The 46565-nt window shown below is 59.7% G+C and carries 50 protein-coding genes and 2 CRISPR repeat arrays; of the genes, 32 read left to right on the forward strand and 18 right to left on the reverse strand.

The genetic code is table 11. From position 1 onward, the window contains the following. Positions 1–425: 425 nt before the first annotated feature. Entirely contained in the window at positions 426–887 is a 462-nt protein-coding gene (locus tag G9463_RS10840) for a hypothetical protein (RefSeq protein ID WP_165896691.1), read from the forward strand. Positions 888–1046: 159 nt separating this feature from the next. Next, positions 1047–4087: a CRISPR direct-repeat array (repeat unit 30 nt; unit sequence GCTTCAACCCCACGAGGGTCCGTCTGTAAC). A 104-nt stretch (positions 4088–4191) separates the two neighbouring features. On the opposite strand, the gene cas2 is transcribed toward G9463_RS10840, so the two are convergent. The 9 genes from cas2 to G9463_RS10885 all read right to left on the reverse strand — a co-directional run bounded on the left by cas2 (position 4192) and on the right by G9463_RS10885 (position 16994). After that, positions 4192–4455: a CRISPR-associated endonuclease Cas2 gene (cas2, locus tag G9463_RS10845; RefSeq protein WP_165896692.1), complete on the reverse strand. Its 264-nt coding sequence runs from the start codon at positions 4453–4455 to the stop codon at positions 4192–4194. Positions 4456–4457: 2 nt separating this feature from the next. Then, complete coding sequence (cas1b, locus tag G9463_RS10850; RefSeq protein WP_165896693.1) at positions 4458–5450, reverse strand: type I-B CRISPR-associated endonuclease Cas1b; 993 nt, start codon at positions 5448–5450, stop codon at positions 4458–4460. A gap of 2 nt (positions 5451–5452) precedes the next feature. Continuing rightward, positions 5453–6025 carry a CRISPR-associated protein Cas4 gene (locus G9463_RS10855; RefSeq protein WP_165896694.1) on the reverse strand — a complete coding sequence of 191 codons (573 nt, stop codon included), beginning with the start codon at positions 6023–6025 and terminating at the stop codon, positions 5453–5455. Further along, entirely contained in the window at positions 6022–8631 is a 2610-nt protein-coding gene (locus G9463_RS10860) for a CRISPR-associated endonuclease Cas3'' (RefSeq protein ID WP_165896695.1), read from the reverse strand. The genes G9463_RS10855 and G9463_RS10860 overlap by 4 nt, the downstream gene beginning before the upstream one ends. A gap of 1 nt (position 8632) precedes the next feature. Further along, positions 8633–9430: a type I-B CRISPR-associated protein Cas5b gene (gene cas5b / locus G9463_RS10865; RefSeq protein WP_165896696.1), complete on the reverse strand. Its 798-nt coding sequence runs from the start codon at positions 9428–9430 to the stop codon at positions 8633–8635. Between the two features lie 2 nt (positions 9431–9432). Further along, complete coding sequence (cas7b, locus tag G9463_RS10870; protein ID WP_011222267.1) at positions 9433–10506, reverse strand: type I-B CRISPR-associated protein Cas7/Csh2; 1074 nt, start codon at positions 10504–10506, stop codon at positions 9433–9435. Position 10507: 1 nt separating this feature from the next. Continuing rightward, the gene (cas8b, locus tag G9463_RS10875; RefSeq protein ID WP_165896697.1) at positions 10508–12640 is read right to left on the reverse strand and encodes a type I-B CRISPR-associated protein Cas8b/Csh1; all 2133 of its coding nucleotides are present in this window, start codon (positions 12638–12640) and stop codon (positions 10508–10510) included. After that, positions 12627–13439 (reverse strand): CRISPR-associated endoribonuclease Cas6, encoded by an 813-nt coding sequence (cas6, locus tag G9463_RS10880; protein ID WP_165896698.1) that lies wholly within the window; start codon positions 13437–13439, stop codon positions 12627–12629. The genes cas8b and cas6 overlap by 14 nt, the downstream gene beginning before the upstream one ends. A 206-nt stretch (positions 13440–13645) precedes the next feature. Then, a CRISPR array of direct repeats spans positions 13646–16690; the repeat unit is 30 nt; unit sequence GCTTCAACCGCCCAAGGGTCCGTCTGAAAC. A gap of 115 nt (positions 16691–16805) precedes the next feature. Beyond that, positions 16806–16994 (reverse strand): hypothetical protein, encoded by a 189-nt coding sequence (locus G9463_RS10885; RefSeq protein ID WP_165896699.1) that lies wholly within the window; start codon positions 16992–16994, stop codon positions 16806–16808. Positions 16995–17100: 106 nt separating this feature from the next. Between G9463_RS10885 and G9463_RS10890 the strand changes: the two genes are divergently transcribed. Then, entirely contained in the window at positions 17101–18717 is a 1617-nt protein-coding gene (locus tag G9463_RS10890; RefSeq protein ID WP_165896700.1) for a hypothetical protein, read from the forward strand. A gap of 144 nt (positions 18718–18861) precedes the next feature. Here G9463_RS10890 and G9463_RS10895 read toward each other — a convergent pair whose 3' ends face one another. The 3 genes from G9463_RS10895 to G9463_RS10905 form a co-directional block, all read right to left on the reverse strand. Then, on the reverse strand, positions 18862–19182 hold the full coding sequence (locus G9463_RS10895; protein ID WP_165896701.1) for a hypothetical protein: 321 nt from the start codon (positions 19180–19182) through the stop codon (positions 18862–18864). A 223-nt stretch (positions 19183–19405) separates the two neighbouring features. Beyond that, positions 19406–19657, reverse strand: coding sequence for a hypothetical protein (locus G9463_RS10900; protein WP_165896702.1), 252 nt, complete (start codon positions 19655–19657; stop codon positions 19406–19408). After that, positions 19654–19950 (reverse strand): hypothetical protein, encoded by a 297-nt coding sequence (locus G9463_RS10905; protein WP_165896703.1) that lies wholly within the window; start codon positions 19948–19950, stop codon positions 19654–19656. Before G9463_RS10905 ends, G9463_RS10900 begins: the two co-directional genes overlap by 4 nt. Positions 19951–20149: 199 nt before the next feature. On the opposite strand from G9463_RS10905, the gene G9463_RS10910 reads away from it, so the two are divergent. Further along, on the forward strand, positions 20150–20314 hold the full coding sequence (locus G9463_RS10910) for a hypothetical protein (RefSeq protein WP_165896704.1): 165 nt from the start codon (positions 20150–20152) through the stop codon (positions 20312–20314). Here the strand turns inward: G9463_RS10910 and G9463_RS24505 are convergent. Next, positions 20311–20550, reverse strand: coding sequence for a MarR family transcriptional regulator (locus G9463_RS24505; protein WP_011222263.1), 240 nt, complete (start codon positions 20548–20550; stop codon positions 20311–20313). The two genes, G9463_RS10910 and G9463_RS24505, sit on opposite strands and share 4 nt — an antisense overlap. Positions 20551–20773: 223 nt before the next feature. On the opposite strand from G9463_RS24505, the gene G9463_RS10920 reads away from it, so the two are divergent. From G9463_RS10920 to G9463_RS10940, 5 genes are all read left to right on the forward strand, one after another. Then, positions 20774–21454 carry a transcriptional regulator gene (locus G9463_RS10920; RefSeq protein ID WP_165896705.1) on the forward strand — a complete coding sequence of 227 codons (681 nt, stop codon included), beginning with the start codon at positions 20774–20776 and terminating at the stop codon, positions 21452–21454. Beyond that, entirely contained in the window at positions 21451–21771 is a 321-nt protein-coding gene (locus G9463_RS10925) for a PadR family transcriptional regulator (protein ID WP_165896706.1), read from the forward strand. The genes G9463_RS10920 and G9463_RS10925 overlap by 4 nt, the downstream gene beginning before the upstream one ends. A gap of 598 nt (positions 21772–22369) precedes the next feature. Continuing rightward, on the forward strand, positions 22370–22669 hold the full coding sequence (locus tag G9463_RS10930; RefSeq protein ID WP_165896707.1) for a hypothetical protein: 300 nt from the start codon (positions 22370–22372) through the stop codon (positions 22667–22669). Then, positions 22669–22881, forward strand: coding sequence for a hypothetical protein (locus G9463_RS10935; protein ID WP_165896708.1), 213 nt, complete (start codon positions 22669–22671; stop codon positions 22879–22881). The genes G9463_RS10930 and G9463_RS10935 overlap by 1 nt, the downstream gene beginning before the upstream one ends. A gap of 285 nt (positions 22882–23166) precedes the next feature. After that, entirely contained in the window at positions 23167–24048 is an 882-nt protein-coding gene (locus G9463_RS10940) for a hypothetical protein (protein WP_165896709.1), read from the forward strand. A 236-nt stretch (positions 24049–24284) separates the two neighbouring features. Here the strand turns inward: G9463_RS10940 and G9463_RS10945 are convergent, their stop codons facing one another. The 3 genes from G9463_RS10945 to G9463_RS10955 form a co-directional block, all read right to left on the reverse strand. Beyond that, positions 24285–24710 carry a type II toxin-antitoxin system VapC family toxin gene (locus tag G9463_RS10945; RefSeq protein WP_165896710.1) on the reverse strand — a complete coding sequence of 142 codons (426 nt, stop codon included), beginning with the start codon at positions 24708–24710 and terminating at the stop codon, positions 24285–24287. After that, positions 24710–24979 carry an AbrB/MazE/SpoVT family DNA-binding domain-containing protein gene (locus G9463_RS10950; protein WP_165896711.1) on the reverse strand — a complete coding sequence of 90 codons (270 nt, stop codon included), beginning with the start codon at positions 24977–24979 and terminating at the stop codon, positions 24710–24712. The genes G9463_RS10945 and G9463_RS10950 overlap by 1 nt, the downstream gene beginning before the upstream one ends. Positions 24980–25096: 117 nt before the next feature. Then, entirely contained in the window at positions 25097–25483 is a 387-nt protein-coding gene (locus G9463_RS10955) for a hypothetical protein (RefSeq protein WP_165896712.1), read from the reverse strand. A 200-nt stretch (positions 25484–25683) separates the two neighbouring features. Between G9463_RS10955 and G9463_RS10960 the strand changes: the two genes are divergently transcribed. The 21 genes from G9463_RS10960 to G9463_RS11055 all read left to right on the forward strand — a co-directional run bounded on the left by G9463_RS10960 (position 25684) and on the right by G9463_RS11055 (position 41290). Further along, positions 25684–25863: a hypothetical protein gene (locus G9463_RS10960; protein WP_165896713.1), complete on the forward strand. Its 180-nt coding sequence runs from the start codon at positions 25684–25686 to the stop codon at positions 25861–25863. Continuing rightward, positions 25860–26486, forward strand: a complete 627-nt coding sequence (locus G9463_RS10965; RefSeq protein WP_240150016.1) for a hypothetical protein — start codon at positions 25860–25862, stop codon at positions 26484–26486. Before G9463_RS10960 ends, G9463_RS10965 begins: the two co-directional genes overlap by 4 nt. Beyond that, entirely contained in the window at positions 26483–27061 is a 579-nt protein-coding gene (locus G9463_RS10970) for a hypothetical protein (protein WP_193569595.1), read from the forward strand. Before G9463_RS10965 ends, G9463_RS10970 begins: the two co-directional genes overlap by 4 nt. 6 nt (positions 27062–27067) lie before the next feature. Then, positions 27068–27553, forward strand: a complete 486-nt coding sequence (locus G9463_RS10975; protein WP_165896714.1) for a hypothetical protein — start codon at positions 27068–27070, stop codon at positions 27551–27553. Continuing rightward, positions 27550–27825, forward strand: a complete 276-nt coding sequence (locus tag G9463_RS10980; protein ID WP_165896715.1) for a hypothetical protein — start codon at positions 27550–27552, stop codon at positions 27823–27825. Before G9463_RS10975 ends, G9463_RS10980 begins: the two co-directional genes overlap by 4 nt. A 36-nt stretch (positions 27826–27861) precedes the next feature. Beyond that, a complete protein-coding gene (locus G9463_RS10985) occupies positions 27862–28296 on the forward strand; it encodes a hypothetical protein (protein WP_011222219.1) in 435 nt (144 codons plus the stop codon). Positions 28297–28298: 2 nt separating this feature from the next. Further along, complete coding sequence (locus tag G9463_RS10990) at positions 28299–28757, forward strand: hypothetical protein (protein WP_165896716.1); 459 nt, start codon at positions 28299–28301, stop codon at positions 28755–28757. Then, positions 28757–29041: a hypothetical protein gene (locus tag G9463_RS10995; RefSeq protein WP_049938412.1), complete on the forward strand. Its 285-nt coding sequence runs from the start codon at positions 28757–28759 to the stop codon at positions 29039–29041. Before G9463_RS10990 ends, G9463_RS10995 begins: the two co-directional genes overlap by 1 nt. A gap of 72 nt (positions 29042–29113) precedes the next feature. Next, positions 29114–29473: a hypothetical protein gene (locus G9463_RS11000; RefSeq protein ID WP_049938413.1), complete on the forward strand. Its 360-nt coding sequence runs from the start codon at positions 29114–29116 to the stop codon at positions 29471–29473. Beyond that, a complete protein-coding gene (locus tag G9463_RS24340) occupies positions 29463–29597 on the forward strand; it encodes a hypothetical protein (protein WP_255458693.1) in 135 nt (44 codons plus the stop codon). Before G9463_RS11000 ends, G9463_RS24340 begins: the two co-directional genes overlap by 11 nt. A 2-nt stretch (positions 29598–29599) precedes the next feature. Continuing rightward, positions 29600–31423 carry a hypothetical protein gene (locus tag G9463_RS11005; RefSeq protein ID WP_370457909.1) on the forward strand — a complete coding sequence of 608 codons (1824 nt, stop codon included), beginning with the start codon at positions 29600–29602 and terminating at the stop codon, positions 31421–31423. Continuing rightward, complete coding sequence (locus G9463_RS11010; protein ID WP_165896717.1) at positions 31416–31667, forward strand: hypothetical protein; 252 nt, start codon at positions 31416–31418, stop codon at positions 31665–31667. The genes G9463_RS11005 and G9463_RS11010 overlap by 8 nt, the downstream gene beginning before the upstream one ends. Beyond that, positions 31660–32460, forward strand: a complete 801-nt coding sequence (locus G9463_RS11015; RefSeq protein ID WP_240150017.1) for a hypothetical protein — start codon at positions 31660–31662, stop codon at positions 32458–32460. Before G9463_RS11010 ends, G9463_RS11015 begins: the two co-directional genes overlap by 8 nt. After that, on the forward strand, positions 32460–32789 hold the full coding sequence (locus G9463_RS11020; protein WP_165896719.1) for a hypothetical protein: 330 nt from the start codon (positions 32460–32462) through the stop codon (positions 32787–32789). The genes G9463_RS11015 and G9463_RS11020 overlap by 1 nt, the downstream gene beginning before the upstream one ends. Next, positions 32782–34731: an AAA family ATPase gene (locus G9463_RS11025; protein WP_165896720.1), complete on the forward strand. Its 1950-nt coding sequence runs from the start codon at positions 32782–32784 to the stop codon at positions 34729–34731. The genes G9463_RS11020 and G9463_RS11025 overlap by 8 nt, the downstream gene beginning before the upstream one ends. Before the next feature lie 2 nt (positions 34732–34733). Next, positions 34734–36281, forward strand: coding sequence for a hypothetical protein (locus G9463_RS11030; RefSeq protein WP_165896721.1), 1548 nt, complete (start codon positions 34734–34736; stop codon positions 36279–36281). Further along, entirely contained in the window at positions 36274–36486 is a 213-nt protein-coding gene (locus G9463_RS11035) for a hypothetical protein (protein WP_165896722.1), read from the forward strand. Before G9463_RS11030 ends, G9463_RS11035 begins: the two co-directional genes overlap by 8 nt. Then, positions 36476–40459 (forward strand): hypothetical protein, encoded by a 3984-nt coding sequence (locus tag G9463_RS11040; RefSeq protein ID WP_165896723.1) that lies wholly within the window; start codon positions 36476–36478, stop codon positions 40457–40459. The genes G9463_RS11035 and G9463_RS11040 overlap by 11 nt, the downstream gene beginning before the upstream one ends. Beyond that, positions 40459–40764 (forward strand): hypothetical protein, encoded by a 306-nt coding sequence (locus G9463_RS11045; RefSeq protein ID WP_165896724.1) that lies wholly within the window; start codon positions 40459–40461, stop codon positions 40762–40764. The genes G9463_RS11040 and G9463_RS11045 overlap by 1 nt, the downstream gene beginning before the upstream one ends. Then, entirely contained in the window at positions 40764–41087 is a 324-nt protein-coding gene (locus tag G9463_RS11050) for a transcriptional regulator (protein WP_165896725.1), read from the forward strand. Before G9463_RS11045 ends, G9463_RS11050 begins: the two co-directional genes overlap by 1 nt. Positions 41088–41089: 2 nt before the next feature. Next, positions 41090–41290, forward strand: a complete 201-nt coding sequence (locus G9463_RS11055) for a hypothetical protein (RefSeq protein ID WP_193569596.1) — start codon at positions 41090–41092, stop codon at positions 41288–41290. Between the two features lie 1266 nt (positions 41291–42556). Here the strand turns inward: G9463_RS11055 and G9463_RS11060 are convergent. Further along, positions 42557–42850 carry a primase-associated protein gene (locus G9463_RS11060; protein ID WP_240150018.1) on the reverse strand — a complete coding sequence of 98 codons (294 nt, stop codon included), beginning with the start codon at positions 42848–42850 and terminating at the stop codon, positions 42557–42559. Positions 42851–42909: 59 nt separating this feature from the next. On the opposite strand from G9463_RS11060, the gene G9463_RS11065 reads away from it, so the two are divergent. Next, positions 42910–43962, forward strand: coding sequence for a Cdc6/Cdc18 family protein (locus G9463_RS11065; RefSeq protein WP_165896728.1), 1053 nt, complete (start codon positions 42910–42912; stop codon positions 43960–43962). 190 nt (positions 43963–44152) lie between these two features. Here G9463_RS11065 and G9463_RS11070 read toward each other — a convergent pair whose 3' ends face one another. After that, on the reverse strand, positions 44153–44800 hold the full coding sequence (locus G9463_RS11070; RefSeq protein ID WP_165896729.1) for a DUF3800 domain-containing protein: 648 nt from the start codon (positions 44798–44800) through the stop codon (positions 44153–44155). 187 nt (positions 44801–44987) lie between these two features. Here G9463_RS11070 and G9463_RS11075 point away from each other — a divergent pair, with 187 nt between their 5' ends. Both G9463_RS11075 and G9463_RS11080 read left to right on the forward strand, forming a co-directional pair. Then, entirely contained in the window at positions 44988–45713 is a 726-nt protein-coding gene (locus G9463_RS11075) for a hypothetical protein (RefSeq protein WP_165896730.1), read from the forward strand. A gap of 175 nt (positions 45714–45888) precedes the next feature. Further along, on the forward strand, positions 45889–46140 hold the full coding sequence (locus G9463_RS11080) for a hypothetical protein (protein ID WP_165896731.1): 252 nt from the start codon (positions 45889–45891) through the stop codon (positions 46138–46140). Positions 46141–46565: the final 425 nt, after the last annotated feature.

Here is a 46565-nt window from a genome sequence, read left to right on the forward strand (position 1 = left end):
ACTTGAGCAATCGGCACAATCTCACCAGTGAAGCGGGAGATTTGTGTCATAGGCAACCGAATCATCCCGCTTCAACTCCTTTGATTTAGCGACCTATCCCGACGCCGTCTAGTGATTCAACAGAGCCCCAACATCCATGCTTGGATCCGTTCCGTACGTGAGGGTGGGGCCGCCATTCCTGATTGTCGCGGTACGGCTGTTGGATCGCTGGAGGGGTCGGAGGGCATATTCGGCGTCAACATCCCAACGCAAAAAATTCTTATCAAGTAGCCTGCAATAACTCCGTCCACAGCATAATGGTTCTATCACTCGATCAACTTTGCAGCGCCGTTTCTATCCTTTGATTGTCAGTTATTGCCGGAGGGCGGCCTATTGGTTTCCCCTAGGTTCTTTAGCGTACCTGCTACCGTCTAGAGTATTCACCTATGAGTCAGGCCACACTCGGGTCCCCCTACCGGAATTCTGACCTTTTTGCGGGCTACTATCTCGACGAACGGGTCGCCGACCCGGACGACTGGGAGTGTGACGACGACGCGGCGCAAGCCTTCGAGGACCTCCAAGCGCTCTGGGAAGGCGAAGGCGACCTGCTGCCGTCGTACAACGAAGACGAACTGCTGGGTGCATGGATCGACGAAGTACTCGATATCCTCGGCTTCGACACGCTGCAGGAGACGACACTCCCGGACAGCGGCGGGTACAACGACCGCTTGCTCTTCGAGTCTGCTGACGCCCGGCGAGATGCGGCGCGACAGAAACGTGACGGCAACACCGAGGGCATGTACGGGCTGTCGGCGGCCGTGCTTGAGGCCAAGCAGTGGGACGCCGATTTCACCGAGCGGTTTAGCGAACAGCGCTTCTATCGCGATGCCTCATACGGAGTTGTGTAGCAATTTACCGGTGTCCACCCACCTCGGAGCCGGTGTAATCCGAAAATAATCTACACTAATCCGTATCACACCAGATCAAATACTAAGCCGTTTGTGCCGGTCGCCGTAGACGAGGTCGGTGGTAACGATAACCTTCGATAACTGTGATGCGGGCGAATTGCTTCAACCGCCCATGGGTCCGTCTGTAACCCGGACGTAACAGTCACCGGCGACGGGTGGGACCTGCTTCAACCCCACGAGGGTCCGTCTGTAACAGAGTTTTCTTTCAGCGTTTTGTGCTGGTCCCGCCAGCTTCAACCCCACGAGGGTCCGTCTGTAACGGTCGGCGAAGGGTACGCTCCTAGCAGCCGCAGCGAGCTTCAACCCCACGAGGGTCCGTCTGTAACTATCCTCCTCGTCGTTGCGGCTCTTGGGCCCGGTCGGCTTCAACCCCACGAGGGTCCGTCTGTAACTCCTGAATCACGTCGTGGCGGTCGGACCACGAGACCGCTTCAACCCCACGAGGGTCCGTCTGTAACATGACAAACCAGACGAACAGGCCCATGATGCCACTGCTTCAACCCCACGAGGGTCCGTCTGTAACGGGGGACCTTCAGGACCGCGCCGATTCCGAGCCCGAAGCTTCAACCCCACGAGGGTCCGTCTGTAACGACGAGGTAAACCAATGGGAACGCTAATCACTGGAGGCTTCAACCCCACGAGGGTCCGTCTGTAACGCGTCGGGGTTTCATCGCCGCAGCCGTCGCACTCGCTTCAACCCCACGAGGGTCCGTCTGTAACCTGCGATGCAACTACTCCATAAGTGTGGGGCGGTTGCTTCAACCCCACGAGGGTCCGTCTGTAACTCACATCTAACCGTGGTTTGTCGTTGTATGCTCCTTGCTTCAACCCCACGAGGGTCCGTCTGTAACCACACTTGGCGCGCTGCTCGTCGTGCTGACGAGTCTGCTTCAACCCCACGAGGGTCCGTCTGTAACCCGTGAGGTCCGTGTTATTGTGTAGGAACGTGACGGTGCTTCAACCCCACGAGGGTCCGTCTGTAACCCTCGCGCTAGCTATCCCGGAGACATGGACATGGCTGCTTCAACCCCACGAGGGTCCGTCTGTAACCCGAGGACCTCTGGGGGCAGTACTGGCATCGGCCCGCTTCAACCCCACGAGGGTCCGTCTGTAACCGTGCGTGACTTCCTCCAGAGTCTTGACCTCGCGGTGCTTCAACCCCACGAGGGTCCGTCTGTAACCTACCCGCTGTCCCGGCTGTGGAGACCGAACGGATGCTTCAACCCCACGAGGGTCCGTCTGTAACCGGTTGATCGCAGTCGACGACCATTCCCAGCCGCCGCTTCAACCCCACGAGGGTCCGTCTGTAACCTATAAGTCCGGGCCACCATGATGGTACTATGGTGCTTCAACCCCACGAGGGTCCGTCTGTAACCGTGACGCAGTCAGAGATTTCACCTCAGAAGGCGTGCTTCAACCCCACGAGGGTCCGTCTGTAACTACGCGCCGGCGGTCAGCGACTCGACCGGCGACTCGCTTCAACCCCACGAGGGTCCGTCTGTAACCAGCAAGACTCGGGGGCTGGCGGCAGAGCGGACCGAGCTTCAACCCCACGAGGGTCCGTCTGTAACTGACGGCTCACCCACTTGCGACACGCCTGGATGTGGGCTTCAACCCCACGAGGGTCCGTCTGTAACGGCCGCCGACCCGAACACCCCCGCCGTCACAATCGCTTCAACCCCACGAGGGTCCGTCTGTAACTCCATCGATTATTTTCTGTTTGATCTCCTTGGCCGAGCTTCAACCCCACGAGGGTCCGTCTGTAACTCGGCCACACAACCACGGACGACGAAGCCGGCGCGCTTCAACCCCACGAGGGTCCGTCTGTAACTCCATCGGTGCCTGCCTGAGCACGGATGTCTCCGCGCTTCAACCCCACGAGGGTCCGTCTGTAACTTGCCCCTTCCTCATACTAACCTGCCTATCTTGGGCTTCAACCCCACGAGGGTCCGTCTGTAACCACTGGACAACATTACTCATCTTTCACACCCCAACTGCTTCAACCCCACGAGGGTCCGTCTGTAACAAGCGGTCGCGCCGTACCTGGTCGAGGCAATCGAGGCTTCAACCCCACGAGGGTCCGTCTGTAACTAGATGATAACTTCCTTGGCGTTGTCGGCCCGGACAGCTTCAACCCCACGAGGGTCCGTCTGTAACGTGGTATCGCTTGCATGGGCCGCAAATGCACCCCGCTTCAACCCCACGAGGGTCCGTCTGTAACCAGCGTTCCGCCACGCGCTTAGGTCGTTAGACTCGCTTCAACCCCACGAGGGTCCGTCTGTAACGCGGCAACTGCGGTGAGCGTGTGATGGCGACGCGGGCTTCAACCCCACGAGGGTCCGTCTGTAACCCGGCGGCACCTCCAACCCGATATCCTCGGGTTCGGGCTTCAACCCCACGAGGGTCCGTCTGTAACACGGTTCTGTGGCGTGTTCTCTCAGTCATATGGCTCGCTTCAACCCCACGAGGGTCCGTCTGTAACCCAGTGTTTGCGTTGCTGGCAGTTTTCCGAATCTCGCTTCAACCCCACGAGGGTCCGTCTGTAACAGGGGCCGAGATTCATTGGTCCACCTCGACGGGCCGCTTCAACCCCACGAGGGTCCGTCTGTAACACGGCGAGACCAATGACGTAGCGACGGTCCATGCCGAGCTTCAACCCCACGAGGGTCCGTCTGTAACTGTCCTTCGCGAGCGCGGCGATGACGAGGTCGCGTGGCTTCAACCCCACGAGGGTCCGTCTGTAACACGCCGTCGAGCGGTACATTCGACTCTCCCGCTCGATGCTTCAACCCCACGAGGGTCCGTCTGTAACACGTCCCAAAGTCGAAACTAATCTCGTGGATAACAGCTTCAACCCCACGAGGGTCCGTCTGTAACAGTTTTATTGTTTAACCAACGCAACGGTTTTGTATGGCTTCAACCCCACGAGGGTCCGTCTGTAACGAGATGAGCTGATTGGGCGCGCCGGTTCCGAGCCCGCTTCAACCCCACGAGGGTCCGTCTGTAACTCGCTGGTGAAGTCCCGGACGGCGTCACGCGACGGGCTTCAACCCCACGAGGGTCCGTCTGTAACCCGCTGAAACAACCGCAGAGTAACACCTATGTCAGACGCTTCAACCCCACGAGGGTCCGTCTGTAACCATGCCCGATTTCCGGGACACAGCCTATTTCTAGCCTGGTTTCACTTCACTATTTTCGTCGACCGCCAATACCCCCGCAACCCCCCGGGGGTCGACGAAAATACCTAGAGGAATTGTTGGTCGTCCATTGGATCGTCACCGTACACGGATCGCTCGACATAACTCTCCGAGTCCATCCGATAAACCATCACGGATTCCCCTTCCTCAAGCATTGATTGGAGGGTCTCTTTGACTTCAACGAGTGTCCCCTCTGTGAGCTCGCCCTCGAATACAGAGTTCTGTACGTGCGTGAGATACCGCCGGAGATATTTGAGAAATTTCGGTGTCCGATCGGCCTGTACGTCGTAGACGATTATCGCGTACACCATGGTTACCACCACCGCTTGAACGGGACATACTCCTCACCAGTGAGCAGGTGCTTTTTTAGTTTGTACACCTCGACTCGGAGCAAGTACTGGTAGCTCACCTTCCTGTTCAATCTCGGATGATCAACGGTCTGCTCTAGGCTTTCTTCGAACGCTTTTGAGAAGGTTTTCCGTCCGTTTTCGTTGAGTAGACAGCCGTTGAGATCCGACTCGAAATCGTCGAGTTGTAGCTGATTGCGGTTGACGACGCGAAAGATGATTCGGTCGGCCAAGAGCGGCTTGAACAGATCTGCGATGTCGAGAGCGAGCGAGTACCGCCGCTCGCCGGGTTCGTGAAGAAAGCTCACAGCGGGGTCAAGCGCGGTCGCTCGGATTGCCGAAACGACGTTGGCGTAGACTAATGAGTTACCGAACGAGATTAGACTGTTTACTTCATTGTCTGGCGGGTTGTATTGCCGACCGCCGAAATTGAACCCATCTGGGAGTACATCGTCGAAGATTGAGTAGTACGCCTTTCTAGCAGTTGCCTCAACCCCCATCAACTCGTTTGTATCCATCTCGTCGGAGAGCGATTCAGCTTGGGCTTCTAAACGGTCGATGATGGCATCGAAATCGTAACCACGGTCGTCGTAGTACTTGACGTTCGCTCGCATGTTGTGGATGCTTCCCTCGATGAACTGACGGGCGATGGCACGTCGCCGGGTCGAATCGTCATAAGCTCTGACTTGTTCGACCAGCGTCTGTCCAGATGTCTGCCCCCGCTCAGGCATGATCGAACCTGCGTAGTAGTCATTCCAGCCAAAGACGTGTATCGCAACGCCGACGTCGTTGAGAAACGAGACGAGCCGAGTATTATAGTCAATCTGCCCATGTAAGAACAGCGCTTCGGCGTTCTCGATTGGCAGGTACTTTTTTTCGCCGTCCTCAGTGACGAGGCGGATCGTGTCGTTGTGTCGTTCAAGACGGCCGTCGGTGAATATGTGATAGTTATCGTTCATGACTAACAGCTCCAACAAAAGTCGTGGTATGCACAGGATTCACAGAACGGCTTTTCTTCCGCAGGCGGTGGCGAGTCACTGGTGGTGACGTCGTAGATGCCGCGGATTGCCTCTTCGACCCACCTGGTGTTCTCATCGGTGAGTGTCACAGTCTCGCGTTTGCGCTCCGTCGGATGGGCAAGTACGCCCTCCCGTTCAACGCCGACGACCTGATCAAGATACCAAAGATAATAGAGTAACTGGAGTTTTGCTGGTTTGATGAGTGATGAGGTGGGCTTCACCTCCATCACTCGACCGTCGTCCAAGACATCGATAGCGATGGTTCCGTCGATGGATACGTTACGACGCTTGTCGTCGTATGCACTCTCGTCGACCTGTGTACCGCGGACGACTGCGGTGTTGTCTCGGTCGATTTCGAGATGCCGCGAGGCGAACCAGAGCTCCCGTTCACAGACCTCATAGTACTGCATCATCACGCCGGTAACGTGAAATGGGTCGTTGACGGCCTCATCACGAGCTGAACGGAGCAGTTTCTCAACTGGATCCTCACTATTGTCTGTCCTCGATTCAGTCATATGAACTGATGTGCTACGGTGCTATCGGGAACGATGAACCCCGTTCGTTGATCGAAATGGTTCTCGAATCGGCGGACGTCGAGCACGCGGACGCCAGTTGCCCGATTGAATCGCTCGTTCTTGACCAGCGGGACGAGGCTGTTGAGTGCTTCTTTCGTCTCGTCATCGCCGGGATACACCGGCACAGAGATACGGAGCGGCTTCGTCTCGTCGATCGCATCACTGAACGCATCGAAATCGTATGCATTGGCGGCGTTTCGTACTGATTCAACGATTTCGTGGTCTGCATCTGTCCGGCAAATCACTACATCGACAGATGGCCGTTGGTCGATGAGCGATAGGTCTGAAAGTTTGTCGGCCCGTGCGTTATCGACGTAGTCGGCGTAGGCCTGTTTCCCGACGCACTTGTCGTCGTGGAGCCGGTCGTAATACCGTTCGACGGCGTCCCTAGCAACCGCTCGTTCCGTCAGTTCGCCGTCGTCGGAGCGAACCGACGCCAAGGTGTCGGCAGCAACAGGGAGTAACGACGTGCCACGATTGTAGACGGCTTCTGCAGGCGTCTTTTCGACGTCGGGCGGTGCTGCTAGCCACCAGACGGTGACGTGGCCACGGTCACGCTCGAACGAGCGGTTGCAACGTCCGGCAGCCTGCACGACGCTGTCGATGGGTGCCAGGTCCCGGTACACACGATCAAAGCTGATGTCGACGCCTGCTTCGATGAGCTGTGTCGAGACGACGGCGACCGGGTGTCCAGCCTCTGTAAGTTCTTTTGCGGCGTCAACGAGCGTCAACCGATCAGCCGGCCGCAGCCGCGTGGAAAGATGAAGGATGGCGCGGTCGCCGACAGATTGTACTCTTTTCGCGACATCCTCACCGGTGGTAAGTTCCTTCTTGTGGAGTACATCGTCGTACTGCTCGGCGACATCGACTGCGTTTGGGGCGTTCTCGACAAGCCTCTCGGTGAGATGCCGAGCGCTGTCGATGGTGTTACAGACTGCTAGTGCTGAGGTACCCGCTATCAGTTGCTCGGACAGGTTCGTAGCGGCGTCTTCGTAAGATTTCGGGTCTCCCTCATTCCGTGCCTCAATGTAGCGGTCGGTTGACGCGTCGAGGTGGTACGATACCCGTGAGACTTCCTCGAAGTACTGTTCCGGGTCCTCGACAAGTTCCGGTGATTCGGGGAACAGTTTCGGTTGAGTCGCTGTCATGGCAATGACGGTCGCCCCGAACTGCTCGGTCAACATCTTGACGAGGCGCGGGACGATCTTCCACCAGTCAAGCGGGAGACTCTGTGGCTCGTCCAGCACGACAACACTGTTCCGTAGCGCTGGCAGCTTCATCGACTGACGGTTTCCGGGTCCCGCGAGGCTTTCGAACAACTGAACGAACGTCGTCACGGTCAGCCCGGCGCGCCAACTCTCGCCGAGCATCCCTGCGACATCGTCTGAGCGGTCCGCCTCATCCGCGTCGGCGTTGTCCTCAATGCTGGCGTCGGCGAGGTGGTGGTGGGCCGTAAGTAGGTGCGGATGGTCATCGGTATCGTATATGCCCGAAACATCGTCGACGACTTGGTCGATAACGCTCGTGAACGGCAGCGCATAGATAACCCGCTTGCCACCGAGGTTATCTCGGATATCCAGTGCCGCCGACAACCCAGTGAGGGTCTTTCCCATTCCCGTCGGGAGCGTCAGCGTCGCCACACCGCCACCCGCTTCGGCGAGATCGGCTGCATTATCGAGGACGTCCTCGCGAGCTATCGACCGCAAATGGTTGAGCTGCTCTGACTGACTTCCATCCGGGTCAGCGCTCACAACTGTCTCGATGTCCGCGATGTGATCGTCGAGGCGGCTGAGCGACGGCTGGTCCTCCGCGTACGTTTCAGCGACGTTCCGCGCACCGGCAGCGCTGGTCTTGTCCGCGAGGACGAGTGACCCCCAGCACTGGATAACGAGTCCGTAACAGGACGAAGAGAGGGCGTCTCGATCGGTACCAGTGGTGGTGCCGGTCGCTGCAACCGTGTCAGCGATGTCATCAAGGAGTTCACCGAACCCGTCACGAAACGACACCCACCCCTTTTCACCGCCGGTTGCCGCTTCGAAGACGGTGCTGACCAGTTCCCGTGCATTCTCGTCGATATCTTTTATTTGCCTAGCGACGGCGTTCTGCCGCCGCTCTGTAGAGTTCCGTTCTGTTGGCTCGACATCCTCGCGGCGATGCGCTCGGGTGTGAATGTAGTCCGCGATATCTGGGAGGCTTCCGTGGTGTTTCGCGACCGCGACAAACCCCGCCAAGCACGTCTCGGTGTCGAATCCGCGGGCATCGAGCGCGAAGTACGCGGCGAACGCGCCCAACGGCGCATGGTGGCGCAACAGTTCCTTGTCTGGCTGCTGGTCGTCGAGAAGGTAGTCCTGAAAAAACGTCGTTGCCTTCCCGAGATCGTGGACGTACCCGAGTGTCTCCACCACTGGCCGGAGCGGTTCGCCGGTGGGTGTCCGCGCGCCCGGTGGGACCACGTACTCGACACGTGCAGCCACGTCATTCAGGTGGTCATCGAGCACCACTCCCTCAGATCCGTTCTCCGGCGGATGTGAGTAAATAATGGTCATCTCAGACGAACACCACAGTCCGTCCGTCGACCCGGGACGGTTGCATATTTCGCACCCTGAGGGGTTCTGCATCCGGGTTGTATGCGTATGTAGTGAACGCTGTGGTCGTCCGACCGCCCGCATCAGTCGTCATGAACGCCGGTGACTCCTCGATGCCACAGCGGGTATCCGAGTCAAGGACGACATCGTCAACAGCGTTGGGGAGTATGGAGTCGACTGAGACGACAGTGTCATCTGGACCCTCTTCGATGGTAAACTCGCCGTGGAATGATATATTCGCGAGGTGTTCCGAGAGGCCGAGGCTTGGGACGTAGTGGGACCGACCGGCTTCTAGGGTCTGCCGAAGCTCTCGGTACGTTTCGCTGTCGGCGAGCGCAACGTCGATTCGGTACGCCGGGTCAACGAGCACTTCGTAATTGTGCTGCTGTCTGAGATCCGTCGGGTCCGGAAGCTTCACGCTGAGTTTCCCGCGGCTGTTGAGGGATTTGAGGTTATCCGCTGCGGTCGAAAGAGCATTTACCGGCATGTTGAGCGTTCGCAGTCCTCGAACCGGTTCGATGGCGATAGCCGATCGGCCGGGCGCGAACAGATCGTAGTAGCCATCTCGCTCGATTCCAAGAACAGCTGCGAGGAGGCCAGCAACAGTCGTTCTGGGCATCACCCGATACGTCTGCTTGACCACGTTCCCCTCGACGCGCCGGAAGTGCCCCCACGGTCCACGGACTGTCAGCGAGAGGCACCGCTCCGGAGACCAGTCGGAGTCCGTCTCCGACCACTCGTCGAGCGATTCCTGCGACATCGTCACTCCGCCGCCGGCAGCGTCTCGAGGTGTTCGTCGTACACGTCGATGATCTCAACGCGGTCAGCCCCGACGGCATCCCGGAGCGCGTTGTATAACAGTTCCGGCCCGCCCGGCTCACCCTCATGCGTGAATTGCAACACGTCACTTGCGACTACGCGGATGCGTTCGACTTGAGCACCCGCTCCGTCGAGTCGGTCGACGAAGTCGTCAATCTCGACAGCGAGATCCCGAACGTTCCGGAGATCCTCGTCGTCCTTCGACGCTTCCTCGTCGAGTCGAAGGTCCTTGTCCAACCCACCGAGGTGGAAACTCTCGTCAGCGTACTCCACGCGGCAGTAGAGGCGTGGTTCCTGTCCGACCTTACTCCGGCTGATGGTCTGATTCTTGATGGCGCGCCAACAGAGTGTATCAAGCCGTTCGACGTCTTCTTGAGTGAGTCTTGTGTCGGCTGCGCCGTGTTCGTCGACTAATCCGTGGAATCGGATGAGTCCGTACTGGATACGGTGGTCGTCGAGATCGAATCCTCCCTGCTCTTTACCTTCTTGAGTTGCGATGACGCTGGTCAGACTGTCGTACTCCTCGTTTTCATTGACTGCGTGCATCGTTTTGCCGGGCGAGAACTGAACCGGCCCGGTAAAGTGATCCGGGAGATGCTTGGCGTACACGTCATCCGTATCGACGGACATCGTTGCCCCGAAATACCGGACATCGGCACTTTTCCGTAAGTACTCTCCGAAGACATCCTCACGGAACTGTTCAGCTTCCTCGTCGTCGTCGAGGTCGTAGCTGTCGTAATCGACGGATTTGAGACGATCTTCGAGCAGGTCGGCCCGAGTGTACTGCTCACCCTCCTCTTGGACGTTCCGGATATAGACTCCGTGCCCGTCGTCGTCCAGTTGGTCCCTGAGATATCGTTTCAACCGGACATCAGTGACGATTGCCTGCTGAGTCTGTGGGTCGATGCGTGGCCGGTTCGCGCTGCTCAGCGGGTTGCCATTCGGGTTCGCGTCGACGGCGTCGTACAGAAAGACGATTTCGGAGCGATGCTGGGCGATGTCGGTGGTGTCTGTCATATCAGATGTCCTCCTCAGTGTCGTCAATTGCCGTGCTATCCCACTCCGGATGGTCGTTCATCCCATAGGTGACCCCCAGCGCATAGTAGAAGCGGAGGTCGTCGGTATCGAGATCCCATTCGTCGGGATCAGGTTTGAGGATCGTCTCGCGGAGCCGCTCGACGACGTGCTCGGCCTTTGTTCCCGGGTAGCTCTGACCCGCTTTCTTTTCTTGGCGGGTGTATGTGAGCGTCTTGCCGATGGTCTCCTGTGTCACCTTCTTGATTCGCGACTTGGTGATTGATTTGACTGGGAACTGATCAACAAGTGTCGTAGACCGGTCTTGGTCGTACTCCTGATAGCTCCCGATCTCGCCAACCAGCGCACCGAGCAGGAACGCACCGCGTCGCTGGTCGTTGTGAGGTGCGTCTTCGTCAGGAGCGAGTGCCGGCGTATCTTCGATGAACGATTCGAGCTTTGCCGCCGCGGGATGGCCGCCGTCGGCGGCGAGTATGTCTGTTGGTGGTTCCATCGTCTGTGTATCGTAGGTCGGTTCGCGCGTGATCGGTTCTTTGGCCGCGTCGTCGGATGTCAGTAGGTCGAGTTTGTCTGTCGCGAGTGCACATAACTGGGCGAACTGACTGGCGACGCGGAACGACGGGAAGCCTTCGACGTCGTCGTCGGTCTGTTCGGTTATAATGCGTGCAACATATTCTTCGAGCAGCGTTTCGACCGAAATAGCATCGCCGCTGAGGACGCTGACGAGCGCCTCAATACGGGGATCATCTGCGTCGGCATCGTCGTCGTCGCGCTGTGCGAACGTCTGAGCGAAGTACCACCCCGTCGAGACGGCATGGAGTTGCTCGTCACTGCCCGCAAGCAGATCCCAGTTCGGGTGTGTCGGCATCGGCGGTGTCCATTCCGCCCCGGAGTGGAACGCGGCTGACTGCTGCACCAACTGGTTGTGCTTGGTTGCGAGCTCTTTGGGATAGAGCAACCGGCCGTTCAGCGTCTCACCGAAGACATCGTACCGCGACATCTGGTGTGGCATGACAGCGGAGACGTAGAACCGGAGTTGGGCGTCACCAAACAGCGTATTCCGGTTCTCGTACTGACGTTCGATAGGTGTCATGCCGTCGTCTTCTGTCGTCGCATCGTAGAGTAGTTTGTATAGGTCGAACGCATCTGACGTTGAGATGGTCCCCCAGACGTACGGAAGACAATACACCTTCGTCCCAAACGCGCGGTACGTACATGCCTCGACGAACGTGCCGGCATTCATCACCGTCACTGCCGCGTCTTCGGAGATCGGATGGGTTCGCCACGCCTCCTCGATGTCTAGGCCGGGGAATTTCTCCAGTTGTTTGCCGAGGTAGTAGTTCTGAGGGTCCTCAGAGGTTCCGACGGTCCGAGTCGAAGTCCCGGTGACGATATCGGTGGCCTGTCCCGAGGAGTCGTCGGCCTTGTTCTTCGTGACCAGTTTCGAGAGCTTACGGCGGCGCATCGCGGCCAGGAACACGTCACGCTCTGCAGGCCAGAGGTAGTCACCGTCTGGGTCAACTTTCACCTGCACCGTGAGTAGCGCCGTTGTCGACTCGCCGGCCAGTTCTCGCTTGACCGCCTCCTCGATGGCATCCAGGGTGGCCTCGTCCTCGCTGAGTTCGGCGAGTGCTTCGACGATATAGCCGTCCTCGTGTTCAGTTGCTGCCTCCTGCACAACCTCGTCTTTCGCCCATTTTGTTAGCCGCTCCTTCGCGTAGCGGGCAAGCTTCTCGGGACCACTGTTACGGCCAGCCTGATGCGTGACGCTATGGTCAATACCGCGTGCTGCTGGGTACTTGCAGTGAGCTACCTTCTCGACGCGGTCGTCAGTGTATTTTGTTACCCAGACCGGGCCTCGATCGTCGGTCGCCAGCTGCGGTTCATCACCTGAAAGATCCACACGGACAACGATGAGGCTGTCTTCGCTATCGACGAGGTCGCCTGCCTCATCGGGTGTGAGATATGCGGCGTAGTCGCCACCGCCTGCTGTCGCCAGCGTATACAGTTTGCCGTAGAGATACTGGAGCGAGCGTAGCGATGTGACCGGGCTGTCCGGTAGTTCATCAGCCAGCGTGTCCGCGTACCGCTCGCGGAACTGCTCAGGGGAAAGCATTCTCTCCCTCCAGTTCCGTCTCGTCAGGGCGCGTTTGATCGGTGATGTTGATGAACCCAAAGCCCAGCGAGTTGCGCTCGCCGAGGCCGACATCCAGCGCGAGATTAAGATGCCGTCGGTGGTCGTCGTTCCGGACGGTGTAGTCGAAGCGCCACTTACTGAGCACCCACTCTTCTGTCCGACCAGTCGTTGGCGTCACGGGAATGGCGAAAGTCTTGATCAGCTCGTAGCTGTCGAAGAGGTCGCCATCGACATCGGAGGGGCCCGCCAGATAGTCGGGCATGTAGAGCCGATGCTTCTTATCCAAGTTCGCTTCGAGTTGGGTCCGAAACGGTTCTAGAGTATGTTCTGGCCGCCAGAACTCGGCTTGGTCGTGGTTGACGTCCATCCCGTAATCGTCGAAGCGCCACGGCGGAATCCGGACAAGCACGCCCGTTCCGGTTTCGATGGTGCCGCTGGTGCCGGGCTCGCCGACATCGGGGGCGAGTGGCGAGACATCGTCGACGTGGAAGGGCATCTCGCCGATATTTAGCTCCCGGTCGTGCGTGAGGTCCTCGGCGATATGAGCGAGCAGGGATTCCTCGGGCGAGGCAACCAGGAGCGTTCGTTCGTCACCCTCGTCCATGTCCCGCGGCGGGAAGGGGTTGCTGTATACGAATGGTTTTGGCTGGTTTTTGTCGTGGAGGGCGTCGTATTCGCTGTCTTTGAGGGCCTGCCAGATGCGGCCCTGCAGCTTGTTGTGGTACGTATTGTCGTAGGCGGCGTCTGTTCGCGCAGAGAGTCGTGTGAGAATCCGCACTGGTTACATCACCAACCATGGAGGAGTTGCTTGCATATCACTATCTATATCAGTTGGGTGGTAAATAAATGCCAGCTTTGCGGAATGAAAGTGGAATTGGCTTGTAGGGGCTCTGTATACGTTTAATTTCTACACTCCCACTATATTAACTGTTGTATGGATATGTCTGCTGTTGGGATATTTCTCCCTGCGACACAAGTCCGTCTGCTTCAACCGCCCAAGGGTCCGTCTGAAACGCGGGGACCGAACTGGGCGTCTCAAGCACAGAGGGAGCTTCAACCGCCCAAGGGTCCGTCTGAAACAAGCAGGGCACCGGCTTCGAGATGCACCGTGGCGAGCTTCAACCGCCCAAGGGTCCGTCTGAAACAAGCAGGGCACCGGCTTCGAGATGCACCGTGGCGAGCTTCAACCGCCCAAGGGTCCGTCTGAAACACTCTCGGAGTACAAGCGCGGGATCGAGGAGGTTCGCTTCAACCGCCCAAGGGTCCGTCTGAAACTTCCTCGCGGAGAAGGACGAAGCGGTTGTCCGCGTTGCTTCAACCGCCCAAGGGTCCGTCTGAAACCCAAGCGATGAGCCAGCGGCAGGACGATGTCGACGCTTCAACCGCCCAAGGGTCCGTCTGAAACCAAATCAAAAGTGCGACGACTGCAAACCCGACTGGCTTCAACCGCCCAAGGGTCCGTCTGAAACTCGCTGGCAAAGACGGCAGTGACGGCGATGAGATTGCTTCAACCGCCCAAGGGTCCGTCTGAAACACCAGCGAAGACGCGAGAGACGACAAGTCAAACTGGCTTCAACCGCCCAAGGGTCCGTCTGAAACCGGAAACAAATCACGCACAAATACGATCCATTGCAGCTTCAACCGCCCAAGGGTCCGTCTGAAACGGGAGTTTCCGCCGCAGAACACGCTGCTGTACGTTGCTTCAACCGCCCAAGGGTCCGTCTGAAACCAGGACCATCAGACCGGCATCACGGAGTGGTCAGAATGCTTCAACCGCCCAAGGGTCCGTCTGAAACCAGCCAGAGCCGTCGATAACAGACGAGGAAGTCTGCTTCAACCGCCCAAGGGTCCGTCTGAAACCCGCCGTCGGTCGCGATAGGTGGCTCCTCGTCGCGCTTCAACCGCCCAAGGGTCCGTCTGAAACCCGCTTGAGGTTGAGTTGATATATCCGCCAGACTCAAGCTTCAACCGCCCAAGGGTCCGTCTGAAACCCGAAGCCCTCAAAACAGTTGCCGGTGTCACATTTGCTTCAACCGCCCAAGGGTCCGTCTGAAACTCGAGGATGGGGTTGACTTCGACGACATCGAGCGAGGCTTCAACCGCCCAAGGGTCCGTCTGAAACTTGCCGGGCCACGGATTACGGTTGACCAAACGCAGCTTCAACCGCCCAAGGGTCCGTCTGAAACAGTTGCCGTCTATAATGACGAAACTCAGCTCATTAGCTTCAACCGCCCAAGGGTCCGTCTGAAACACCACTACAACATCTCGTGTACGACCGAGGTGTCCGCTTCAACCGCCCAAGGGTCCGTCTGAAACCATTTTCGTCCATCTCGGGCTCGGAACTGGTCAGGGGCTTCAACCGCCCAAGGGTCCGTCTGAAACCAGCGGTGACATGGTCAAACTCGACCTCAACGAGGCTTCAACCGCCCAAGGGTCCGTCTGAAACTACCTCCGGGGGCGGCTGGGACTACATCCAAGCTGCCGCTTCAACCGCCCAAGGGTCCGTCTGAAACTCATGGGAAGCGGCACGACCGCCGTCGCCGCCATCCAGCTTCAACCGCCCAAGGGTCCGTCTGAAACGAGCAAGTGTGAGTTCGGGAAGTGCGACAACGACGGCTTCAACCGCCCAAGGGTCCGTCTGAAACCCGTCGCCGAGATGCCACGCCACGGCGGCGAGTCGGTGCTTCAACCGCCCAAGGGTCCGTCTGAAACTTGTTGGTCTATCCCGTCAACGACGTGTCAAAAGTGGCTTCAACCGCCCAAGGGTCCGTCTGAAACCGACAGGCAGGTGCATCAGTTACGTCACGTCGCCTCGCTTCAACCGCCCAAGGGTCCGTCTGAAACCGTCCGCGCAAGTCCCTTCGTCGCCTTTGTCGAGCTTCAACCGCCCAAGGGTCCGTCTGAAACGAGTTGTTGGTCGGCGGCGACGTTGTCGCATCAGATGCTTCAACCGCCCAAGGGTCCGTCTGAAACGATGTTCTCGGCGGCGGACAGGCCCGGCGGGGCGATTGCTTCAACCGCCCAAGGGTCCGTCTGAAACGAACTCGTCGGCGACCAGTTCCTCGGCCAGCTCGTCGCTTCAACCGCCCAAGGGTCCGTCTGAAACGAAGTCGCCCACGACCTCGGCTTCGTAGTCGATATTGCTTCAACCGCCCAAGGGTCCGTCTGAAACTTGCTGAGTTTTGAGGGTCATCGTACTCTGGTTCTGAGCTTCAACCGCCCAAGGGTCCGTCTGAAACGCTGCTGAATGGTCTGGCCAGTACGTCCGCGCACAGCTTCAACCGCCCAAGGGTCCGTCTGAAACGATGTTGTTCCAGCAGGAGCACATCGAACAGATACGGCTTCAACCGCCCAAGGGTCCGTCTGAAACCGTCGCCGTCGACGCCCCCCAGCGTCACGCGGCCGACGCTTCAACCGCCCAAGGGTCCGTCTGAAACAACTGACGAACAGTCACAGTTCCTCGAAGACATGCTTCAACCGCCCAAGGGTCCGTCTGAAACGTCCTCGTCGAGCCGCTCGCGGATGCCGTCAGCCTCGCTTCAACCGCCCAAGGGTCCGTCTGAAACTACACGTACGTCCAGACCTCCAAGCCCACGGGGGCCGCTTCAACCGCCCAAGGGTCCGTCTGAAACCGGGCTCGAAGCCCTCGAAGCGGCCGAGGCGTCCCTGGCTTCAACCGCCCAAGGGTCCGTCTGAAACTCTACGGTTACAACGACCCAGAGGGTTCCGCAACGCTTCAACCGCCCAAGGGTCCGTCTGAAACACGAACTCCCGCTGTCGCTTGTCCGCCAGCACGGGTCGCTTCAACCGCCCAAGGGTCCGTCTGAAACCACTGTCTTTGAGCAGGTAGCTGTCTACGTCAAGCTTGCTTCAACCGCCCAAGGGTCCGTCTGAAACGAGCAGTTCAGTCAAGCCATCCGAGGGAGTAGCGCTGCTTCAACCGCCCAAGGGTCCGTCTGAAACTGCGGGCTTGATCACGGCGACCTTCCACTCCGGGATGCTTCAACCGCCCAAGGGTCCGTCTGAAACCATGCCCGATTCCCGGGACACAGCCTATTTCTAGCCTGGTCTCACTTCACTATTTTCGTCGACCGCCAATACCCCCGCAACCCCCCGGGGGTCGACGAAAATAGCCATCACCGTCCTACGCCGTCGCTGCCACGTGCTGATACTCCGCTTGCGACGGCGTCGGCTGCAACGTCAACCCGGCCAGCGCCAGCTCACGTAACACCTCTGGCGAAATATCTTCAGTATCCCGCAACACAGCATCCAACGTCCATGCACCGTACTGGCTCGCACTCGGCGCGAGCACATCAACCGATTCCGTCGCCACTGCCTCACGAAGCGCCTTGGCAGCAGATCGAACACATCACCATTCCTCTACGCATTGGTAAGCTTGCAACCTACATTTTGATTAGTTTCTACTTCAATGCAAATCTGTGATCAGACGAATACTCGGAGACGGCGGCCAGACTGCACTGTTTTCTTTAGCTATCGTTTCACTGCTTCTTGTTTCGGGTTGTAATGGTTTCGCTGGTGGAGGCCTTGTGGGCGACTCTGGGCCCGGGATTTCCGAACCCCGGAGTACCGTTATCGATGGTTCCCCTGCAATCGTGTTCAACTACTCAGTAAACGACTTCTCCGACGCACTGATCCAAGGCCCAAGTGGAGAAGTAATTTCAGAAGGGAAGATTGAGCCAAATCAGACGGTTGCCGCCTTTTCATTATACTCGATGCAACCGGGATCCTACGGGATTATTATTCAACAGGGAGGTGAGACCGTTGCGCGCAAGAACATCACATTTGACGGAGCAGATACGAGAGTCTCTATCACAAATACCACCTGGAAAGGAAACAGGCTCCAAGCAGTGAATGCTACCGTCACGAACGACGGTGATATGCCAGCAAAAATAACAGAAACTGAAGTCTCTGCTCGGGGAACGACCATCAGCTCCAGTTCATCGGTCTGGGTTCCGTCAAATGGTACAGACACCGTTACCGTGTCCCCGGGATATGACAGCCTCGCAATTTCAGAGCCGGGTGATGTTCGCGGAACAGTCCGCGTGAATACTAGAAATGGATCTGTTACAGATTCTTTCGATAAAAGCTTCAAACCAGCCAATCCGACAATTGTGAGTAATGCTACGCGGTGGTCTGGACCTGAGCTCACACGTGCGACAATTGTGGTGAAGAATACCGGGGACCTACCGACTGAGGGTGAGTTCTCTATCCGATCTGGTGGCGAAACCTATGCTACGACTTACACTGAAAAGATTCCAGCGAACGATACGGAGAGATACAGTATCGCTGAGAACCCGATTCTCGAACAGACATCGGGTGGTACTACACAAGTCACATTCCTCGTAAATACCACAGCCGGATTCACCGAGACCACGGTTTCCCGCACCGCAGAAGGAGCAAACCTCACAATCCAAGATATACAGCCAGTCTGGGAGAACGGTAGGCTGAACAGGGTAATCGTTACTGCAGAGAACACTGGCGATATCGCTACTACCGCATCAGTCTCAGTGACTGCCGAAGGCTCCGAACTCGGGACAGAGCAGGTTGAGATCTCTGGTGGAGAATCTGTGGAGTATGAGTATGGGCAGAGTCTCGGCACATTCGGAGATGAAATTTACACTGTTCGTTCCGGCGGCGATGTAGAGCTTGATGTCACAGTGAGTGGTCCCTCCAGTGAAGATACTGCTACAGTAACGGAGACATTTGAGGGGGTTGACGCAAGCCTTAGCGATGTTGATGCGACTGCTTATGAGAAATATGACTCAAATGAATATGAATTCGCTTCAGCCACATTTACGATTCAGAACACAGGCGATATTCCGCTTCAATATGACACCATAGAGATCAGCATTGATGGGTCAACACAGTCAGATTCTCCATACTCAACCAGTGTAGCTGAGCCCGGGGGGAGCAAATATGAATCTGTGTACTTTGATGGGGTACTTGTAGATCCTGGTACCCACGATCTCACTGTTCGATTCCTCCACGATGGAGAGACGGTCGCGTCCACTACGACATCGGTGACCATTGGATAGTCACGAAACTCAATAGAACAGTTTCAGTTCAAAGGTGGCAGCTCACTTCAGGCGGTGATTATCACAGCGGGATGGCGAAACGAGATCGTAACTATCGGCCTTGTAGGGGTGATCGCGCAAGTATGTTAATGCGGATAGGCAGTATCAGTCCATTTGATGCTCTTTATCAATTAGTTCAGTTAGGTGCACTACATAGCCAGCCAGCCCATTCTCCATAATACCATATTCCTTAGGTGGGTTTCCTCCAACAGCGGCAGAAAGCTCTTCCTCTATTTCTTCCATCAATCCTGGCTGGCTTTTTATTAGGCTCAGGTCCACAATATCACCAAACTGGCTGTCCAACATTGAAATAGCACGCTCTTCTCGGGCAGCCTTGACAAACTCCTCAGTTGTCAGTTCTTTATTTGAATCGATTAGTTTCGCTACCTCATACTGTATCTCGACATAATCCGAGGGCTGAGACATACGCCGAATCCTCACTCTCCCAGCATATTATTTTGTTGATGTATGGTCAGGACCGACTCACATCTCTCTGAGCTGGTAGAAATCTTGACGGTCAGTTCGCATACTCACTGAGCGGGTATTTCTGGTGAGATAATGAGAAACAAACGACGGTCAGAAACCAATCAGTCATCGGCTAACCAACAGCCGTGGGAAATACCATGCCTGTGTTGGTTAGCGCTTTTGGCTACACTGTCGCCGCCACGTGCTGATACTCGGCTTGCGACGGCGTCGGCTGTAACGTCAACCCGGCCAGCGCTAACTCTCGCAACACCTCTGGCGGCACACCCTCTACGTCCCGAAGCACCGCATCAAGCGTCCATTCTCGGTGCTGACTCGCACTCAGTGCAAGCACATCAACGGACTCAGTCGCCACCTCATCTCGAATAGCCCGCGCTGCACGTCGCACCCGCTTGCGCTCTTCGACAGTGCAACTCACGCTTCAACACCTCGCACGAGATCGCCGACGAGCGACCCACCAACGTGCGGACCAATGTCCCAGCCGCGCTCCGAGCGCGTGTATTCACACCAGTCAGCAAGCGTCTCGAAGGGCGTATTTGCCAACACAACCTTCTCGGCGTCACCATCGGCCGCGATAACAGCCACGGTGAACTCGTAGCTGTCCCAGTAGTGGGCTGCACCCTCGCCGTCTACGCCGAGGAAGAGTGGTCGGCCTTGGGTGAGTAGTTCGCGTGCGGTACGTTCTTGTGGATTGGATTGCGTAGTTGCCATTGGTTCTGGATGGAACCACGCGCCTCGGTGTCCTACCACCGGGGCGATTTCGTACAAAATCGACCAGCGGCGCGTGTGTTCCTATTCTAAACTGTATATCTCGTCGGACATAAATTTTTACATACGAAGAAACTAAAGACGGTTATAAGACATGTCCCCTCGTCCAAGAACGTTCTCGAATCAAGAAGTACTCTCTTACATGAAATCGCATGATCGGCCCTTCTGCACCGCTAAGGAGATAGCAGACGAGTTCGGAGTATCAAATGGTGCGATTCTGGACAGGCTTCACGAGATGAGGGACCAGGAAAAAGTGGAGACAAAAGACGTGGGTGCCTGTGCAAAGGTCTGGTGGATTGCCGGCTAAGCTTCTGCTACCCGAACGCGACCTTCGTCAGTGAGCCAGTAGACAATAGCATTTGCACCCACTTGGCGCTCATGGAGGTACCCATCGTCGACTAACTGATCCAAGCGCTTGTTTACACCCGTTCCAGACATGTCTAGCCGGTCTGCTAGTTCCGGCGCAGTCACTATTGGTCCAGGGGCAAGTGCGACTTCTTGTAGGATTTCGTCGTCGGAGACGTCCTTCGGACGACCAGCCATTGCTCTTCAATGGCACTGTCTTGGCAAAGTAATCACCGGCTTAAAAATACATACCAATGAATTAGATTATGCGTAGAAACTTATTTGACAGTCCGGTGTAACAGTCTGAGATAGGCGACGCCTACTCTCGCACACGGCGTCCCATCGAACCCATGACCGTCCGCAAGCCCACCCACGAAGAGTCGCATCGCTCGCCAACCACTCCCCTCGCCGGAGGGAGAGCATGACTGCCTGGCACACCTGCACCGCCCTCCAGCGGGACCTCCTGAAAGGGATTGCCGACCACGACCACTACGACCGCGAGGCCACCGCTGACGCCCTCCAGATCGCCGTCGAAACCCGACGCGAAGCCACCCTCGACGACGCCCACGTCACGGACGCCCTCGCCGAGCTCGAAGCCGACGACCTTGTCACCACCATTGACGGAACCTACGCCCTGACCGACCGCGGCCAGGACGCCATCACCCAGGCCGCCCGCTCGCTGGCTATCGTCACCGGCCACGATCTGGTCGCCACCGACGGCGGCACCACCATCCCCTCACACACGGCGGCGGCCACCCAACTCGACACCGCCTTACAGGCCGCCGAACCCGCCCTCGCCGACGACGAACTCGAACGGCTTGCCGCCGTGAGTACGTATCTCCGGAACACGGACGGCTTCGTTGTCGAGACCCACGCCGAGCCCGCAATCCGCAGCCACGCGCTCGACGTTATCGCCACCACTGAAGACGGCGAGGGGGCACCCGCTGGGGACGTACTGGACACGCTCGCCCAAGAGTATGGAGCCGACCGGGCACTGACGGCGCTGCTGGACCTTCTGGTGCAGGGCGAGTGCTACCAACCCGAACCAGCCACACTGCGGCGGGTCGACACCGACGCCAGCGAGCCGGGAGGGGACCAATGACGACCTACCACGACCTGACGGGCTTCCAGCGCGATCTCCTGGAGGCCATCGCCGCCGTCGAGGACGATCCGTATGGCCTCGCGCTCAAGGACTACCTCGACGAGCGCTACGCCGACCCGATCAACCACAGCCGCCTCTACCAGAATCTCGACCAGCTCGTCGACAGTGGCCTCATCAACCGCGACGAACTCGACGCCCGCACCAACGTGTATACGTTGACTGACGCCGGCCAAGACACGCTCTACCGACAGGCCGAAACACTCGCCGGCCTGTGTGAACTGCCTCGACCCGTCGCTGACGGAGGTGACCGACAGTGACGGCAGTCACACTGACTCAGAAGCGCCGTGAGAACGCACAAGTCCACAGTGTCGGTCAGCAAACCACTGGTGACCAGCTACAGGGAGCGCGGCTGAAGCCACTCATCTGCTGGTATCAAAAACCCCCCGGGGTGCTGATCCCAAGGTGGTGCGTTGCACGGACCCGGCGGCAGGGGTTCCAGAGTCGGGAACAGCACCCGTGCAAGTGTAGACAAAGCGTCATAAATAGGTCTTGTGGCAGCCGGTCACAGCAGCGCGGTCACATGGCTGCCATGCTCGTCGCTGGACACACTGCAGGTACAGCCGCGCCCAAGACTAGCCAAAACGACCGGCTTCGCTGTGTAGGCAATGTAAGGAATGGTGGGCAGCCGGGGGGAAGTGGCGTGCAACGCACCATTGGAAGTCGTCATCCGCGACGACAGGTTCCGGCCTCGGGCCAATCGATGAGTTTGGGTAGATCCATTGGCAGATGGAACGGAGACCAGAACCCAACCGAACAATATTCACTTGGTATCAAAAACGTTTGTGATTCAGGGATACAGTACCTCGGTCTGACAACTACCGCGGGCCCACCGTCTCGTCGTTTGGAGGTGGCCCGATGACTGCCCACCCGACCGTCGGCGAGATCGTCGCAATCACGACCACCGATAGTGAGCCACTACTGGTGGTCTGTCGCTCCACCGACAGCCACGTCACAGGCGTGTTGCTTGCAGACCTCGCAATGGAAACGCTCCACCGGCTGCAGGCGTCCGAACCAGACACAGCTACGCGCCGGGAGCTAGCCCAAGCCATCGGTCGGACTGACGAGCTGATGTCGTTCACCGTTCCGCTCACAGATTGTGCGCTAGTTGAACGCGACAGCAGCTGTCCTGAGCCATTCGAGGGAGGGGATACCTAATGGCCCGCGCCGACCCATCGGCAGGGACTACGACCGACACAGCGTCGAGAGAACCCGATCAGTGGCGACTCTGCTACGTGGTCGGTGATCTCGAACACTACACCGAGTGGACCAGCGAGTTCCCCACTATCGAGAACTACTACGACCAGTACCGCCGCGGTGACTACGCGCATGACGTTGTCATCGAACGCCGGGCGGTGGTCGAACGATGACCGGCCACGGCAACCACTACGGCGTCAACTACGACGACTGCGAAGCACCAGGGTGGGGACAGGATTCTGCTACCGATGAGAGCGGGACCTCGCTGATCCAGAGAGTGGCGTCCGATGAGTGCTGATGGTCGCATCCAGCCCGTTGCCACGAGGCAAATTCACCGGACAGCCCGGCATTGCCACGAGCCAACTACCGCGTGCGGATAGCGCCCGCTACGTCACCGATAGCCCGTGCCGTGGTCGGCACTGCCCGGTTCGATTCCGGGGACGGGCACTGTGGTCACGATGCCACGACATACCAACCCCGACGACAGCGGGACCGACAGCACAGCCACCGATCAAGCCCTCGCCGACGAACTCGGGATGGACATCGGACAAGATGGGGCGGACATCGACGCCCTCCAGTCGCTCGTCAGTGACCTCGACGACGAGGTGGCACCCCCCGTTTCGAGTGTTCTTGAGCTGCTGGTCGGGACCATCGAGGACCTCCATGAACGCGTCGACAATCTAGAGGACAACGTTGAACAGACCCACGACGTTGCTACCACGGCGGTCGGCAACGCCGCCACGAACGACCAGCGCCTCGACGAGCTCGAAACCCAGCAGGAGGCGACCCACGACGTTGCCAAGAGTGCCATCGCCAAAGCTCAGCAACTCGAAGCCGATGCCGACCACCAGGAAGACGCCGAGAAGTTACCCGAGGGTATCGAACCCAGCAGTTCGCCGCTGGATTTCTTCGCGAACTGCCGGCAGTCGAAAGTCAAGACCATGTTCGTCGAGCGGTCGAACCGCCAGAACACCTACCGTGCCATCAGCATCGCCAAGCGCTGGCCGGAATTTGCCACGAAGCGAACCGACGGCAGCGGCGTGTTCATGACCAAAGCCGACCTGCAAACGGCCTTGACCGCCGAACTCGGAAAGGAGCCCCATCGCCAGACGATCAAGCGCGTCTGGGAGAAGCTCATCGAGATCGGCGGCGGCGACATCGTCGAGAAAACTCGGCAGGTCGGACGGGACCAGACCCAAATGGAGATTCTCGCGATGGATATGGCAACAGCCGAAGGGTTGCTGGAGAAACGCTACGTCGGTCTCGATCTGCTGGAGAACAGCGACCACAAAGCCGCCACAGGTGGCGTCACACCCGTTGTGGTGGAGTCATCGCCCTAACCCTGTGACACGCACCGAATAGAACGACAATCGCCACTGAACCGACGTTGTTGGACGCGGTGGCACATGCCCTGCCGCCGCTGACGCCGCTGTCTGCTAGCTGCAGGAACCGGGAGCGACCCCCTGTTTTCAGGAGTGTAGTGAGTAATCGTAACACGAACGGAGCGACCAGAGCAGTTCAGTCGTTCACAACGGGTGTGACGGCAAAGTTGGATCAAGCTCCCTCTAGCGGTTCACTAGAACGGATTATCCGCCGTCTCCAGTCGAGTGATATCCGCAATCACGTCAAAGTCATCGTCGAACGAATACAGATAGTCAACCCCCTCTCGCCGCATGTACGCGGCAATGGTTGCGTCACCAAGGGAGAGCCCGTCGTACGTTTCGAACAGATCAAGAGCGTTGGTAAAGTCCTTCTGTGCCGCCTGGCGGACCTCAAACCCAGCAGACTGATTGAGCCGCTCGTAGGTCTCAACAGCCTTCTGCTGGCGCTTTCGATTATGTATCCAATTGAGCGTTTCGAGGGCAACGTAGTTTGTGACATGCCCTGTGGGCAGGTCGCCGTGATCCATGCCACGGACGATCTCCATCGCAGTGTCGTGGTGCTGGTCATCGGCGTCTGCCATCCCAATGAGAATACCTGTATCCACAAGTGCAACTGCCATCAGTTGTCCCCTGTAAAGCCAGACTCACCCTCATGTCCAGCGAGGTCGTGGGTCTCTTGCCCATCGCCACCCATCGAGACGGGCTCAAAGTCATCAAACGCACCGTAGTGTTGCTTGACAACCTCTACGACGAGCGTCCCATCATCGTCAGTGTCCCAGCGGAGTTTGTCGCCTGGCTCGATATCGAGCCGACGACGCAGCGATGCCGGAATCGTAACCATCCCCCGGTCGCTAACCTTTGTCTCTTCAGGAGCGTCGTCTGCTGCCATACTCGGTAGTACCGCTGCGTATGTCATACATGTTGCGCCACATGTACCTCCGGATGAGCACTAATTGAGAGAGATTCCCTCCATAGCAGCCAGAACCGACGATAACGCGCCCACCAGTCACGCCAGCAGCCGGTCATCACGAGCGGACGGAGACACGAGCCGATACTCAATGCGACCGTCACCGAGATACTCCGCGTTATATCCAAACTCTCCGGTAATCCCACGGTCATGACGAATATCGGAGGGCAGGCACCACTGAATGTCCGTTTGGACGTCAACGGGATCGATGTCGAACTGTCCCGGTGGATTCTCGCAGTCGCTGTAATCTTGGTCGATAAACAGCGTGACAGTCAGTACGTCGTCCTCAACACCGCCAAGCTGTAGTCGGCACGTGTCTCCCATATCAAGCCCTGCACGGGACACCCAGTCAGCGTCAATGCTCAGATACAGTGAGACCTGGCCCCGAAGAATAATGTCCCGCCCCAGAATCGCTGTCTGTGACATATGGCTTCATTGGCAACATTCTAGAATAAAGCCATCGGCTCAATAGGCAGTGAACTCTTACACAGCTCTTACAGCATCTTACAGCAGCGTTTCATGCTCTGACAGCATCGTACAGACTCTTGTAATTTTCCTAGGGTGTTTATTCGGCCATCGCGACTCCCGTCGCGTCCGTAGTCTAGCTTCGGACAGTACCCCTACCCATGCGCGAACACGACCCCGGCGGCGGACAGTCGCCGGCCAACGCGGCCAAGCCCGCGTATCAACCGTATCGAACCGAGTGGCGCAGTGCCGATGACCGCCGACGCGTGCGAACACAGCATGAGATTGCCGGCGCGAGCCGCGACCTCACGGCAACCCTCGTCGCTGGAGGTGGCGTGTGAGTCTCATCGAAGTCGACAACGCGCGCCGGTCGGACCTCTCCGTGGTCGGCTGGCTCGGCATCGGATTCGCCGTCACCGGGCTGGCCTACGCTGGCTGGACGCTGGTGACTGCGGCGACCGTCGGCGGCGGTATCATCGACGGACTGGTCGTCGGCATCGGCGCTGCCCTGCTGGGCGGCTATGTGGCCTATGAGATTGCCACGCCGGAGATGGACGCCATGTGCGGCCACTGCGGCGACCGCATCTTCGCACATTCTGGCCGCGACGGCCACGACGAAACCATTGAAGCGCACTGCAGTTCGGACCCGCGGCGGGGCGAACTGGGGCCGCTGTCGGTGGTCCTTCAGCGCCGGACAGCGACGTTTCACTACTGTTCGGGCGAGTGCGCGGCGGCCGACGCCGAACGACGGCGACTGCAGAGCCCGTCCCAGACCGACACGGAGTCGACAGCAGCCGGCCGACTCGCAGCGACCGACGGCGGCACCGACCGGCTTGACCAGCTCATCGACGCCGTCGACCAGGAAGGCAGCGGTGCCGTCCGGGACGACGCGCTGATCGACGCACTCGAATCGGCACGCAACCAGGGCGTTCCCCAGCCCGAAACCGGGGATTCAGACCGATGATAGGACCATTCTCGACTGACACGAACAGTTCACGACCGATTGCGCTGCTGCTGGCCGGCCTCATCTGTGCCAGCATGGCCGTCACTGGCGTCGGTGGCGCGGCCGCACAAACGACCGCCACGCCAACACCGACCTCGACCTCGGACACGCTGGCGGACAAGACCGTCGCCGTCAACAACCAGACCCAGCAGGTCTACCTCGAAGTGACGAACACGAGTGCCCAGAGCGTCGATTACACGGTCTATGGCGTGTCTGACGGCATCACAACGCAGGTTGATTCCGGCATGGTGTCGGCGGCCAGCGGCGAGACCACGGAGAAGACCTTCGCCGTTGACTCGTCGGAGTACGACAGCTATCGCATTGTCGTCGAAGAGGACGGGACCGACAGCGACTCCGAATCGGCGGAGTCTATTGAGATCGGCGAGATCGTCCAGCAGTCCTCGGGCGGGGCCATCTTCGGCGGCGGCGGTGACGGCATATTCACGCCAATGAACATCCTCATCGCGGCGCTGCTGGGGGCGGCGGCGTTCCTGCTGGGGCTGTTCGACCCGATCAAGCGCCGGATAGCGGGGTGAGACCGAATGTCCTCATCCGCTGATCTGGACCTCGGCGACGGCAGCGGACAAGAGTCGCTGAGTGGCATCACCAACTTCCTGCAGGCTGGTGGTGACGCGGGACGAGTGCTTTCGGCGTCGATTATCGGAGTTATCGTCTCGCCAGTTGTTGCGGTCATCGACGTGATCAACGCGGTGGCGAACTTCTTTGCCCAGCCGTTCAACAGCGCTGGGGACGCGATTGGCTCGCTGTTGCGAGGGCTCTTCGAGGCACCTGGGAACCTCCTGATTGCGGGAGCAGATGTCTCGGAAATTGCGTTACGGTCAATCTTCGGTGACACGCTGGCTGGACTCTTGGCGTTCCCGGTGACTGTCGGGCTGGTGATGATCGGGCTGTACATGGTCGTGCTGTATCTCCGCGAGGACGAGACTGGCGATGTGCTGCCGGGCCTGCCTATCGGCGTGCCGACGGATATCTTCGGCGTCGAAGAGGAGGACACGATAGACGAATGACGGTTCGCCAGCTTGACTTGCTGGGAGTGGTTGTGTTGCTGTTTGGGTTCGTTGTGGTGGTCCCGACTGCCGATTTCAGTGCCGCCATTGCAACCCTGTTCGTCCGTCCATTCGCGACGCATCCTGTGCTGTCGGCAGGCATCGTCGCTGCTGCCAGCAGCGCTTGGTTGATTGCCTCGTTTATCCGATTAGAGCGGTCTGGTCCGCCCATACCGCCGATGTCGGTGCCAGAGAGGCTGGCAGACCGCGGGGAGGATACGGTCGACGAATGACGGCTCGCCAGCCCCACAACTCGGAGGTCACTGCCGATGGCTGATGACTCGGGGCTGACGGGCTTTATTAGGAACTCAGAGTCGTTTGCAGGCTACCAGATTGTCGACACGGCGAACCCGGTCAACTGGTCCGGCGCTGGCGCGTCGATATTCCTGTCGGCGGTCGCGACGGTGTACATTGGCTTTCGGAAGTTCATCGACGAACTGGTTGGCATCCCGGAGCGGCTCATCGAGGGCGCAACGTCGTTCGTCGGGGACGTGACGACCGGCGAGACGCCGACGGGATCGGGCGTGCTGGGGGAGTTGTTTGTCCCGATTCTGCAGTGGTATCGACAGGACCTCTGGGCTGGCAGCGTCGACCAGTTCGGACTCTGGGGCTATCTGGTTGCGCTGGGGTTCACGCTGGTGACGCTGTTCGTCGTCGTGCGTGGCCTTCGTGAAGGTGCCCAACGGCTCGCAGGAGGTGACTGATAGTGTCGTCATCGGGCGGTGGCGGCGGTGGTGGTTTCGTTCTCCCGCCCGCCCTGAGGGCATTCGCGGCCTCGCCGACTGGATTCATCCTCGGGCTCATCTTGACGCCACTGCTGAACGGCGTCGAGGGCGCCGTTGAGAAAGTCCTGTGGGCCATCAACTACGTGTTTTTCGGCCATTCACGGTCGTCAACAATCGGGGACCTCGGGCTCGTGGATGTGCCGGTCGTCATCGCGAACACGCTCATCGACGCTGGGTCGGCAATTGGCGACCCGGTGCTCACGGTCGTCGGTTCTGGTGTCCAGTTGCTCATCGACTTTTTCAACTGGACGGGACCGGCGGGACTGCTGGGCGCGGCGATTGTGTTCGCGATTGTTGTGGTCGCGTACTCGTCGGCAATACGGACAGCCATCGAGATTGCGCTGGACTTCATTCCCGGGGGAGGTGCCTTCATCAACTGATGTCGCTCAAAGAGTTCCTTACCCACCCAGCGAGTGCGGCAACGGCAACGGCGACGACGCTGTTCGGGGCGTTCCAGTTCGACGTGCTGGCGGTGCTGCTGCAGTGGGGCTGGGCGAACCTCGGACAGTTGTTCTACGGGGCGACGTTGCTGGTCAGCTCCGCGCCGGTCCTGCCGATCACCAAGACGGCGGCGTCGAAGATCGTCGCTGGGCTGGCGGCGTTGCTGTTGCTGAAACTCCTGCTGAAAGCTCGTGAACAGATTGACAACCGAACGGACGGCTAAACCCATGATTCAGAACGAACATATCAAACGGACGTATCGAGCAAGAACGGCGGACAGCCCGGAGGTGGGCCGATGCCAGAGGTGACGACGGCGACGGCGACCGGCTGGGCCATCATGGTCATGGTATTCTACGTGATCGGCGAGTACACCTCAGTGCTGGCAAAGACGGCCTACCCGATTAAGTGGTTCAAAGGCCGCCCGGCCCGGCTGACGACGGGACTGGTGGGCGGCTTTTTCGGTGGCGTGTATGCCGGCGGATTCCTCTGGAGCGCGGCGGCGTCGTTCATCGGCGCTGGCGCGCTGGCCGGCGGTGGCACGGTGGTCCTCGGGCTGACGGGCAAAGAGACGCTGGTCGTGTTCCTGGCGGCGCTGGTCGTGGGGCTGGCGCTGTACACGGGCGCGGCGGCAGAGGAGGCGGTGGATGCAGATTAACATCTCCGGCTGGGGCGCGGTCCTGCTGGCGGTGGTCGGCATTGTGGCCGTTCTGATGTTCACCGCGCCGGAGGCGACGACGGACTACGTCAACGGCGTAGCAAGCGCTCTTTCGGGGGGCTAACCGTGCCCGGACACGCACTTTCGGGAGGTGATAGGGCCGCCGTCGCCGCGGTTAGTGTTGCGGTCGTCCTCGTCGCTGTCACCGTGGCGGGCGCGTTCGCGATGCCCGCATCGGCAGCGGTGGCCGACGGACACTACCAGACTAACGCGACCAACGGCACGAGTGCCACCGACGACAGCCAGTCGAGCGACTGGACCGCGCCGGGGCCGTTCGGTATCGACGAGCTGCGGACGGGCGGCGACCAGATATCGAGCGGCGGCTCACAGGGACCGCCGGAGTCGACGCGGATGCTCCCGACCGGCGGGATCGTGCTGAAGTACCTGCCGTTGAACCCGGCCCAGTCGAGCTATCAGCCGCTCGGTCGGAATCAGGCACTCAAAACAGATTACCTGCTGGCGTACACGTCCGCGTTCGGCGAGAGTGTCGGTGACTACGAGTTTGTCGTCGTGTTCTGGCAGGAGCAGACGACACGAGTCAACGGGACACAGCGGGCCTACGCGGCGAATCAGAGCGTCCAGCGGATTAGCTTCGAGGCAGAGAACGGCTACTCGGCGTCGAAACTGAAACTGCAGTCCCATTACGACCAGCAGTGGCAGGCAACGGCGTGGCTGGAACAGGACGGCAGCCGCGTCGAGGGCGCACGCTGGCGATTCGGCCACCAGACCAACCCGCTGACGGCGTCACCGGCATACCCGACGAACTCGAAAGGCGACCTCTGGCGCTGGGGGGCGCTGAACCTGATTATCCCGGCGATTTGTGGCATCATGTTCTCCGGGGCGTCGGCCAAACACATCCTCTCGCGAACGATTGTCGGGACGCTGAAAGGCGTCACGTACTGGGCCGGTGTCGTCGCCGTCGTGGTCGGCATCGCGGCGATAGTTGGGACGTGGCAAACGTCGATTATCCTCGCGAACGCGCCGATTGCGGTCGGCATTCTCATCGGCCTGCTGGCGCTGCCGGTGATGCTTTCCATCCGAGACAGCGACCTCTCGAAAGCCGGCTTTTTCCGGCGGCAACTCCGGCAGGGCGCTATCTCGCCCAGCGGTGAGGAAACGGTCGGCACGCGACGGGTGGCGAACAAAATCAAGTCCGTGTACCGACACGGCGACCAGTTGTACGCGCCGATAGCCGGCCTACGGCCGATGCTGGCCCGCTACTGGGCTGACCCGGCGAAGATACCGACCGAGGACTGGAAGTCCTACGATAGCGGCGACGGCGACCTCGACCAGCTCTTCGAGGTCGACCCAGAGTCCGACAAGGTGCTGCGGCACAAGCCGGCGCGGCTGAAATTCAGCCCGTCGCTGACGAAAGCGGTTGCCGACGAGGACCTCGCGGACCCGCCCGAAGCCGACGGCATTGCAGCACTGCCGGCGGCTATCTCGGCGGCGGTGTCGAACTGGTTCGCCCGTCGAAACTGGCGGTTCATCGGCATCGCGCTCGGTGGCGGGGCAGCGGTCTACCTCGGGACAGTCGCGGCGCTGGGCTCGTCGATTATCGGGCTGGGGCTGGCGACGTTGCCGGCGTTGATCGACGGCCACGAAGCTCGGGATGGCTCGCTGGAAGTCGACTGGGGACCGTCCCACTGGAACGACGTGCAGGCACAGGTCCAGACCGAGCGCCACGAGTACGAAGAGCGCAAGACCTTCGACCAAGTTCTCGAAGCGGTCACCGAACTGGAATGGTCTGACCACGAGCAAGGCCAGCAAATCGTCGACCGCGTTCGCACGGAGATTCAGAAAGCGCTCGACGACGAACACGGCGGGAACAACCCGTCAACGAACCTCTCACCGTCGTCGCCACAACAGGGAGTTGATGCGGATGACTGACCCGATGGCGGCTGTCAAGGACAGTCTGGGCCGGTGGTACACCGAACCCGGAACAGTCTCTCGACTCGCTGAACTGCTCGTTCGGGGCTCTGTTGCGGGAGTCGCCGGATTCGGCGTTGCAATTGGGTTGAAGGCAACACTCGGGACTGAATTTCTGGCTGGGATGGGAATCGCAGTTCCAGCCATTTGTGCGCTAAAAGTTGCGTTGCCCGAGGACTACCGGGGGGTTGATGCGGATGACTGACCCGATGGCAGCCGACGGGCATCACGCGCTCAAATGGCTCGCGAGCGACGACGGGTCGGTCGACCGCTCGTTCGCAGCTGGGCTCGACTCGCTTCGCGCCCAGCAGCGGCACCTGCAACAGTCCCTTCGCGACGGCTTCCAGACTCGCACCGAGGTCTTGGAGTGGTGCCACGCCGTCGACGTGGTGTCGGGCGGCCAGACCCCGGAGACGTGGCACGAGGACCTCGTGAAAGACCGCTGGGAAGTCGCTTGCCTCATAGCAGATGCGGACGACCGGGTCGCAATCTGTGACCAGGCACCCCGCGACGACGAGACAGCCGATGCGTTCCGGCGGCGGCTCATTCGGAAGGTGCTGCTGCCGGCGTTTCAGGACGCCACTGAACTGCTACGTGAACGGGTCGGGGAGTTCTCGGATGAAGAGGGCGTCAAAGACGCCGAACGGATTCAGTACGTCGCTGGGCGGCCACGATTGCATCAGCGCGCGGTCGAACAGCACGGGATGCTGCGGCGGACGCTACGGGACCCGCCCGGCGTCGAATCGGAGGTCATGGCGTGGGCAGAGGATATCATCCACATGACCGAGGGCCACGTCCGCAGCGGGTTCATCGAGGACGTGCTGGACCGCCACGGCGACTGGTGGCACTCGCTGACTCGCGGGCCGTCAGTCCGGCTTGAGTGGCTGCTGGCCGGCGAGATATTCCCGGCGATGAATGCCACGCTCTCAGAGTTAGTGACCAACAGCAACGAACTGGCCGACGTTGCTGGCCGCGCCAAGGAGGTGCCGCCGGGATAATGGATATCGAAGCCATCCGGGCGGCCCGGGCTCGCGAACAGGACGCGGCGTCACTCGTGGAACTGGCCGAACCGACGATCTTCGAGCGCGTCCAAGACGCCGTCGACGACGGGGAGATCGACACCGAGGACGCGACGCAACTGACCACCGAACTGGCCGACGAGCGGGCCGGGAAGCTCCTGAAACTGGCGTCGTTCCGGGCCGCGGGCATGGCGGTCAACTGGGACGGCGTCACCGACCAAGAACGCGCGCTCGTCGAGGACCTCGTTGCCCGGCTCGAAGAGTGGCGCGACTCGGTGACGCCGGCCACGGAGGACAGCGATGACTGACGAGTTGTCCGACCGGGTCGCTCAGTATCTCCGCTGGCAGGTCAGCGACAAGGTGGCGCTGCTGGCCCAGCGCTATCCCGACGACACGTCGCTGACGCTGGACTGGACGGACCTCGCTCGGTGGGACCCAACGCTGGCCGAAGATATCCTCGATGCGCCCGATTCGATGCTTGAGTACGTCGAAGCGGGGATTCGAGACACGCCGCTGCCGGTCGACACGTCGCTGGGGCAGGCGACTCCGCGCTTCGAGAACCTGCCCGAGTCACACACGACCGCGCCGGGCGAGTTCTCACCGTCGGATCGGCGCGGGCAACTGCTGGCGCTGGAAGGGCAGGTCGCGAAGCGAACGCAGGTGCAACCACGGCTTGTCGAAGCGGCCTTCGAGTGCCAGCGCTGTGGCACGCTCACCCGGATTCCGTTCGAGCCCGGACAGTTCATCGAGCCCTTCGAGTGCGTCGGCTGCGAGACGCAAGGGCCGTTCCGCATCAACCCGGACCAGTCCCGCTACGAGGACTATCAGAAGCTCCTGTTAGAGAATCCCAGCAGCGCGGCGCTGGGTGGCGATACCTCGGATATCATCGCGCACCTGCAGGGCGACCTCGCGGGACACGGCGCTATCGCGAACTGTCAGGACGTTGTGCTCGTTGGTGAACTGCAGTTCCGCGGTGGCGGGCCGATTCCCGAGCCACAGGTCGTTGTGAACTCCGTGCAAGCGGCCGGCCAGACCTATCAAGACGCGGAGTTCACGGCTGACCAGCGGGACCTCTTCGAGCGCCTTCGCGAGCGGCCGGAGTCGTTCGACGTGGATATCGAGGACCCGTCGACGGCCGACGTGCTGATGGCGGCCGCAGCGCCGAAGTTCGTGTCGGGCTCGCACCCACGGGACCGGCAGGTCGTTCGCGGGCTCGTGCTACAGCTGGTCAGCGCGTCGACGTTCGACGGGCCGGACGGCTCGCACTATCGGGGCGACGTTCACGTCCTGTTACCCGGCGACCCGGGGACAGGAAAGTCCGTGCTGGCGAAGTGGGCCGCGGCGGTCGCGCCCCGGTCGGCGTTCGCGAGCGGCGAGCGCGTGTCGGGTCCGGGGCTGACCGCGGCGGCGGTGAAAGACGACTTTTCCGACGGTGGGTTCAGCATTGAGCCCGGCGTGCTGGTCCGCGCCCACGAGGGGATCGCGGTCGTCGACGAACTGGACAAGGCCGGCGATGATGCCATCGAGAAGATGCACTCGGCGCTGGCCGACCAGATTTTGCCGCTGTCGCTGGGCGGCCAGTCGATGACCCTACCAGCCGAGTGCGGGCTGCTGGGCGTGTGCAACCCGCTCGGCGGTCACTTCGCTGGCGACGAGTCGCTGGTCGACGCGCTGGGCATCAACAGCCCGCTGTTGTCGCGGTTTGACCTTATCATGCAGATGCGGTCGAAACAGGACCGCGAACACGTCCGAGAACTGGCCGAGTCGATGATACGGACGTGGTCGGCATCGCTGAAAGACGCGACTGGGCAGGCACTCGACACGGCTGACGCCGATGCTATCGACCCAGTGCTGTCGATGGACCAGTACCGCGCGGTCCTGCTGCGGGCGCGACAGTTGCATCCGACACCCGCGAACGACAGGGTCATCGAGGCGCTGGCGGCGTGGTTTGAAGAGCAAAAGATGGCGCTGCCCGAGCGCTATCGCGATGCGCTCGCGGACGCGGACGGGCAGTACCACGGGCCGCCCGTGCCCGTGACCGCCCGGAAACTCGGGGCCGCACGCCGTGTCGCACAGGCGGCCGCTCGGGCGAACCTGCGTGAAGAGATTACGATGGCGGATGTCGAGGTGGCGAAGGAACTGGTCAGCCGGTCGCTGGCCGACCTCGATATCCCGATTGTCCACAACGCCGGACTCGGCGGTGGTGACGTAAACCGCCGTGAACCGGCTGATTTGTCTGGAGTGAGCTAACGATGTCACAGAGAAAACCAAAGGCAGAACAGGACGGATTCACCGAACAGACACGACAGGGCGCACAAGTCGTCCACGGATGCGACCCGCCCGGTGACTGGGATGACGACGCCGAGATGATTCGGACGCGGTTCGATATCCCAGCGTTTGATCCAGAAGCGTTCTATCCACGGGAGGGGGCGGCGCTGTCGGGTGTGTACCCGGATTTCCTCGTCCATATCGAGAACTCCGCAGACGGCCCGTCGACGGTGAACTCCCCGGGCGCATCACTGACGATGGTCGAAGCGCCGAAGGGCTCGGGGAAGTCCACAGCTGCCGACCAGTTTGCCACATACCAGATGGAACACAACGACGAGCGCGTCGTCAGGAACGGCCGGCAGAAAAGCTCGGACTGGCGGCGGATGGCTGACTGGACGACGCTGTGGCTCCCCAGCGGCGTCGACGTTGATGGCCGGTGGATGGAAGCCGTCGACCGCGACGATCCCGATCCCGACGAACTCTGCCGGGACGTGCGATACTACTCGGATGTCCTCGAACTTGTCGAGCGGTTGCAGAACCACCCGAAAGGAACGTACAACGTCGTGTTCCCGGACCCGTACTTCCGCAAGTGCGAGGACGCGCTGTCGACGGCGGACACAACGGTCGAACACCCGACGTTCGTCCCCAAGAACGAGCCGAACCCCACGCCGGCATCGCACTGGTGGTTCGGGTTCCTCGCGGCACGGACCTTCGACGGCCTGCGCGTCGATAGCGATGGCGACCGCAACTGGATGACCGCCCACATCGACGAGTTCGGAATGCTCGCACCGGAGTCAGCGCCGGGTGGCGAGTCCGGGCACTGGACGCATCAGTGTATCAAAATCATGGCCGATATCGCGAAGGAAATGCGGTCGGCCGGCCTGTCGCTGGTCGGCTACGGCCATCATGAAGAGGATGTTCACAACCACTGGCTCAAAGAGTTCGATTTCTGGGTCGAACTCTCGAACCACGACTGCGGGAACCGTACGACCAAGACAGAGGCACCGAAGCCGTTCCGGGACCTCGAACAAGACCAAGACCTGCTGTCGAAGCGACCGAAGGGCTTCGGGCTGTGCTACACTGGTAGCCGATTCTCGGAGTTTCAGTTCTCCGATCTGGGCTACCCACACGACACGCCGGAGTTCCAGTTGCGGCTCGGGATTCCAGAAGCCGTCGACGTGTCGACCAGCGACGACGGCGGCATGATCGTCGATGACCTCCAGGTGGCGACCGACGACGATGACCAGCCGACAATTCTCAACGAGTACCGCGCGGCCGGTGGCGCTGTGCACGAGCTGCGTGTCCTCGCGCCCGGCGACGGCATCATCGATATCTCTGGTGACGAGCCTGAGGTGCTCGAAGCGCTGTCGAGCCCGTATGCCGATGGCACGTTCCCGGAGAACCCGATCACAACGACCCAGAATCACTATGATATCATGTTCAACCCCGACGGTAGCACGGAGATCGTGGCGGCGCGCATCCCGAGACGGACTGGGCCCGGCGCGACAACGGAGGTCGTGGCCGATGACTGACCCAGCAACGCCGCTGGTCGTATCCGATATCGAACGGCCTTTTACGTTCACGACAACCGGCTGCGGCGGCCCGGCTGGCGGCCGCGGCGGCACCGATCACCGCGAGCGGACAAAAATGTCCGTTCGTTACGCGCGCGTATCTGGAACAGGAACGGAAGGGGGGACCCCCCTGAACGCTGTTGGAGGTGATTCTGATGGACAGTGATGACCTGCCACTGTCGAGTGAACAACTGTCGATTGTCGGCATGGCGCTGGCGGTCGTCATCGTGTCCGTCGCCGCGCCGATGGTGTTCGCGCCACAGTCGAACGCGCCCGACGACGCGAACAGTGGGACAGTCTACTCGACGCCGACTGGCGACGACCAACAGGCAGAGTCAGCGTCGACGCCGACCAACCCAGCCAGCAATCCGTTCGACGAACTGAGTACCGCGCCGCGCGACCCGGACGAACCACTGTCGACCGTGCCAGAGACGCACGTCGAGAGTAACACGACCGAACCGTCGCTGTCGGCATCGGCGGGCGCACAGACACTCCGGGCGTCGACAACGACCGTCGACGGCGAGCCCGCGCTGAATCTGACCGACGACCGCACGCATGACGGCCGCTGGGTCGGCGTCTCGACGGACTGGCTCAAAGACCAGCACGGGTCGGTGCCAGCCGTCGTCGGTGTCGTGCATGAATCTGGCAAGGTGTATCAAGAAGAGATTCACGTCCGCAACGGCGAAGCACAGTTCTGGGTCAGCGGGTTTTCGACGAACACGATCACGTTCGGCGGGACACTGCAGATCGACGGCCAGCCGGCGACGACCGGCACGACCCACCTGTATGAGGTTCGGGACCTCGACAGTGCGACGGACCCAGAAATCACGCTCACTGGGCAGGTCAACACCGAACGCGACACGAAACAGGTCATCGGCGCGACCGACGGACAGTCGATTCCGCTGGCGGTCGCTGGCGATAACCTCGCGCCACGGAACCCGGAAGTGACGTTTACGGGCGTGACCAAGACGACGAGTGACGCGGGACTGTTCTCGACAACGCTGTCGGACGGTGGGACTGTCGACTACAGCGTCGACGGGAATCAGCCGGCCACAGATGTCTCGGCGACGTTCATCGGCAAGTCAACAACGAGTACGGGAAGCCTGTCACACACCGGTCTGTCTGACGGGGCGACGATATCCTACACTGTCGGTGGGAACATCCCCGCAAACAACGCTGCAGTGACGTTTTCGGGATACTCGTCTCGGTCGTCGCACTCGATTACCGGAACTACCGGGTCATCGGTTACTCGGTCGCTCCCCATGACCGGGAATCGAGAGCCAACGGACGGGAACGGCAACAATCCAAGCGTCACAGTGACCGGCCATTCACCCACCATGACAGAGACGGCCGGAGATAAATCCGGTACGTCACAAACGTTCGACGGTAGCAGCACTGTGACACTCGACTGGACGCCGCAAACATCCGGGTCAATCAACGACATCCACTTTTATGTCCAAAGTTCGGAGGGCAATGTCTATGGTAAGGAGATCAACATCTATGACTCGGACGGCAATACAATAACCTCAACTGGCGAAGTGGTGGTGAAAGAGGGGCAGGGAGTCAAAAGTCTCGACAATTCGATTAAGTATGATAGCTATAATGGAGACTCTGTCCAAGCCGGAGAGACATATACTATCGAATTTGTGCCAGACTCGATCTCAACCGCCAGCATGGAGATTGCGCCGTGGGTTAGCGCAGATGTCAAACCCTCGGTAAACAGTGTCAGCGTCTCTACGAACGACGGCGCATCGGCATCGTTTGGGTCGCTTGCCGACGGCGAGACCCAAACCAAACGACTCGACCTGTCCACAGCAGCGTCATCTGTCGATATATCTACGGACACAACGGGATCGGCATCTGTCGACTACGATATGTCCTATACTGACCGGACTGCCAGCAAGAACCCGCGCATCGATCTCGATGGCGACGGGAACGCCGATGCCAGCTACAACGGTATCTTGATTGACTCGCAGTCGGCCACCGTGGACGCATCGAACATCCCGACAGGCTCACACACGGCGACGGTCATGACCGACGGTGGACAGGTCGACGCCGATATCGATTACACCGAGCGGACGGCCACAAAGAACCCGTCGCTCGATATCAACAACGACGGGACCGCTGATGCGTCCTATAGCGGCGTCCTGATGGACGGCGAGACGGTCACGCGCTCGGTCACGGATATTTCACCGGGCAGTCAGACTGCACAGGTGTCGACCGGCCACAAAGTCGGCGTCGAAGCCGGCTCAACTGTGACGACGGTCACGCAGGACCCGTCGCTTGATATCGACAACGACGGCACGGCCGAAGCCGAGTACATCGGCCAACTCGCCGACGGCGAATCCCAGACCGTCCAAATCAACGAGTTCGACAGCGGCGTGACAGAGGCACTCGTCGGCACGCAATCGGGCGCTGTCGACGTGAATATCGGCTACACGGAACGCACTGTCACCGAGGACGCTGGCGTCATCATCAACGGCCAGCCGGTACGGATGTCGGGCACGCTCGGCCAAGACGACACGGCGACACTCTCCGCGAATAGCAGCTGGCTACAGTCCGGCCAGAACAACGTCACCGTCGTCGCTGGCGACGGCGACACCGGCAGCGATGCTCCCGCGCCCACCGTCGAAGTCGATTACCACCACGAACTGACGACACAGCGGGCTGTCACCTTCCAGAACGAAGCGTTCAGCGAGCGCTACAATATCTCTCGCACGTACCTCTCCAGCCGCGAGAGTGCCACGCTGACGATTCCCCACGCCGAGAACATCATCTCGCTGCGGACGCTGGAAGTGCGGCTCGACCAGTCCGGCGGCTGGACCGAAGTGCCGGCGTCGGCGCGGTCTATGCAGGGCACGGAACTGCAGGTCGACATTGCCGCACTGACCGGCGGCACCGTTCCAGAGGGCACGACCGTCGAACTCCGGTCGGTCGGCTCGAAGATCGACGTGCATAACGGCGCGGTCACGGTCATGCAAGCCACGCCCGTCGGGACCGACCTGAACTCGCGGGTCCGGCTGGACAGCTGGGCGAGTGATGCCTACATCAGCGTCGGGAATACCTCGCAAGCCCAGCAACTCCATTACGGCGTCAACGAGAGTTATTCGGCGGAAGGCGACTATGCCGAACTCTCGACGGGCCACGAACAGCGGGTTCACTTCCCGGAAGCGGTCAGCGGGAGCGAGGTCGGCGTCCGGGCCGCACCGGTCCAACTCTCGCCGGTCAACGGGACCATTCGGGCGAGCGTGCCCGAACAGCGAACGAACGCCACCAGCCCGGCGTTCACCGTCGACCCGGGCCAGCGGGCCGGCGAGTCGTTCACTGTCGAATATCTGGGCGCGACCGAAGAGACGTGGTACGGCGTCTATGAGGTAGACACCAGCCAGCGATTCGACCGCGTGCAAGGCCGTGAGCCGATGACGGTACCCAAAGACAGTATCGATTCCGTGGTGCGGGTCAAAACGGCATCGGCACCGACAGCGAACCCCGGCGGCGCGTCGACGATCTTCGGCGCGGCCGACCAGGGCAACCTCGTCGGGCTGGTCGCACTATTCGGGTCGATTGCGATGCTGTTCGTGATCGGCCGCCGGCCCGAGCGCTCGCGTGAGGTTGTCGATTCGCTCGCGACCAGCGCTGGGTCGGCCGCCGGACAGCTGCCCCGCGTCGGCGGGCTCGTCGAGGACGGTGTCGTCAGCGGCATCGAAGCCCTCGGTGACGCCATCGTCACGCTGGGCGAGAACACCATATTAACGAGCGCCGTCGGCGCGGCGACACTGGTGGCCGCCATCCAGTCGGGCTACATCGATATCGGGCCGGAACTGGGCGCGATGCTGGCCGTCGCCGGTATCGCCCTCGGGTCGCTGGTGGTCCTGCAGCGGGCCGGCGAGTTCACGACCGCTCGGTGGATTGCGATTGTCGGCATCAGCGGCGTCGTGGCACTGCAGGCACTCGGTGAGGGCGACCTGCTGACGGCACTGGTGAACTCCGATGCGTTCGTGATCGTGCTGGTCATCGCCGGCTACGCGGTCATCCAACTCGTGCGGGAGTACCGCGCGAACAACTCGCCCGATGACGACCAACCGCAGGTCAATATCATCGCTCGTGGCAGTGGCGGCAACGGAGGGAGTGACGACTGATGTTCGACTGGTTCGGCGCACTCGTTGCGGAGTTCGGAAAAGAGGTCGCGCTGGTCACAGCTGTCGTGTACGGCGGCTACAAGTTCCGGCGCATCAAGAGTATCATCGGCGGACTGGTGGCGGCCGTCGGCACGGTCGCAACATTCGGCGCGCTCACTGTCGGGGCGCTCGTGCTGGGAATGGCGACGGGCTGGATTAGCGTCGACGTGGGCCAGATGATCGGTGATATCGTCGCTGGGGCTGGCACCGCGTGGGACGTGGCCGGGAAAGGGGCCGTCGACTGGCTCACAACGGAGGTACTGTAATGGCGGATCTCGGTGGCGTCGAGGACGACCCGGACTGGGCGGCCTTCGCGAACCTTTCGCCGGTCGCACAGACCTGTCTGTTGCTGGTCGACGCCCACGACTGCGACGGCTGGCGCGGACTCATCGCACAGAAAGCACAGGAGGGACTCGACACCAGCGAGCGCCATGTGCGGCGCACGCTGTCGGAACTGGAAGCGGCGGGGTTGGTCGAAGCGTCGGGACCGAACAAGCGCCGAGAAACGTACTCGGTGACTGAGGACGGCCACGAGGTGCTGGCCGGGATGCGGGACAGTCTTGACCGGGCGCTGGGGGGAGACTCGTGATTGTGCCCGAGGGCTCGTGGGTTACCGAAGCCCGCGGCCACCCACGGAAGCTCGGTGCGCTGGTCGTCGGGCTGGCGCTCGTGGGGATCGGCGGCCCGGCGCTGTGGTGGCTGGGGCTCGCGCTGTCGAGTTTTGCTGTCGGGCAGTTGGTAGCCTACTGGGGCGATGAAACGGACCCGGCCGTCGACCGGAGGGCAGTCTGATGTTCGTCGACAAGCTCGGTCGGTCGAGCACCCGCGGGCTTTCGAGGACTGGTCACTCTCGGTCACGGTCGTCGCGGTCGTGTTGCCGGTAGTCCCACCGATGGAGAACACCCCACCGTTTCCGCTGAAAGAGCGCCCCCTGTTTCGAGTGTTGTTGTGGGCCGTCGCGACGGCGATGACCCAGTCCGATAACGCGCGAAAATGCCTGTGTTGTGAACCTGATAGGATTGCGTCTCTCCCCATGGGCCGTCTACTGTCTCGCCCACTGTGTCTCCCTCTTCGTTCAGGGCCCACCACCCCGTGTGCAAGATGACTCTTCCCACTGGTCCTCGAGTCAGTCCTCCTCCACTGTCACCCTGGTGGCCGCCCACCCAGTCGTCGCGATCTCGCTTTCACTCTGGCTCTGGCCTGGCCCACTATCCCACCGTCGACGACGTCCACTGCCCCACTGGGCCACCACTGCCGGCGGCCCGTTGCTGTGTCGCCAGCTTGTCGGTCTCACCTTCGCGTCTGTCTAGCCATCCTGATAGTTCGCCCCTCTTGGGGGTCGCCCCCTTGGCGCTCGTCTGAAGCCCACTTCCGGTCGGCTCTGGCTTCACCTCCGTATTGTCGTATTGTCCCCCTTCTCTTTGGACAAATACCCCAACAATACACGAGCGGCAGGAGATGCAGAATTAATTAAATATCCTCTAATCAATTCTAAGGCTATAACTGATGTGTGTACGCTTATTTTCGCGTTTCAGAAGTCAATATATGGTTTCAGAGCCTTTGAGAGCGATGATAAACGGCAGTATAACCCAATTTTTGAGGGTGAAAGTCAGCAATTAGAGTGTGTACACCCCTCAGAAGTGTGGACACGGCGGATTTCAGCATATTAGCAATTATTGGCTCAATTTCACCGCTCTATAGAGTGTGGACACCCCTTAGAAGAGTGGACACGCTGGATTTCAGCCGATACTCGATATTTGGCCCTCTACTCACCCTCAAAGAGTGTGGACACTGCGATAGGCGTTCTGAAACACCATATTTCAGCCGATACGGGGTTTTAGCCACGCATAGCTTGGTGCGAAAGCGGTATATTGCCACGTAGAAGTCTTGACACGGGACATCTAGGATTTAGCCGGGGGACTACGAACAATCGTCAGACAACCCCTCTGATTCTGATATTTCTCTCAAACAGGCTGCCCCTGCGAATAAGAACTGTGAATACAGCAGAGAGTGAGCAAAGAGAAGTAGACCGCACCTACAACCATGTTCCAACCCGGCTCAAGATTGGTACTGACCTGCACCACCACTATCATCGAGTTGGTCGTACATCGACTCGGGGAAGGGCAAGCTCTGATAAATGTTGTATGGACAGAACGATTTGCCGATGCAGTGTCGCTGCATATCGTGGTTGTCACAGTTCATTGGGAGCGGGGCTTCCCCGTCAATCTCACCGTGCCGCAATTCATAACGAGCTTGATAATCGGTGGTTTCTTCGTCGTACCAGTCCCACTTGCTTTCGAAGAGGTCGTGGATGTCATCAACCACTGCGTCTTCGCGCTGGGACTCGATCAACTCACCCCCGGAAGTGTAAGCCCCATTTATATACCAGTCTCTCATCACACTCAGACAGCATGATAACTGACCGGTCGGTGTTCCGTGACGACTGGTTGCCCGACGTCCAGCATCGAGAGGCCGAGATGACCGTCTTGACCGACGCACTCACGCCAGTGTTGGAGGGAGTTCGTGCCGAGGACGTCCTGCTCCACGGGCCACAAGGTGTCGGCAAGACCGTGCTGACTCGGGCTGCCCTCGACCGACTGAATCGACAACAGCCGACGCCGTCGGCACACGTCCACTGTCTCGGTACATCGACAGCCGGCATCGTCCGTTCCATCCTCCAGGAACTGCCCGGCTCAGATCCAGCACGAACCACGCCCCAGGAAGAGCTCATCGCGACGCTGCAGGAACGGGTGTCCGAGCCCACCGTCGTCGTCCTGGACGAAGGCGACGACTTACCAGAGGCGGACGTCCTCGATGTCCTCCGACGGGTGCCCGATATTTCGTGGATCGCCATCTGCCACGACGAAATCGACTGGCTCTCTCGCGTCGACGAAAGCACTCGCCACGGACTGACCGACCGCAGTCTGCAACTGGATAAGTTCACAACCAGCGAATTGACCGATATCCTTGAGGCCCGCCAGCGAGTCGGCCTGGAGGGTGGCGCGATTTCACGCGGGCAACTGCGGATGCTCGCCGACGGCGCGGCCGGTGTGGCTCGCCGCGGGATCTTCGCGCTGCGGGCCGCGGCCGAGCTGGCGACCGAGCGTGGTCACACGACTATCGAGGACGTCGACGTCGAGGACTCGTTCGACCGGGCGCGCCGGCAGCTGCGCGAGCAGGCACTGGAGAGTCTGCCGTTGCACCATCACATCCTGTACGAGATCATCCGCCGGAAAGGAGAAGTCCAGACAGCAGCCATCAACGACCGCTACGACGCGATTTCTACGGTTGCTTACGACGGATACGACCAGATGCCCATCTCGAAGCGGGACCGGCGCACGAAACTACAGAAGCTCGTCGACTACGACCTCGTCGACCGCCGTGACGAGGACAGAAAGCGGGTTTACTGGGCCTGTGACCGCTCTATTTCATCGCCGCTGGATCTGCAGGTGCCCGTGCCGTAGCTTTTGATGGGTAGATAATGCCACAAGAATTACTAACCCGGAGTTGATAGAACTAAGTACCGATAACGCCGTGGGCGGCCCATGACCCTGCAGGGCGTGAACAGCGCCTTAGCCCGTATCTCTGTGGAGATTTCGCTTGATTTCGGCAGGTTTTGGGCGAGTGGGTGGGAGGCCAAACACGGGCCGGTACTCATCTCGTGAGTTCGTGCTCCAGATGTGAGAGTGCCCAATGAGAGCATTCTTCTATACTGGCTTCTGCCCCGAAGTGGTCCAGCCACGGTGTCCCGCCTTTCCTTTCCTCTGAGACAGCGCCAGCTAAGCAATCAGCCGCCTGCACGCCGTCAACTTGCCTGGACGAAACACACTCCACATCGATTCCTTCTGTGAACTCCTGGATTAGGTCACAGAGTTCATCAGATTGCTTCGTCGACCGAAATTGGTCCGCATAAAACTCAGTTCGGCCATTCCCAGTGAGTTCGTTTAGAATTTCAATATATGCAAAAGCCCGAATGGCGATATCCCAGACTGGTGGAAATGAGACATCCTGAAACAGTTTGTAGTGGGAGTCGAGAGTGGTGAAATTCGACATTTCGAACACAGCAAACCCAAATTCGAGATCGGCTTGATTATCGGCCAAGCAATCCATAAACCGCCGCTTTTCATTCGGTTCCATCTCGTACCACTTCGCTTCGTCCATATACTGGATATTCCGGACGGCGCGCTTCGGACACCGGTAGCAGTCGTGCAGATCTCCCCCTACAACCGCAACAGTCACGACATCACAGGTTTCGTTTAGAAGGTTCCTGAAATCGCCGGAAATGTCGCCGTAGTAGGGCATCAGTGAAGTGGACCAATGGTTGGGCCGACCATGCTAAGAAGGTTCGCAAACCGCGGTAAAAGTGGTATAAGCAGTCGTACCCCTCATTCCCGACACACAGTTCGGACTGGTATACGACATCGTATCTGGCCAACTTATAGTTTGGAACTTCCCCTAGAAATATACCGATACAACATATAGTTGGGATATGGCTGTCCAAGACCAATACCTCAAAGACATGGCCGCGGAAGCGGAGTTTACTTACGACGAACTAAGTCAAACCGCTGACAAGCTAGAAATGGTTATTCAAAGTCGGCTTCACAAGCATTTCAAGAATTCTCGACTTCGGTCTGGATACGATCACTGGCTGGGGGAGGGAATGGAGGGTGTTTGGCTGGCTTTCAACGAGGCCGAATTGGCGAACGAATTTCGTGAGGCAGGATACGATTACGACGCTGGGAAACTACGAGCTGTTGCATTTGCTCACCTGAAAGAGTTTCAGGACGATGAGATCACACTAGCTGTTCCTGGTACTCTGGCTCGGTCATACGAAGACTCCTTCTTCTATCCAATCAATATTCGTTACCCAGAAGGCTGGAAAGATGGCGAATGGCACACATTCCAACGGTTCCAGGAGCTTGTGTCCCGATATGATATGAGTCCAGCTGAGGCCCTCGACTACTGGGTAACTGAGAGGAGGAACAAGGAGCCATTCGAATGGGCAGGATACCGGGATGTCGATCCGGAAGCAGTCCGAAAGAACGTCCGCCAGGCGAAAGAGAAGTTAGATGATGATCAAAAAGGAGCCACTCACAAGAATGGCGACATTCACATTGTTCCGTGCGATGAGGTTCCAGCAGGAAATCCTCATGACCCAGAAAAAGACATGTTCTACGTGCCAACGGAGGCACAAGCTGAAGATATGAGCTCGTAGTTTAGATCGGTAGGGGCCGATATACTGACCGATACTGAGGCACTAAGGCCAATCTCAGCATCCACTCTGACTAACCAACACCCGGCGGCGATAGCGACTCAGTGTTGGTTAGCGAACCCCACCCCCCGGAACTACAAGGCCCTTTTATTAGTTAGTATCACCTAATTACCAGTGTATGGCCGCAACAGAGGCGCAGACCGTCGAATTACATGATGGGACAAAACTCGACGTCCAGTACCTCGGTGCGACCGGCGACGACACAGCTGAGTTCGAAGTTGAACCTCAGGCTGCTGACGACGCGCGCCGCTGGCGACTGGAAATCAACCGTACAGGTGGCTACGAGGTCGTTGAGTCGTGGGACGATGGCGTTGAGGCAAACCTCGACGCGCCCGACTGGGTCCACGAACTTGTTGATCGTGCTATCTGAATGGACAGTTAGACACCGGTTCTTTTCGTAATACTCGCCTACCCCCGGAAGTCCAAGGGGGGTTTACATACCAGTCACCCATCAGCTACGGGTACGTACTCGCGCCGTTGTGGGACCTGCCTCACCAGGTCCCGGCGCGGGGTCGCGGTCAGTCAGCAGGTAAGTTCAGGAACCACCGCAACCCATGCAAAAGGCACGCAGTTCAACAAAAAGGTAGAGGTATCGCTGTCGCGCTCAGGCCGTCGCGACCTGAGTCAGCTCCGGCAATTGTTGTCAGTAAGTTAGCCATTATATTTTATCGCTCTTGCGAAGGAGATTGTTGATAGCGAGAGCAGCGGCTGAAAGTCGAAGAGGGCAAGGGCACCGCGCTAGCGGTGCCCGATATGTTCCCAATAAGCCGGTTCGTGTCGGAATCGGCTGCAGCG

Origin of the sequence: Haloarcula sp. JP-Z28 (assembly GCF_011440255.1) — an archaeon.
In the GTDB taxonomy this organism is placed as follows: Archaea; Halobacteriota; Halobacteria; order Halobacteriales; family Haloarculaceae; genus Haloarcula; species Haloarcula marismortui.

Excerpts from the sequence above, each read along its gene's own strand:
- cas1b (WP_165896693.1), bottom strand. The coding sequence starts at position 5,450 with ATGAACGATAACTATCACATATTCACCGACGGCCGTCTTGAACGACAC.
- G9463_RS10955 (WP_165896712.1), bottom strand. The coding sequence starts at position 25,483 with ATGTCACAGACAGCGATTCTGGGGCGGGACATTATTCTTCGGGGCCAG.
- G9463_RS11075 (WP_165896730.1), top strand. The coding sequence starts at position 44,988 with ATGGCTGTCCAAGACCAATACCTCAAAGACATGGCCGCGGAAGCGGAG.
- G9463_RS11015 (WP_240150017.1), top strand. The coding sequence starts at position 31,660 with ATGACTGACCCGATGGCAGCCGACGGGCATCACGCGCTCAAATGGCTC.
- G9463_RS11020 (WP_165896719.1), top strand. The coding sequence starts at position 32,460 with ATGGATATCGAAGCCATCCGGGCGGCCCGGGCTCGCGAACAGGACGCG.
- cas7b (WP_011222267.1), bottom strand. The coding sequence starts at position 10,506 with ATGACAGACACCACCGACATCGCCCAGCATCGCTCCGAAATCGTCTTT.
- G9463_RS10920 (WP_165896705.1), top strand. The coding sequence starts at position 20,774 with ATGACTGCCTGGCACACCTGCACCGCCCTCCAGCGGGACCTCCTGAAA.
- G9463_RS10995 (WP_049938412.1), top strand. The coding sequence starts at position 28,757 with ATGTCGCTCAAAGAGTTCCTTACCCACCCAGCGAGTGCGGCAACGGCA.
- G9463_RS10970 (WP_193569595.1), top strand. The coding sequence starts at position 26,483 with ATGATAGGACCATTCTCGACTGACACGAACAGTTCACGACCGATTGCG.
- G9463_RS24505 (WP_011222263.1), bottom strand. The coding sequence starts at position 20,550 with ATGGCTGGTCGTCCGAAGGACGTCTCCGACGACGAAATCCTACAAGAA.
- G9463_RS10940 (WP_165896709.1), top strand. The coding sequence starts at position 23,167 with ATGCCACGACATACCAACCCCGACGACAGCGGGACCGACAGCACAGCC.
- G9463_RS10860 (WP_165896695.1), bottom strand. The coding sequence starts at position 8,631 with ATGACCATTATTTACTCACATCCGCCGGAGAACGGATCTGAGGGAGTG.
- G9463_RS11000 (WP_049938413.1), top strand. The coding sequence starts at position 29,114 with ATGCCAGAGGTGACGACGGCGACGGCGACCGGCTGGGCCATCATGGTC.
- G9463_RS11065 (WP_165896728.1), top strand. The coding sequence starts at position 42,910 with ATGATAACTGACCGGTCGGTGTTCCGTGACGACTGGTTGCCCGACGTC.
- G9463_RS11010 (WP_165896717.1), top strand. The coding sequence starts at position 31,416 with ATGACTGACCCGATGGCGGCTGTCAAGGACAGTCTGGGCCGGTGGTAC.
- G9463_RS10925 (WP_165896706.1), top strand. The coding sequence starts at position 21,451 with ATGACGACCTACCACGACCTGACGGGCTTCCAGCGCGATCTCCTGGAG.
- G9463_RS10930 (WP_165896707.1), top strand. The coding sequence starts at position 22,370 with ATGACTGCCCACCCGACCGTCGGCGAGATCGTCGCAATCACGACCACC.
- G9463_RS11080 (WP_165896731.1), top strand. The coding sequence starts at position 45,889 with ATGGCCGCAACAGAGGCGCAGACCGTCGAATTACATGATGGGACAAAA.
- cas8b (WP_165896697.1), bottom strand. The coding sequence starts at position 12,640 with ATGCTTTCCCCTGAGCAGTTCCGCGAGCGGTACGCGGACACGCTGGCT.
- G9463_RS10945 (WP_165896710.1), bottom strand. The coding sequence starts at position 24,710 with ATGGCAGTTGCACTTGTGGATACAGGTATTCTCATTGGGATGGCAGAC.
- G9463_RS10855 (WP_165896694.1), bottom strand. The coding sequence starts at position 6,025 with ATGACTGAATCGAGGACAGACAATAGTGAGGATCCAGTTGAGAAACTG.
- G9463_RS10980 (WP_165896715.1), top strand. The coding sequence starts at position 27,550 with ATGACGGTTCGCCAGCTTGACTTGCTGGGAGTGGTTGTGTTGCTGTTT.
- cas5b (WP_165896696.1), bottom strand. The coding sequence starts at position 9,430 with ATGTCGCAGGAATCGCTCGACGAGTGGTCGGAGACGGACTCCGACTGG.
- G9463_RS11025 (WP_165896720.1), top strand. The coding sequence starts at position 32,782 with ATGACTGACGAGTTGTCCGACCGGGTCGCTCAGTATCTCCGCTGGCAG.
- G9463_RS10895 (WP_165896701.1), bottom strand. The coding sequence starts at position 19,182 with ATGTCTCAGCCCTCGGATTATGTCGAGATACAGTATGAGGTAGCGAAA.
- G9463_RS11050 (WP_165896725.1), top strand. The coding sequence starts at position 40,764 with ATGGCGGATCTCGGTGGCGTCGAGGACGACCCGGACTGGGCGGCCTTC.
- G9463_RS10950 (WP_165896711.1), bottom strand. The coding sequence starts at position 24,979 with ATGGCAGCAGACGACGCTCCTGAAGAGACAAAGGTTAGCGACCGGGGG.
- G9463_RS11045 (WP_165896724.1), top strand. The coding sequence starts at position 40,459 with ATGTTCGACTGGTTCGGCGCACTCGTTGCGGAGTTCGGAAAAGAGGTC.
- G9463_RS10840 (WP_165896691.1), top strand. The coding sequence starts at position 426 with ATGAGTCAGGCCACACTCGGGTCCCCCTACCGGAATTCTGACCTTTTT.
- G9463_RS10910 (WP_165896704.1), top strand. The coding sequence starts at position 20,150 with ATGAAATCGCATGATCGGCCCTTCTGCACCGCTAAGGAGATAGCAGAC.
- cas2 (WP_165896692.1), bottom strand. The coding sequence starts at position 4,455 with ATGGTGTACGCGATAATCGTCTACGACGTACAGGCCGATCGGACACCG.
- G9463_RS10935 (WP_165896708.1), top strand. The coding sequence starts at position 22,669 with ATGGCCCGCGCCGACCCATCGGCAGGGACTACGACCGACACAGCGTCG.
- G9463_RS11070 (WP_165896729.1), bottom strand. The coding sequence starts at position 44,800 with ATGCCCTACTACGGCGACATTTCCGGCGATTTCAGGAACCTTCTAAAC.
- G9463_RS10975 (WP_165896714.1), top strand. The coding sequence starts at position 27,068 with ATGTCCTCATCCGCTGATCTGGACCTCGGCGACGGCAGCGGACAAGAG.
- G9463_RS10985 (WP_011222219.1), top strand. The coding sequence starts at position 27,862 with ATGGCTGATGACTCGGGGCTGACGGGCTTTATTAGGAACTCAGAGTCG.
- G9463_RS10960 (WP_165896713.1), top strand. The coding sequence starts at position 25,684 with ATGCGCGAACACGACCCCGGCGGCGGACAGTCGCCGGCCAACGCGGCC.
- G9463_RS24340 (WP_255458693.1), top strand. The coding sequence starts at position 29,463 with ATGCAGATTAACATCTCCGGCTGGGGCGCGGTCCTGCTGGCGGTGGTC.
- G9463_RS10905 (WP_165896703.1), bottom strand. The coding sequence starts at position 19,950 with ATGGCAACTACGCAATCCAATCCACAAGAACGTACCGCACGCGAACTA.
- G9463_RS11040 (WP_165896723.1), top strand. The coding sequence starts at position 36,476 with ATGGACAGTGATGACCTGCCACTGTCGAGTGAACAACTGTCGATTGTC.
- G9463_RS11035 (WP_165896722.1), top strand. The coding sequence starts at position 36,274 with ATGACTGACCCAGCAACGCCGCTGGTCGTATCCGATATCGAACGGCCT.
- G9463_RS11030 (WP_165896721.1), top strand. The coding sequence starts at position 34,734 with ATGTCACAGAGAAAACCAAAGGCAGAACAGGACGGATTCACCGAACAG.